This is a genomic window from Halobaculum saliterrae, assembly GCF_009831625.1.
GTDB classification, from domain to species: Archaea; Halobacteriota; Halobacteria; order Halobacteriales; family Haloferacaceae; genus Halobaculum; species Halobaculum saliterrae.
The window spans coordinates 53,255-108,585 of the sequence record NZ_WUUS01000007.1 but is presented as its reverse complement, the minus strand read 5'-3'; the positions used below and the strand labels follow the sequence as shown (position 1 = coordinate 108,585).

The 55,331-nt window shown below is 70.6% G+C and carries 59 protein-coding genes (2 of these 59 running past the window's edge); 22 read left to right on the top strand and 37 right to left on the bottom strand.

Features of this window, described 5'->3' with window-relative positions; all coding sequences use genetic code 11:
* Positions 1–502, top strand: the end of a protein-coding gene (locus GRX01_RS11985) for a sensor histidine kinase (RefSeq protein ID WP_159667609.1). The gene continues 1,739 nt to the left of window position 1, outside the view; 502 of the gene's 2,241 nt are visible here — the last part of the coding sequence; its start codon lies beyond the left edge, outside the window; the stop codon is at positions 500–502.
* An 18-nt stretch (positions 503–520) separates the two neighbouring features.
* Here GRX01_RS11985 and GRX01_RS11980 read toward each other — a convergent pair whose 3' ends face one another.
* A complete protein-coding gene (locus GRX01_RS11980; RefSeq protein ID WP_159667606.1) occupies positions 521–892 on the bottom strand; it encodes a hypothetical protein in 372 nt (123 codons plus the stop codon).
* Between the two features lie 127 nt (positions 893–1,019).
* Between GRX01_RS11980 and GRX01_RS11975 the strand changes: the two genes are divergently transcribed.
* Entirely contained in the window at positions 1,020–1,892 is an 873-nt protein-coding gene (locus GRX01_RS11975) for a sugar phosphate isomerase/epimerase family protein (protein WP_159667602.1), read from the top strand.
* Positions 1,889–2,836: a carbohydrate kinase family protein gene (locus GRX01_RS11970; protein ID WP_321168066.1), complete on the top strand. Its 948-nt coding sequence runs from the start codon at positions 1,889–1,891 to the stop codon at positions 2,834–2,836. The genes GRX01_RS11975 and GRX01_RS11970 overlap by 4 nt, the downstream gene beginning before the upstream one ends.
* Before the next feature lie 73 nt (positions 2,837–2,909).
* Here the strand turns inward: GRX01_RS11970 and GRX01_RS11965 are convergent, their stop codons facing one another.
* Positions 2,910–4,211: an MFS transporter gene (locus GRX01_RS11965; protein ID WP_321168065.1), complete on the bottom strand. Its 1,302-nt coding sequence runs from the start codon at positions 4,209–4,211 to the stop codon at positions 2,910–2,912.
* 187 nt (positions 4,212–4,398) lie between these two features.
* Between GRX01_RS11965 and GRX01_RS11960 the strand changes: the two genes are divergently transcribed.
* Both GRX01_RS11960 and GRX01_RS11955 read left to right on the top strand, forming a co-directional pair.
* On the top strand, positions 4,399–5,613 hold the full coding sequence (locus GRX01_RS11960; protein ID WP_159667596.1) for a M24 family metallopeptidase: 1,215 nt from the start codon (positions 4,399–4,401) through the stop codon (positions 5,611–5,613).
* Positions 5,614–5,765: 152 nt separating this feature from the next.
* Positions 5,766–6,578: a ZIP family metal transporter gene (locus GRX01_RS11955; protein ID WP_159667593.1), complete on the top strand. Its 813-nt coding sequence runs from the start codon at positions 5,766–5,768 to the stop codon at positions 6,576–6,578.
* 57 nt (positions 6,579–6,635) lie between these two features.
* Here the strand turns inward: GRX01_RS11955 and GRX01_RS11950 are convergent, their stop codons facing one another.
* From GRX01_RS11950 to GRX01_RS11940, 3 genes are all read right to left on the bottom strand, one after another.
* Positions 6,636–6,920: a DUF7545 family protein gene (locus tag GRX01_RS11950; RefSeq protein ID WP_073307536.1), complete on the bottom strand. Its 285-nt coding sequence runs from the start codon at positions 6,918–6,920 to the stop codon at positions 6,636–6,638.
* An 82-nt stretch (positions 6,921–7,002) separates the two neighbouring features.
* Entirely contained in the window at positions 7,003–8,145 is a 1,143-nt protein-coding gene (locus tag GRX01_RS11945) for an NAD(P)/FAD-dependent oxidoreductase (protein WP_394351383.1), read from the bottom strand.
* A gap of 60 nt (positions 8,146–8,205) precedes the next feature.
* A complete protein-coding gene (locus GRX01_RS11940; RefSeq protein WP_159667587.1) occupies positions 8,206–10,389 on the bottom strand; it encodes a universal stress protein in 2,184 nt (727 codons plus the stop codon).
* Positions 10,390–10,606: 217 nt separating this feature from the next.
* Between GRX01_RS11940 and GRX01_RS11935 the strand changes: the two genes are divergently transcribed.
* From GRX01_RS11935 to GRX01_RS11925, 3 genes are all read left to right on the top strand, one after another.
* Positions 10,607–11,110 carry an Lrp/AsnC family transcriptional regulator gene (locus GRX01_RS11935; protein WP_159667584.1) on the top strand — a complete coding sequence of 168 codons (504 nt, stop codon included), beginning with the start codon at positions 10,607–10,609 and terminating at the stop codon, positions 11,108–11,110.
* Between the two features lie 117 nt (positions 11,111–11,227).
* Positions 11,228–11,515: a DUF357 domain-containing protein gene (locus tag GRX01_RS11930; protein ID WP_159668007.1), complete on the top strand. Its 288-nt coding sequence runs from the start codon at positions 11,228–11,230 to the stop codon at positions 11,513–11,515.
* Positions 11,516–11,589: 74 nt separating this feature from the next.
* On the top strand, positions 11,590–12,540 hold the full coding sequence (locus GRX01_RS11925) for a universal stress protein (protein ID WP_159667581.1): 951 nt from the start codon (positions 11,590–11,592) through the stop codon (positions 12,538–12,540).
* Positions 12,541–12,555: 15 nt separating this feature from the next.
* Here the strand turns inward: GRX01_RS11925 and cysS are convergent, their stop codons facing one another.
* Positions 12,556–14,091, bottom strand: coding sequence for a cysteine--tRNA ligase (gene cysS / locus GRX01_RS11920; RefSeq protein WP_159667578.1), 1,536 nt, complete (start codon positions 14,089–14,091; stop codon positions 12,556–12,558).
* A 106-nt stretch (positions 14,092–14,197) separates the two neighbouring features.
* Positions 14,198–14,755 carry a DUF7523 family protein gene (locus GRX01_RS11915; RefSeq protein WP_159667575.1) on the bottom strand — a complete coding sequence of 186 codons (558 nt, stop codon included), beginning with the start codon at positions 14,753–14,755 and terminating at the stop codon, positions 14,198–14,200.
* A 298-nt stretch (positions 14,756–15,053) separates the two neighbouring features.
* Here GRX01_RS11915 and GRX01_RS11910 point away from each other — a divergent pair, with 298 nt between their 5' ends.
* From GRX01_RS11910 to GRX01_RS11900, 3 genes are all read left to right on the top strand, one after another.
* Positions 15,054–15,308: a hypothetical protein gene (locus GRX01_RS11910; protein ID WP_159667573.1), complete on the top strand. Its 255-nt coding sequence runs from the start codon at positions 15,054–15,056 to the stop codon at positions 15,306–15,308.
* Positions 15,309–15,438: 130 nt separating this feature from the next.
* Complete coding sequence (locus tag GRX01_RS11905; RefSeq protein ID WP_159667570.1) at positions 15,439–16,317, top strand: CbiX/SirB N-terminal domain-containing protein; 879 nt, start codon at positions 15,439–15,441, stop codon at positions 16,315–16,317.
* Positions 16,318–17,529, top strand: a complete 1,212-nt coding sequence (locus tag GRX01_RS11900) for a DR2241 family protein (RefSeq protein WP_159667567.1) — start codon at positions 16,318–16,320, stop codon at positions 17,527–17,529. It abuts the gene before it with no gap.
* A gap of 38 nt (positions 17,530–17,567) precedes the next feature.
* Here the strand turns inward: GRX01_RS11900 and GRX01_RS11895 are convergent, their stop codons facing one another.
* The 3 genes from GRX01_RS11895 to GRX01_RS11885 all read right to left on the bottom strand — a co-directional run bounded on the left by GRX01_RS11895 (position 17,568) and on the right by GRX01_RS11885 (position 20,038).
* A complete protein-coding gene (locus GRX01_RS11895; RefSeq protein ID WP_159667564.1) occupies positions 17,568–18,272 on the bottom strand; it encodes a DUF7524 family protein in 705 nt (234 codons plus the stop codon).
* A 111-nt stretch (positions 18,273–18,383) separates the two neighbouring features.
* Positions 18,384–18,575 (bottom strand): methytransferase partner Trm112, encoded by a 192-nt coding sequence (locus GRX01_RS11890; protein ID WP_159667561.1) that lies wholly within the window; start codon positions 18,573–18,575, stop codon positions 18,384–18,386.
* 128 nt (positions 18,576–18,703) lie between these two features.
* Positions 18,704–20,038: an adenylosuccinate synthase gene (locus tag GRX01_RS11885; RefSeq protein ID WP_159667558.1), complete on the bottom strand. Its 1,335-nt coding sequence runs from the start codon at positions 20,036–20,038 to the stop codon at positions 18,704–18,706.
* Positions 20,039–20,298: 260 nt separating this feature from the next.
* On the opposite strand from GRX01_RS11885, the gene GRX01_RS11880 reads away from it, so the two are divergent.
* Positions 20,299–20,604 (top strand): hypothetical protein, encoded by a 306-nt coding sequence (locus GRX01_RS11880; RefSeq protein WP_159667556.1) that lies wholly within the window; start codon positions 20,299–20,301, stop codon positions 20,602–20,604.
* Positions 20,605–20,740: 136 nt separating this feature from the next.
* Here GRX01_RS11880 and GRX01_RS11875 read toward each other — a convergent pair whose 3' ends face one another.
* The 5 genes from GRX01_RS11875 to GRX01_RS18890 all read right to left on the bottom strand — a co-directional run bounded on the left by GRX01_RS11875 (position 20,741) and on the right by GRX01_RS18890 (position 25,792).
* Positions 20,741–23,155: a DUF7527 domain-containing protein gene (locus GRX01_RS11875; RefSeq protein ID WP_159667553.1), complete on the bottom strand. Its 2,415-nt coding sequence runs from the start codon at positions 23,153–23,155 to the stop codon at positions 20,741–20,743.
* Positions 23,156–23,265: 110 nt separating this feature from the next.
* Positions 23,266–23,610, bottom strand: coding sequence for a DUF7410 domain-containing protein (locus tag GRX01_RS11870; protein WP_159667551.1), 345 nt, complete (start codon positions 23,608–23,610; stop codon positions 23,266–23,268).
* Positions 23,607–25,001 carry a hypothetical protein gene (locus tag GRX01_RS11865; RefSeq protein WP_201289590.1) on the bottom strand — a complete coding sequence of 465 codons (1,395 nt, stop codon included), beginning with the start codon at positions 24,999–25,001 and terminating at the stop codon, positions 23,607–23,609. Before GRX01_RS11865 ends, GRX01_RS11870 begins: the two co-directional genes overlap by 4 nt.
* Before the next feature lie 86 nt (positions 25,002–25,087).
* The gene (locus GRX01_RS11860; RefSeq protein ID WP_159667548.1) at positions 25,088–25,555 is read right to left on the bottom strand and encodes a DUF488 family protein, N3 subclade; all 468 of its coding nucleotides are present in this window, start codon (positions 25,553–25,555) and stop codon (positions 25,088–25,090) included.
* An 81-nt stretch (positions 25,556–25,636) separates the two neighbouring features.
* On the bottom strand, positions 25,637–25,792 hold the full coding sequence (locus tag GRX01_RS18890) for a DUF7563 family protein (RefSeq protein ID WP_201289589.1): 156 nt from the start codon (positions 25,790–25,792) through the stop codon (positions 25,637–25,639).
* Between the two features lie 189 nt (positions 25,793–25,981).
* Here GRX01_RS18890 and GRX01_RS11855 point away from each other — a divergent pair, with 189 nt between their 5' ends.
* Positions 25,982–26,848, top strand: a complete 867-nt coding sequence (locus tag GRX01_RS11855; RefSeq protein ID WP_159667546.1) for a cytochrome c oxidase subunit 3 — start codon at positions 25,982–25,984, stop codon at positions 26,846–26,848.
* Between the two features lie 7 nt (positions 26,849–26,855).
* Here GRX01_RS11855 and GRX01_RS11850 read toward each other — a convergent pair whose 3' ends face one another.
* Entirely contained in the window at positions 26,856–27,140 is a 285-nt protein-coding gene (locus GRX01_RS11850) for a CDGSH iron-sulfur domain-containing protein (RefSeq protein ID WP_394351382.1), read from the bottom strand.
* Positions 27,141–27,190: 50 nt separating this feature from the next.
* Complete coding sequence (locus GRX01_RS11845; protein ID WP_159667541.1) at positions 27,191–27,589, bottom strand: hypothetical protein; 399 nt, start codon at positions 27,587–27,589, stop codon at positions 27,191–27,193.
* 131 nt (positions 27,590–27,720) lie between these two features.
* Between GRX01_RS11845 and GRX01_RS11840 the strand changes: the two genes are divergently transcribed.
* A complete protein-coding gene (locus GRX01_RS11840) occupies positions 27,721–29,355 on the top strand; it encodes a potassium channel family protein (protein WP_159667538.1) in 1,635 nt (544 codons plus the stop codon).
* A gap of 70 nt (positions 29,356–29,425) precedes the next feature.
* Here the strand turns inward: GRX01_RS11840 and GRX01_RS11835 are convergent, their stop codons facing one another.
* On the bottom strand, positions 29,426–30,031 hold the full coding sequence (locus GRX01_RS11835; protein ID WP_159667536.1) for a DUF998 domain-containing protein: 606 nt from the start codon (positions 30,029–30,031) through the stop codon (positions 29,426–29,428).
* A 102-nt stretch (positions 30,032–30,133) separates the two neighbouring features.
* Complete coding sequence (locus tag GRX01_RS11830) at positions 30,134–30,466, bottom strand: 2Fe-2S iron-sulfur cluster-binding protein (RefSeq protein ID WP_159667534.1); 333 nt, start codon at positions 30,464–30,466, stop codon at positions 30,134–30,136.
* Between the two features lie 116 nt (positions 30,467–30,582).
* Here GRX01_RS11830 and GRX01_RS11825 point away from each other — a divergent pair, with 116 nt between their 5' ends.
* From GRX01_RS11825 to GRX01_RS11815, 3 genes are all read left to right on the top strand, one after another.
* Entirely contained in the window at positions 30,583–31,386 is an 804-nt protein-coding gene (locus tag GRX01_RS11825) for an aldo/keto reductase (RefSeq protein WP_159667533.1), read from the top strand.
* A 122-nt stretch (positions 31,387–31,508) separates the two neighbouring features.
* Entirely contained in the window at positions 31,509–32,009 is a 501-nt protein-coding gene (locus tag GRX01_RS11820) for a metal-dependent hydrolase (RefSeq protein ID WP_321168064.1), read from the top strand.
* Positions 32,010–32,089: 80 nt separating this feature from the next.
* A complete protein-coding gene (locus tag GRX01_RS11815; protein ID WP_201289597.1) occupies positions 32,090–32,656 on the top strand; it encodes a peroxidase-related enzyme in 567 nt (188 codons plus the stop codon).
* 36 nt (positions 32,657–32,692) lie between these two features.
* On the opposite strand, the gene GRX01_RS11810 is transcribed toward GRX01_RS11815, so the two are convergent.
* On the bottom strand, positions 32,693–32,893 hold the full coding sequence (locus GRX01_RS11810; RefSeq protein WP_159667529.1) for a heavy-metal-associated domain-containing protein: 201 nt from the start codon (positions 32,891–32,893) through the stop codon (positions 32,693–32,695).
* A 171-nt stretch (positions 32,894–33,064) separates the two neighbouring features.
* Here GRX01_RS11810 and GRX01_RS11805 point away from each other — a divergent pair, with 171 nt between their 5' ends.
* Complete coding sequence (locus GRX01_RS11805) at positions 33,065–35,677, top strand: heavy metal translocating P-type ATPase (RefSeq protein ID WP_159667527.1); 2,613 nt, start codon at positions 33,065–33,067, stop codon at positions 35,675–35,677.
* Between the two features lie 51 nt (positions 35,678–35,728).
* Here the strand turns inward: GRX01_RS11805 and GRX01_RS11800 are convergent, their stop codons facing one another.
* Positions 35,729–36,682, bottom strand: a complete 954-nt coding sequence (locus GRX01_RS11800) for a hypothetical protein (RefSeq protein ID WP_321168063.1) — start codon at positions 36,680–36,682, stop codon at positions 35,729–35,731.
* 101 nt (positions 36,683–36,783) lie between these two features.
* Between GRX01_RS11800 and GRX01_RS11795 the strand changes: the two genes are divergently transcribed.
* Positions 36,784–37,182, top strand: coding sequence for a CopG family ribbon-helix-helix protein (locus tag GRX01_RS11795; RefSeq protein WP_159667525.1), 399 nt, complete (start codon positions 36,784–36,786; stop codon positions 37,180–37,182).
* A 10-nt stretch (positions 37,183–37,192) separates the two neighbouring features.
* Here the strand turns inward: GRX01_RS11795 and GRX01_RS11790 are convergent, their stop codons facing one another.
* The 4 genes from GRX01_RS11790 to GRX01_RS11780 form a co-directional block, all read right to left on the bottom strand.
* Entirely contained in the window at positions 37,193–38,731 is a 1,539-nt protein-coding gene (locus GRX01_RS11790) for a cryptochrome/photolyase family protein (protein WP_159667523.1), read from the bottom strand.
* Between the two features lie 181 nt (positions 38,732–38,912).
* Positions 38,913–39,077 (bottom strand): hypothetical protein, encoded by a 165-nt coding sequence (locus GRX01_RS18885; protein ID WP_201289588.1) that lies wholly within the window; start codon positions 39,075–39,077, stop codon positions 38,913–38,915.
* Positions 39,078–39,302: a zinc ribbon domain-containing protein gene (locus GRX01_RS11785; RefSeq protein WP_159667521.1), complete on the bottom strand. Its 225-nt coding sequence runs from the start codon at positions 39,300–39,302 to the stop codon at positions 39,078–39,080.
* A 122-nt stretch (positions 39,303–39,424) separates the two neighbouring features.
* A complete protein-coding gene (locus GRX01_RS11780; protein ID WP_159667519.1) occupies positions 39,425–41,083 on the bottom strand; it encodes an acyl-CoA synthetase in 1,659 nt (552 codons plus the stop codon).
* 140 nt (positions 41,084–41,223) lie between these two features.
* On the opposite strand from GRX01_RS11780, the gene GRX01_RS11775 reads away from it, so the two are divergent.
* The 3 genes from GRX01_RS11775 to GRX01_RS11765 all read left to right on the top strand — a co-directional run bounded on the left by GRX01_RS11775 (position 41,224) and on the right by GRX01_RS11765 (position 42,885).
* Positions 41,224–42,201 (top strand): aldo/keto reductase, encoded by a 978-nt coding sequence (locus GRX01_RS11775; RefSeq protein WP_159667516.1) that lies wholly within the window; start codon positions 41,224–41,226, stop codon positions 42,199–42,201.
* A 139-nt stretch (positions 42,202–42,340) separates the two neighbouring features.
* Positions 42,341–42,520, top strand: coding sequence for a hypothetical protein (locus GRX01_RS11770; protein ID WP_159667515.1), 180 nt, complete (start codon positions 42,341–42,343; stop codon positions 42,518–42,520).
* 131 nt (positions 42,521–42,651) lie between these two features.
* Positions 42,652–42,885, top strand: coding sequence for a DUF7543 family protein (locus GRX01_RS11765; RefSeq protein WP_159667512.1), 234 nt, complete (start codon positions 42,652–42,654; stop codon positions 42,883–42,885).
* A gap of 28 nt (positions 42,886–42,913) precedes the next feature.
* Here the strand turns inward: GRX01_RS11765 and GRX01_RS11760 are convergent, their stop codons facing one another.
* From GRX01_RS11760 to GRX01_RS11705, 12 genes are all read right to left on the bottom strand, one after another.
* Positions 42,914–43,750 carry a CBS domain-containing ParB/RepB/Spo0J family partition protein gene (locus GRX01_RS11760; RefSeq protein WP_233741010.1) on the bottom strand — a complete coding sequence of 279 codons (837 nt, stop codon included), beginning with the start codon at positions 43,748–43,750 and terminating at the stop codon, positions 42,914–42,916.
* Positions 43,751–43,893: 143 nt separating this feature from the next.
* Positions 43,894–45,351, bottom strand: a complete 1,458-nt coding sequence (locus GRX01_RS11755; RefSeq protein ID WP_233741009.1) for a DHH family phosphoesterase — start codon at positions 45,349–45,351, stop codon at positions 43,894–43,896.
* Positions 45,352–45,510: 159 nt separating this feature from the next.
* Positions 45,511–47,019 (bottom strand): NADH-quinone oxidoreductase subunit N, encoded by a 1,509-nt coding sequence (locus tag GRX01_RS11750; RefSeq protein WP_159667507.1) that lies wholly within the window; start codon positions 47,017–47,019, stop codon positions 45,511–45,513.
* Positions 47,019–48,551, bottom strand: coding sequence for a complex I subunit 4 family protein (locus GRX01_RS11745; RefSeq protein ID WP_321168062.1), 1,533 nt, complete (start codon positions 48,549–48,551; stop codon positions 47,019–47,021). The genes GRX01_RS11750 and GRX01_RS11745 overlap by 1 nt, the downstream gene beginning before the upstream one ends.
* Positions 48,548–50,599 carry an NADH-quinone oxidoreductase subunit L gene (gene nuoL, locus GRX01_RS11740; RefSeq protein ID WP_159667505.1) on the bottom strand — a complete coding sequence of 684 codons (2,052 nt, stop codon included), beginning with the start codon at positions 50,597–50,599 and terminating at the stop codon, positions 48,548–48,550. Before nuoL ends, GRX01_RS11745 begins: the two co-directional genes overlap by 4 nt.
* Positions 50,600–50,602: 3 nt before the next feature.
* Positions 50,603–50,905 (bottom strand): NADH-quinone oxidoreductase subunit NuoK, encoded by a 303-nt coding sequence (gene nuoK / locus GRX01_RS11735; protein ID WP_159667503.1) that lies wholly within the window; start codon positions 50,903–50,905, stop codon positions 50,603–50,605.
* Positions 50,905–51,285, bottom strand: a complete 381-nt coding sequence (locus GRX01_RS11730; RefSeq protein WP_321168061.1) for a proton-conducting membrane transporter — start codon at positions 51,283–51,285, stop codon at positions 50,905–50,907. Before GRX01_RS11730 ends, nuoK begins: the two co-directional genes overlap by 1 nt.
* Positions 51,282–51,557 (bottom strand): NADH-quinone oxidoreductase subunit J, encoded by a 276-nt coding sequence (locus tag GRX01_RS11725; RefSeq protein ID WP_159667500.1) that lies wholly within the window; start codon positions 51,555–51,557, stop codon positions 51,282–51,284. The genes GRX01_RS11730 and GRX01_RS11725 overlap by 4 nt, the downstream gene beginning before the upstream one ends.
* Positions 51,558–51,800: 243 nt before the next feature.
* Positions 51,801–52,262, bottom strand: coding sequence for a NuoI/complex I 23 kDa subunit family protein (locus GRX01_RS11720; protein WP_159667497.1), 462 nt, complete (start codon positions 52,260–52,262; stop codon positions 51,801–51,803).
* Between the two features lie 2 nt (positions 52,263–52,264).
* Entirely contained in the window at positions 52,265–53,341 is a 1,077-nt protein-coding gene (locus GRX01_RS11715) for a complex I subunit 1/NuoH family protein (RefSeq protein WP_159667494.1), read from the bottom strand.
* Positions 53,338–55,008, bottom strand: coding sequence for an NADH-quinone oxidoreductase subunit D (locus tag GRX01_RS11710; RefSeq protein ID WP_159667491.1), 1,671 nt, complete (start codon positions 55,006–55,008; stop codon positions 53,338–53,340). Before GRX01_RS11710 ends, GRX01_RS11715 begins: the two co-directional genes overlap by 4 nt.
* Before the next feature lie 2 nt (positions 55,009–55,010).
* Positions 55,011–55,331, bottom strand: partial view of an NADH-quinone oxidoreductase subunit B gene (locus tag GRX01_RS11705; RefSeq protein ID WP_159667488.1) — the 3' end only. The gene runs 381 nt beyond the window's last position; the window shows 321 of its 702 coding nt (coding positions 382–702); its start codon lies beyond the right edge, outside the window; the stop codon is at positions 55,011–55,013.

Here is a 55,331-nt window from a genome sequence, read left to right as displayed (position 1 = left end):
CGCGTACGCCGACGAGCTGTTCGCCACCGCGGTGTGGAACCTCGTGGAGAACGCCGGTCGGCACCACCACGACGACGGACCACGGGTGGCGATCACGCTGTCGGACGACTCGGGGACCGTCGAGGTCCGGATCGCGGACGACGGGCCGGGGATACCCGCGGAGGACCGTGAGGCGGTGGAGTCGGGTCGCGAGACCCAGCTCCGCCACGCCAGCGGGCTGGGTCTCTGGCTCGTCAGGTGGATCGTGGACGGCGTCAACGGGGAACTCACCTTCGTCGACGGCGAGGAGGCGACGGACGAGCCGATCGACGACGTCGGAACCGTCGTCGTTCTCCGCCTGCGAGCGGCCGACGGCGAATCGGTGACGACGGGGTCGGTCGACCAGATGGACCCGTGGGACGTCACCAGAGCGCGGGCCCAGCGCACAGACGGCGGGGACGACGACGACGTGGCGCCGTTCGACCAAGCCGTCCCGCCACAGCAGCCGGACGGCGGACCATGACGCGAACGAGGGGCCGGTCTACGACGACGCGAGGAACACCAGCGGCTCCCAGTCGCCCCGTTCCTCCGGCGGTAACTCCGTCCCCGCGGTGAACGCCCGGTCGTGGACCGCCCGCGCCGCCGCGAGAACGGCCGCCGACGCCTCGAGCGTCGCCGCGAACTCGCGCCACACGCGCGGCGGAACGAGCAGGTAGTACGCCCGGCCGTCACGACGGACGAGCGGGTCGTACTCGAACGCCCGCCGGTACTCGAAGACGAGGTCGGCGACGCCCGGATACGCCCGCACGTCGGCCTGCATCGTGGCCAGCGTCCTCCGCACGGCGGACTCGTCGACCCCGGCGGCCGTCGCCGCGTCCGCGACGTGTGGCGCGAGCGGACCGAGATCCTCCATGCGTCGGGGTGTGCCCCGCGACGACATGAGCGATGCGGTGGTCGACGGCCACGCGATCGGTCGAGGAGCATGCGTGGACCGACGATCGATGCGGTGGGTCGAAGTTCCGACGGGTGGTACGGGCGGTATGAACGTCGACATCGGATTCGTCACGCAGCTCGGCATGGGCCTCCCGGACGCGGTGGCGATCGCGGCCGACCACGGCTACGACTACGTCGAGGTGATGCTCGACGGCGCCGGCGCGCGCGACCGACTCGCCCCCCGCCGCGACGAACTCCGAACGGCGCTGTCCGACCACGGCGTCGACTGCACGGTCCACCTCCCGTTCGGATCGATCGACCCCGGCTCCCCGTTCGACGCCGTGCGCTCCGGCGCGGTCGCCGAGCTGGAGGCGCATCTCGACCTCGCGTCGGCCCTCGGGGCGACGAAGGCGACAGTACACCCGACGACGGACGCGTGGGCGCCCGCCCACGACGACGCGACGGTCGGCGACGCGATCGTCGAGTCGGTCCGCCACCTCGACGGCTACGCCGCCGACCGCGACGTCGAACTGGTCGCCGAGAACATCCCGAAGGGGCGGTTCGACACGAACCGGATCGACGAACTGCTCGACCGCACGGACGTGTCGATGTGTCTCGACACGGGTCACGCCCGCGTCGACGGCCGCGACGACGGCGGCATCGCGGCGTTGATCGACGCCCACGCCGACCGGATCTCGCATTTCCACCTGAACGACGTGCGCGGCGCGAGCGACGAGCACCTCCCGGTCGGTGCGGGGTTCGTCGACTTCGAGCGCCTGTTTCGGGCGCTCCCCGACGACTGGACGGGGACGCTCTCGGCGGAGGTGTTCACCCACGACGCCGGCTACCTCGGCCACAGCCTCGACCGGATCGAGGAGTCGCTTTCGGCGGCCGAGGCTGACCGAGCGGACGGTTCGGGCGCCGTCGACGGCGCGAACGCCGGACGCGACGCCGACGGCGGCGAGGAGGGCGGGGAGTGAGGCGGCTCGTCGTCGGCGAGTGCATCGTCGACCTCCACCCCGAGGGGGCCGAGTCGGGCGACCACGGCGACGCCGGGACGTACGCCAGACGGCCAGGCGGCGCACCCGCGAACGTCGCCGTCGGCCTCGCGCGCCTCGGCGAGGCGCCGGCGCTGTGGACCAGACTGGGCCGGGACGGCTTCGGCGACTTCCTCGCGTCGACGCTGCGCGAGGAGGGGATACCGGGGGCGTACGTCGAGCGCGACCCGGACGCGCCGACGGGCCTCGCGGTCGTCGCGCTCGACGCCGACGGCGACCGGTCGTTCTCGCTGTACCTCGACGGCACCGCGAGCACCCGGCTGGAACCCGGCCGGGTCGACGACGACGCGCTCGCGACGGTCGACTGGCTCCACGTCGGCGGCGTCGAGCTCGCCCACGATCCCTCGCGCTCGGCCGTGTTCGACCTGCTGGATCGGGTCCCGGACGGCGTCACCGTCTCGTTCGACCCGAACGCGCGCCCCTCGCTGTGGCGGGAGTTCGACTACGCCGACACGCTCGCGCGGGTGCTCCCGGACGTGGACGTGCTCGTCGCGTCCGTGGAGGACCTCGACCCCGCAGGATACGAGGGGACCGCCGAGGCTGTCGCGTCCGCGGTCGTCGCCGACGGTCCCCACACCGCGCTGATCACGCGCGGCGCGGCCGGGGCGGACGCCCGCTCGACCGCCGACGCGCCGTGGGGCGCCGGCCACGCCGAGCATCCGGGCTTCGACGCCGACGTGGTCGACACGACCGGTGCGGGCGACGCCTTCACCGCGGGCGCGATCGACGCGCTGGACGGGGGGTCCTCCCTCGCGGAGGCGCTCCGCTTCGGCAACGCCGTCGGCGCCCGGGCGACGACGGCGCAGGGGGCGATGGCGGCGCTGCCGACGCGGGAGCAGGTGGCGGCGTTCCTCGATGACGGGTAGGCCTCGGGGCGCCGCTCGACGTGGAGGAGGCGTCTGGACTCGGCGCCGACACGAGCGGCCGGCGCCGGTTCGCTCACCGCGCCAACATCACGAGCACGAGCCCCGTCAGCACCAGCGCCGCGCCGAGGCCGAACGTCGGGAGGTAGCCCGCGGCGCCGGCGACGACGCCGCCGAGCGCGGAGCCGACCGCCGTGGCGAGGCCGGCGGCCGCGGCCTGAACGCCCAGGGCCGCCCCCCGGTTCCCGTCGTCTGCGAGCCGGGTGACGATGCTCGCGGAGGTGATCGCGATGACCGCCCACGTCACGCCGATGAGCCCGAACACCAGCGAGAAGCCCGCCAGCGCGGGGAGCACGAGCGCGACGAACGCGACGCCGGGGAACAGCCCGGCACGCCCCGCCAGCGCCGCCGCCTGGACCGACCGCGGCGCGTACTTCCCCGCGAGCCGTCCCGCCGGGCCGTAACACACCGCGGAGCCGAGGTTGCCCGCGAGGTAGACGGCGAACACCGCCCCGTCGTCGACGCGCTCGGCGAGGAACGCCGGCACCGGCCCCCAGAAGACGGCGAAGCCCAGCGAGAAGACGACCACCGCGAGGACGTACCGCCGCAGCGACGGGGAGAAGCCGGCGAGGGGGTTCGGGACCCCCGCACTCTCCCGACGCGGTCGAGTCCCGTTTCCGAGCGTCCGCAGCCCCCAGAACACCCGAGTCGGGCCGTAGAGGCTCGCGCGGAGGTAGCGACCGGCGCCCCAGTTCGAGCGCGAAAGCCGGTCGTACACCCGCCGGAAGCGCTCGGCGGAGACGGTCGACGGCTCCGGATACCACACCCGCGCGAGCAGCAGGGCGGCCGTCGCGACGACCGCGAGGACGAGAAACAGCAGTCGCTGGCCCCTGATCGGGGCGACGCCGAACCGGGGGACGGCGAGCGTCCACGCGGTCCCGACGACGAGGCCGGCCACCCAGCCGTACCCCTGCCAGGCGTTCAGGGAGGCGATGCGGCCGTCCCACTCCTCGACGGGCGCGCCCTCGACGACGATCAGGTTCAGGACGGGCACCGCGGCGGCGACGACGAACCACAGCGCCGCGTTGAGCGCGAGCACCGCCGCCGGCGTCGTCGCCAGCGGCACGAGCGCGAGCACGCCCGCGGTCGCCCCGAGCGCGACGAGGACGAACGGGCGCCGCCGGTGCGTCTTGGCGGCCAGCGCGGCCCACGCGAGCGCGCCGGGAACGCCGACGAGCGCCGCGGTCGCGGCGATGAGGCCCACGAACGCGAGGCTGGCGTCCAACGCGATCGCGTACAGCGGGACGAGCACCGAGGCGCCGCCGACGGCGGCGTACCCGAGCCCCCACGCGATCAGCCAGCGGCGGTTCCGATCCACGGCCGAGGGTGTTCCGGGGGCGAGAAATTCCTTGCGCAATCGTACGACAACGACGGGTAGCGGGCTCGACCGAGCGACGGGCGCGTTCGAGACGACGAGGACCGCGATCCCGGGTATCGACGGGCGGCGGGGGCTCCGGGTTTCGGGCTCCGACGCGTTCAACTCGAAGGCGGGGGAACCGTCGCGCATGAACGACACCGACGCGCCGCACGCCCGCCGCATCGACGCCGTCCGCGACCGCCTCCGCGACAGCGAGTGCGACCCGCGAGACGGAGAGGCGACCCGTGAGCGCGCCGCCGACGCCGTCGTCCTGTTCCCGAGCACGAACCTCCGGTACCTCACGGGCCACAGCGAACACCCGAGCGAGCGCCACTTCCTGCTGTTCGTGACCGCCGGCCACGACCCGGTGTTCCTCGTGCCCGAACTCTCCGGCGAGCAGGTCCGCACCGGGACTCCCGTCGACGACGTGCGGACGTGGGCCGACGACGACGACCCGACCGCGGCGCTCTCGGCGGTCGCCGACGACCTCGGACTGCGGCGCGGGGTCGACGACCGCGGCGATAGCGCCGGCGACGCCGACGGCGGCGACGGCCCCCGCGTCCTCGTCGACGACACCATGCACGCCCGGTTCACACAGGACCTCCGTGAGGTGCTCCCGGGCGCGACGTTCGGGCTCGCGAGCGAGGTGCTCGCGGACCTGCGCGTGACCAAGGACGACGCCGAGGTCGCGGCGCTTCGCCGCGCGGGCGAGGCCGCCGACGCGGTGATCCGGGAGCTTCGGACCGACGGCGACGACGTGGTCGGGATGACCGAGGCGGAGCTCGCGCGCCACGTCGAGGACCGCCTCGTCGCCAACGGCGGCACGGGCGTCTCCTTCGAGACGATCGTCGGCTCCGGGCCGAACGGGGCGATGCCCCACCACACCCACGGCGACCGCACGGTCCGCGCGGGCGACCCCGTCGTCCTCGACTTCGGCACCCGCGTCGACGGCTACCCCTCGGACCAGACCCGGACCCTCGTGTTCGGCGACGAGTCGCCCCCCGACGGCTTCCGGGAGGTCCATCGCGTCGTCCGCGAGGCGCAGGACGCAGCCGTCGAGGCGGTCGAGCCGGGCGTCACGACCGGCGAGGTCGACGCCGCCGCCCGCGAGGTGATCGAGGACGCGGGCTACGGCGAGGAGTTCGTCCACCGCACGGGCCACGGCGTCGGCCTCGACGTGCACGAGGAGCCGTACGTCGTCGCCGGCGGCGAGCGAGAACTCGAGCCCGGAATGGTGTTCAGCGTCGAGCCCGGGATCTACCTGTCCGGCGAGTTCGGCGTCCGGATCGAGGACCTCGTCGTCGTCACCGACGACGGCTGCGTCCGCCTGAATCGAACCGACCGCGACTGGCGGACGGCGTAGTCCGGAACGTAGTCGGTTTCTGATATGTACGGTACGACGTGATCGGTCGACGATCACGCGTACGTGTTCGGGGTCGGTCGACACACCGATTTCGTCGGACCAAAATAGTCAGCGACGTGAAAGTTATAGTCGCGGCCCGGCTAGCTCCGGACATGGTCGACGCCGGCGCGTACGCGTTCGTGTTCCTCGCGGGGCTCGTCACCGCGCTCGCGACCGGGCTGGGCGCGATCCCCTTCTTCCTCGTGGAGGAGATCGGCGACCGGTGGAACGTCGCGTTGTGGGGGCTCGCGTCGGGGATCATGCTCGGCGCGTCGCTGTTCGGGTTGGTCGTCGAGGGCCTCGCGTATGGCGGCCCGCTGGAGTTGGCGGTCGGAGCGCTCGCGGGCGTCCTGCTGGTCGTCGTCGCCCACGAGGTGATCGAGGGCGCCGAGGTCGACCCCGGGGTGTACGAGGAGGCGGACTTCAAGAAGCTCCTGCTCATCCTCGGCGTCCTCACGGTCCACAGCTTCCCCGAGGGCGTCGCCGTCGGCGTCTCCTTCGCGGAGTTGGGGTTCGACACGCCCGGCGGGGTCCTCGTGTTCGGCACCGCGGTGCCGCTGCTGGCGGTGTTCATGACGGTCGCCATCTCGATCCACAACGTCCCCGAGGGCGTCGCGGTGTCGATCCCCCTGCGCTCGATGGACGTGTCACCCCCGAGGATGGTCTGGTGGGCGGTGTTCTCCAGCCTCCCGCAGCCGGTCGGGGCGGTGATCGCGTTCCACCTCGTCACGCTCGCCGAGCGGTTCCTCCCGGTCGGGTTCGGCTTCGCCGCGGGCGCGATGGTGTATCTCGTGCTCACGGAGTTCATCCCGGAGGCGCTGGAGCTGGGCGAGGGGCTCGCGGGCGACGGCAGGCGCGAGCTCGTCGCCGGCGTCCTCGTCGGGATCGGCGCGATGGTGCCGCTGCTGTCCGTCACGTCGGTGTAGGTCGCGAGAAGCGGTGTTCCGTCGCTGTAGAAGCGGCGTTCCGTCGAGGCGGTCGCGTTAGTGCGAGTGGCCCATCGCGTCCGAGAGGCTCTGCCCGAAGCGCTCCTCGAACAGCTCCTCCGCCTTCTCGTTGATGTCGAGCACGTCCTGGGGCGCCTCGCCCTCGCTGTGGTGGGCGATGGCGTGTGCCTGCTGGGCGAACGCCTGCAGGACCACGTCGCTGATGACCTCGCTGGGGTTCTCGCCCTGCTCGGCGAGCATGTCGACGAGCCCCTCGGGGAGGTCGACCTCGTCGCTGTCTCCGTCGGGACCGGTGATCGTGTAGGTTTCAGTTCCAACCATGGCTCTCAGAAGGGTCACCGGACGTAAAGGTCCGTGGGTCGCGGCTCCCGAGGTCGCCGAGGACTCGGCGACTGCGCCGAGATCAGTCGTCGGCGGCCGCGGGCTCCCCTTCCGGCTGCGCCGCCGCCTCGCGCTTCAGGTCCTCGAGGTAGTCGTCGGCGTCGATGGCGGCCTTACAGCCCATGCCGGCGGCGGTGACCGCCTGCTGGTAGTGGTAGTCGACCACGTCGCCGGCGCCGAACAGCCCGGGGACCCCCGTCTCGGTCTGGCCGCCGCCGGTGCCGCCGACCGTCTCCAGGTAGCCGTCGTCGTCGAGTTCGACGCCCGTGTCCGTGAGGTAGTCGGTGTTGGGCGTGTGGCCGATGGCGTAGAACACCGCGCCGACGTCGAACTCCCATTCCTCGGTATCGGGGCCGTCGAGCCTGTCGGTCGGGTGTCCCTCTGGGTTGCGCACGAGCGTGACCGACTCGACGCCGGCCTCGGCGCTCCCGTGGAGCTCGGTCACCTCGGTGTTGCGCATGATCTCGATGTTCCCGTCGTCCACGTGGTCCATCACGCGGTCGATCCAGTAGTCCTCGGCGCGGAACTCCTCGCGACGGTGCGCGATGTACACGGTGTCGGCGAACTTCGTCAGGAAGCTCGCCTCCTCCATCGCGGCGTCGCCGCCGCCGACGACGAGCATGTCCTCGCCGCGGAAGAACGCGCCGTCACACGTCGCGCACGTCGAGAGCCCGAACCCCATCAGGTCGTCCTCGCCGGGGACCCCGAGCGTGCGCGCGGAGGCGCCGGAGGCGGCGATGACGGCGTCGGCGGTGTACACGTCGCCGTTGGACAGCTCGACGCGGAAGGGCCGCTGTGAGTCGTCCACGCGCTCGACGATGCCGTTCTTCACGTCGGCGCCGAAGCGCTTCGCCTGCTCCTTGGCGTCGTTGATGAACTCCGCGCCGTTGATCCCCTCGGGGAACCCCGGGAAGTTCTCGACCTCGGAGGTGAGCGTGAGCTGGCCGCCCGGCTCGTCGCCCTCGAACACGAGGGGCTCGTTGTTGGATCGGGCCGCGTAGATCGCCGCCGTCAGGCCGGCGGAGCCGGTCCCGGCGATGATCAACGGGCGATGTTCGACGATATCGGAGGCGTCGGTCATTACCGTCCGGTAGGGTCGAACGGGGTTTGTACGTTGTGCTGTCGTGCTCGACTCGCGACCAACAGTATTGTAGCAGTAAGACAAGACAACGCCCGGGGCCAGCGTGCCGGTCGGCACAGCCGGCCGTCAGACCGCACCCGCCCGTCAGAACGCGACCCGCTCGATCAGCCGACGTGCCAGCCCAACGCGGCTTGACTCGTGGGGGTAGACGGTGACGGTTGTACAGCCCGGGTTCGGGAACTCCGGCCGCTCGTCGAGCAGGGCGTTTCGGAGCCGGTGGTCGGCGCCGCGACGGACGAGCAGGTCGGGCATCGGGGGACGGCCCCCGTCCGCCCGGACCGACTCGGTCCCGACGGGAACGGACACCAGTTCGGACAGTTCCGAGCGGTAGTCCTCGACGAGCCGCCGCTGTTTGTCCGAGCCGTCGCCGCCCGTCGGCTGCCACAGCGACAGCTCGCCCCCGTTCGCGGCTGCGACCGCCTCAGCAACGTCGACGGCGAGCGGCGGGTACGGGCCGACGTCGCCCGAGAGCACGACCCGTCCGGGGTCGTCGTAGCCGAGGTTGTCGACGAGCAGCACGTCGCAGGGGGCGTGCCTGACGACCCAGTCGATCGGGTCGCCGAACAGCCGTGACCGGACCCGGAGGGGTTCGTGCTCGGCGACGATCGTGTCCACCCCGCGGTGGGCCGCGAAGTTGACGACCGCGTGTTTCGTGTCGTGGCTGACGATCTCGTCGGCCTCGATGGCCACGCCCAACTCGTCGGCGAGCGCGTGTATCCGGGTCTCGAACGAGCGGTCGGCGTCCGACTGGACCGTCGTGTCCTCGGTGAGCGGCGCCTGGTCGGGAACCTCCTCGAACCGGACGGCGACGACGCGGCCGTCGTCCTCGCGGACGAGGTCCGCCGCCAGCGCGACCAGCGCGCGCTCGCGCTTCGGGTCGAGGTCCTTCGTGAGCGCGACCAGCACCTCCCTGGTGTCGGGACGCTCGGCGAGCGCGGACTCGATCTCCGAGAGCGCGTCCCGACTGACCTGCCGCCGGATCGCGTCGGTGGCGGCGCCCTCGCGGTCGACCCGCGAGCGGACGTACAGGAAGTACCAGACGACGCTGCCGACGGTGATGACTCCGGCGCCCGCGAGCGCGATCGTCCCCATCTGCGTCAACAGCAGGAGCCCCGAGACGGTGCCGAACACCTGGACCCACGGGTACAGCGGCGAGGTGAACACCGGCTCGTACTCGGTGCTCCCCTCCCGGAAGGCGATCACGGCGACGTTGATCATCGCGAACACCATGATCTGGAACGCGCTCGCGAGCTTGGCGATGTCGAGGATCGGGACGAACGCGATCAGCGCGAGCAGCACCGCGCCGGTCAGCGTGATCGACGTGACGGGCGTGCCGAACCGCTCGCTGACGGACGACAGCGACGGCGGCGCGAGCATGTCGCGACTCATCGCGAAGGGGTATCGCGACGACGAGAGGATTCCCGCGTTCGCCGTCGAGACGAGCGCGAGCACCGCCGCAATGATGACCGCGACGACCCCCGCCTGCCCGAGCGTCTGTTCCGCGCCGACGGCGACGGGCGTCAGCGAGCCGGCGACGCTGCCGGGGTCGGTGATGCCGACCAGCACGGCGACGACGACGACGTACAGCACCGTCGTGAACGCCAACGATCCGAGGATCCCAAGCGGGATGTTGCGGCCGGGGTCCTCCACCTCCTCGGCGACGCTGGCGACCTTGGTGACGCCCGCGTACGAGACGAACACGAGCCCGGTCGCCGCGAGGACGCCGTCGAGGCCGTAGCCGAAGAAGTCGACGTAGTTCGCGGACTGAACGCTGGGGGCGCTCCCCGCGGCGAACCACCCGAGCGCCGCCAGCATCACGACGACGATGGCGACCTGGAGCCGGCCGGTCTGCTTGGCGCCGACGACGTTCACGAGGATCAACACGGCCGCGAGCCCCAGCGCGACGGGCTTGAGGGGGAGATCGAACAGCAGGAGGAGATACGGAACGCCGCCCACGAGCGCGAGCGCGCCCTTGAACGACAGCGAGAACCACGTGCCGACGCCGGCGATCGTGCCGAGCAGCGGTCCCATCCCGCGTTCGATGTAGATGTACGTCCCGCCCGCCTCCGGCATCGCGGTCGCCATCTCCGACTTCGAGAGGGCCGCCGGAACGACGAGCAGGCCGGCGAGCGCGTACGCGAGGATCACCGCCGGGCCGGCGATCTCCAGCGCCAGCGCGGGGAGGATGAAGATGCCGCTGCCGATCATCGCGCCGATGCTGATCGCGAGGACGGACGGGAGACCGAGGTCTCGTTCGAGTTCCTTCATGATGGAGTTTGGTGCGGGCGACCCGGATCGGGGGACGGAGCCGCCCGGATGCTCGATCGCCCCTACATGACGGAACCAGATAAAACAGGCGTTTCTATTGACGGATCGTCAACGATCGGTATGGATTGTCCCCTACTCGTCTGCAGAAAACCCGCGCCGAGGTCGCACGGCCGACCGGGGAACACTAAAGCGTCGGCGGGAGCACTCCACGATAGAGATGAAGGACGGCGAGTTGGACTCGGTCGACAGACACATCCTCTATTACCTCCAGCAGGACGCACGAGGGACGTCCTCGAGCGACATCGCCGAGAAACTCGACCTCTCGGCGAGCACGGTCCGGACCCGACTCAACAAGCTCGAAGAGTCCGGGATCGTCCGCGGCTACCACATCGACATCGACTACGACCTCGCGGGCTACCCGCTGTACACGAAGATCGTCTGTACCGCGCGCATCCCGGAGCGCGACGAGCTGGGGAGGAAGGCCAGAGAGATCCGCGGCGTGACGGCGGTCCGCGAGATCATGACGGGCGAACGGAACGTGTACGTGAACGCGATCGGTCGCGATCACGACGACCTCGACCGCATCAACCGGGAGTTGGACGAGTTGGGGCTGGAGATCATCGACGAGCAGCTCATCCGCGACGAGCACGTCTGCCCGTACCGCGGCTTCCTCGATCCCGAGGAGGACCCGGAGAACGGAACCGGGGACGACGATTCATGACCGCGAGGACCCGGGGCGGTCGAGCATGCTGTCGTGGTCGGATGTACCGTCGCGGTCGGGCACGCCGTCGCCGCGACCGCGACACCCTCAGGGACCGCCGGCCGGATCGCTCCTGACATGCCCGCCGATCTCGACGAGAAGACGACCAGATACGGGGAGATGCTCGCGGACGCCCTCGCGGCGGCGGAGGTGTGCGTCCCGGAGGGGACGCCGCTGCACGAGATGGCGCTGGAGTGCGAGGAGATGGCCGTCTCCTACCTTGAGGACGGACGGCACTTCCGCGAGCGCGGCGACCCGGTGAACGCGCTGGCGTCGTACTCCTACGGCTACGGCTGGCTCGACTGCGGCGTCCGCATGGGCCTGTTCGCGATCCCCGAGGACACCGAGCTGTTCACCACGGAGTAGCCACCCTCGGGGCGAACGGGGACGCGACGGGAGTCGGCGGCGGATTTATCGTACGATCCATTCAACGTCGCGACATGGACGATCTCGAGTTCGCGGACGTCGTCGTCGCGACCGACGGGAGCGACCCCGCGGCGGCCGCCGTGGAGACGGCGGTCTCGGTTTCGGCCGCTCTCGGTGCGAGACTCCACGCCTGCACCGTGGTGAACCCGTTCGCCATCGGCCAGCGACTGCCCGACCTTCAGGCGGCCCGCGAGGCCGCGGACGAGCGCGTCGCCGCGGTCGCCGAGCGCGCCCGAGACGCCGGCGTCGACGTCGATCCCGTCGTCCGGGAGGGGTCACCCCACCGCGAGCTGTCGGCGTACGTCGACGACGTCGGCGCGGATCTGCTCGTGCTCGGAACGCACGGCCGGGGCGGGACCCGACGCGCGCTGCTCGGGAGCGTCACGGAGAAAGCCGTGCGAACCGCCACGGTGCCCGTGCTGGTGGTCCACGAACACGACCGCCCGGACGGGAACGGGCCCGGCTGGACCGACGCCGAGATCGTGCTCGCCACCGACGGGAGCGACGCGGCGGCCGGCGCCGAACAGACCGGCGTCGCGCTCGCCGGGAGAATCGACGCGCACCTGACCGCCGTCAGCGTCGTCGATGAGGGCGGAACGGTCGCGAACATCGGCGGCGGGATGCTCACCGAGGAGACGATCGCGGCGGTCAGACGGGCGCTCGACGAGCGGGCGGGTGAGGCCGTCGACCGCGTGCTCGACCGCGCCCGCGACGCCGGCGTCGACGCCGACGGCGACGTGATCGGCGGAGAGCCGAGCCGTGCGATCTGCGGGTTCGCGAGCGACGACGACGCCGACCTGATCGTCGTCGGCACCCACGGTCGCGGGGGCATCCGTCGGATCGTGCTCGGCAGCGTCGCCGAACGCGTGATCCGCGGCGCGGACCGACCGGTCCTCGTCGTCCCGGCGGCCTCCGGCTCGTTCATCGAACCGGGGGCGAAAACGGATTCGGACCCGGAGGAGTAGGCGTCGCCGTTCGCGTCAGTCGAACCGGACCACCGAACCGTTCGCTCCGTCCTCGACGGTGAGCCCGAGCGCCTCCAAGTCGTCCCGGAGGCGGTCGGCGCGCTCGTAGTTGCCGGCCTCGCGCTCGGCCTCGCGCACGTCGAGCACGAGGTCCGCGAGGTCGCCGACCAGTTCCACGTCGCCGCCGGCCTCCCGACCGAGTTCGAGCCCGAACACGTCGCCGCCGAACTCCTCGAAGGTCTCGACCGCGCGGCGCAGGCCCCGGTAGTCGTAGGCGGCGGGCGCCGCGTTGTCGCCGTCGTCACCCCCGTTCCCGTCCGCGGCGTCGACGTGCTCGACGTGGCGGTGAACCGCCGTCCCCAGATCGAGGAGGGCGCCGAACGCCTCGCGGACGTTCAGGTCGTCGTTCATCGCCGTCACGAACGCCTCGCGTGCGTCGTCGACCGCCCCCCGAAGGTCCTCGTCGGTCGCCTTCGCGCGTGCGTCGACCGAGTCGCAGGCGTCGACCGCGGTCTCGTAGGCGCGTTCGAGGCGGTCCCAGCGCTCCTCGGCCTCGGCCAACGCGTCCTCGGAGAAGGTCTGGTCGCCGCGGTACTGCGCCCCGAGGTAGAACGTGCGCACGACGTTCACGCCGAACTCCTCGAGGGCGTCCTCGACGGTGAAGAAGTTGCCGAGGCTGGAGGACATCTTGTCCTCGGTCGTCTCCAGCAGGCCGTTGTGGAGCCAGTAGCGCGCGAACGTCTCGTCGGTGGCGGCCTCGCTCTGAGCGATCTCGTTCTCGTGGTGGGGGAACACCAGGTCGCGCCCGCCCATGTGCACGTCGAGGGTGTCGCCGAGGTGGCTGGTCGACATCGCCGAGCACTCGATGTGCCAGCCGGGGCGCCCCTCGCCCCACGGCGAGTCCCACGTCTGCCCGGTCGGGAGGTCACCATCGTGGTCGTGTTTCCGGTGCTCGCGGACGGCCTCCCCGTCGACGCCGCCGGCCTTCCACAGCGCGAAGTCCCCGGGGTGGCGCTTCTCCGCGAGCACGTCGTCGTCCTCGTCGTCGTCCGCCTCCAGATCCTCGGGACGCTGGTTCGAGAGGTGACCGTACTCCTCGAAGGAGGTCACGTCGAAGTAGACGGAGCCGTTCGCCTCGTAGGCGTGGCCCGACTCGATCAGGCGCTCGACGAGCGCGATGATCTCCGGGACGTGCTCGGAGACCCGGGGGTACACCGCCGCGCGCTTGAGGTTGAGCCCGCGCATGTCCTCGATCACCTCGCGGGTGAAGTGGCGGGCCACGTCGGCCTCGGTGTCCCAGCCCTCGCGCTCGCCGACACGGGCGGCGATCTTCTCGTTCACGTCGGTGACGTTCTCGACGTGGCGCACGTCGTAGCCGAGGTGGTCGAGCCACCGATGGAGCACGTCGGCATGGAACCACAGCCGGGCGTGGCCGAGGTGCGCGTCGTCCGAGACCGTCAGCCCACAGACGTACAGCAGGACCTCGTCGTCGCTCGCCGGCTCGAACGCCTCCCGTTCGCCCGTCAGGGTGTTGGTCACGGACAGACCCATATCGGGCGCCGCTACGCGGTCCTCCGTGTTAAACGGTCGAAGATCGAGTCGGCGGGCGGTGGGGGCGGATGCGGCGGGAGACGGGCCCCGGTGCGGAGCGGCGCGGTCAGCCGTCCATCGCGGCCTCGACGGCCCGGAGCGCGTCGGCGCCGGCCCGGCGGCCGACAACCACGGCCAGCCCGCTCGGCGTCACGCCGGCGGCGTCGGCGTCGACCCCGGCGGTGCGGAGCCGCCCGAGCACGCGTTCGAGTGCACGCGGTCCCACGTCGCCGACGGCGACGACAGCGGTCGCATCGCCCGCGTCGGCGGCGTACTCGGTCCCGCCGACGGCGAGCACGGGGTCGGCATCGTCGCCCTCGGCGTCGCTTCCGTCGCGGGCGGCGGCGTCGACCGCCCCGATCCCCCGTACCATCCGAACGCGCGCGTCGCCACCGGCGTCGGAGTCGCCGGCAGCGACGCCCTCCGCGTCGTCTCCGTCGGGCGAACTCCCGTCGCCGCTCAGGTCGTTCGCGAACCGCCGCAGCGCCGTCGCCACGGCGTCGGGGTCGGCGTCGACGTCGAGCGTCGCCGCGGCGGCCGCGTAGTTCACGACGCCCGCGCGGAGGGCGTCGTACAGGAACGGTCGCTCGCGGACGGCGGCACGGGTCTCCTCGGCGACGGTCATGGGCGGGGACGCGGCGGCGGCGGACATAACCGCGACGGTTCCGGTGGGGATGCTGATTCACGGGCGACGGTTCCGGTGGGGATGCTGATTCACGGGCGACGGTTCCAGTGGGGATGCTGATTCACGGGCGACGGTTCCGGTGGCGACACGGACGCGACTCCGGCGGCTGCGACGACTCCGACAGCGCCGCCGTACAACCGGCGACACGCCGCCCACGGAAGCGAGTTTCAGTAAGACCGCGGACAGAAACATCATTCAGATTACCCTTTAGTCGACGGGAGCCCACCGTCCACATGCGATGAGACAACCGACCCAGTTGGGACACGGCGTCCCCGAGCCCGACGCATCGATCGGTCCGGCAGTCGCGGTCGTCGCGGTCGTGCTGGCGGCGCTGCTCGCGTCGTTGTTCCCGCTCGTCGCCGCGGCGGCGGGCGGGGGTGCGATCACGCTCGCCGCGAGACGACTCGTGCCCGCGGCGCGGACGCGGTTCGTCGATCGCCGGCGCCGCCGACGGTTGTGCCTCCCCGATTCCCGCGCCTGTGTCGAGATCTGAAGCGGTCGAGTTTCGGTCCCCCGCTGACGCCCCTCCCCACACTCGTCGGCTTCGCCCCCGTCCCGTTCCCCCGACGCGCCCGCCCTCTCCTGCCGAAGGCGATAAGGTCGCTCCGGCCCTCGAATCGTCCATGAGTCAGGCGCTGGTCATCGTTGCCCACGGGTCGCATCTGAACCCCGGGTCGAGCGCGCCAACCTACGACCACGCGGACACGATCCGCGCGGCTGGCGCGTTCGACGAGGTCCGAACCGGATTCTGGAAGGAGGAACCGAGCCTGCGGGAGGTGTTGCGCACCTGCGAGGCCGACGAGGTGTACGTCGTCCCGATGTTCATCTCGGAGGGGTACTTCACCGAGCAGGTGATCCCCCGGGAGCTCAGGCTGGACGACTGGGACGTGGCCGACTGGGACTCCGACGGGCTCTCCGCGGACGTGGCCACCTACACCGCCGAGGACACCGGCCAGACGGTCCACTACTGCGGGCCGGTCGGCACCCACGAGTCGATGACCGACGTGCTGGTGCGGCGAGCCGAGAGCGTGACGAACGACCCCGACGTGGGGGAGGGCTTCGGGTTCGCCGTCGTCGGCCACGGCACCGAGCGCAACGAGAACTCCGCGAAGGCGATCGAGTACCACGCCGATCGCGTCCGCGACATGGACCGCTTCGACGAGGTGCAGGCCCTGTACATGGACGAGGAGCCCGAGGTCGACGACGTGACCGACTACTTCACCGCCGAGGACGTTGTCGTCGTCCCGCTGTTCATCTCCGACGGCTTCCACACGCAGGAGGACATCCCCGAGGACATGGGCCTCACCGACGACTACCGCACCGGCTACGACGTCCCCGCCGCCGTCGACGGCCACCGGATCTGGTACGCGGGCGCCGTCGGCACCGAGTCGCTGATGGCCGACGTGGTGCTGGAGCGCGCGGCCGACGCCGGGGCCGACGTCTCGGCCGCCATCGAGTCCGTCCGCGAGACGACCCGCGTCGCCCCGGGGGCGGACGACTGAATGCTGGCGCGACAGTTCGACGCGCTGCTAGCGGCCGCCGACTCCGACGACGGGATCGACTTCGACGGGCTACACGTCGCCCACGAGAGCGACGGCGGCTACACCTTCGCCACGCCCGAGCACGAGGCGACCGGCCTCTCGGAGTCCGAGCTCCACGCGCATGCCGACGGGAGCCCGTACGTCACCAACTGGTACTTCTGGGAGCGGGAGGTGCAGCGCCACGAGTCCCCGCGTCGGGCGTTCCTTCGGCACGCGGAGGCGGCCGACGATCACGGCGTCCACGAGCGGTACGACGCGCTCGCCGACGGGATGGTCACCGAGTGGGGCCAGCTCAGGATCGAGGCGACGCTCGCGGACGCCGCGGGCGACGCGACCCCCGCTGACGGCTCCCGCCGCTACGACGTGCGCCACGTCGACGACGCCGACCACCCGGTCGAGGAACTGGAGCGATACGACGATCCGCTGGAGGCCCGCGAGCTGTCGAAACACGACGACGACGGGATGTACCGCCCGCTGAAGACCGGGACGAACATGCCGACCGGGTGGGCGTTCCACGACCTCGATTGGCGCGACGCGGTGGAGACGGTCGAGACGCTGTACCCCGCGACGGTGGCCAACTGGTACCGCGAGCGGGAAGGACGCCTCGACATCGACCACTGGACGGACACGACCGACCGACAGACCGGCATCTACGGCATCGTCTCGGAGCTTCCCCGCGAGGCCGTCGAGTGGGTCGCCGAGGCCGCCTGCGACGACTCCCAGTGCGTGAAGCGCCGCGAGTGGCAGTACGACGAGGGGGACGACCTCGCCGCCGACGGCGGGACCGGCGCGTTCCCGTGCCGGGAGCCGTGCTCGCTCGTGATCGCCGCCGCGCGCAGGTGGACGAAGTTGGAGGAGGAGGAGCCCCGCGAGTACACGTTCCACCTGACGCCCAGCGAGAAGGACCAGATCGAGGGAGTCATCGACGCCGTCGCCGACGGCCGCGTCGACGAGATCCGCGAGGCGGACGTGTACGAGGACGCCAACCGCTACCGGACGCGCTACCTCCGCGCGAAACTGTTCGACGACCACGGCAACTTGGGCAGCGTTCCGACCGATCCCGAGGAGGGGCACGACCACGACGACCACGACGACCACGACGACCACGACGACCACGACGACCACGACGACCACGACGACCACGACGACCACGACGACCACGACGACGAATAGTCCTCACGTCGACGGATCGCCCCGGTTCGCCGATTCGCCTAGCCAAACAGCAGGAACCCGGCGACCAGCACCGCGACGCAGACGGCGACCACGCCGAGCGTGACCGCGAGTCCGTCGAGCGTGACGGCGACGATCCCCGCCCCGACGAGCGCCGCGGCCGCGAGGGCGACGACCGCGAGCGTCCCCGGGTTCGGCGACGCTCCCGCCGCGTCGCCGTCGATCGTTGCCCCCGCGGCGGCACGGACGCGTTCGACACCCTCCGCGAGTCGCCGTCGGACCATCGGCGCCGATACCGAGGGTCCGCCCTCGGGCGGCGTCGACGCCCGCGGGTCTCCGGATCGCGGTTCTCCCGTGGCCTCGTCCGTGTGGTCGTGATCCCCTGGGTCGTCGTCCGCCGGGTCGCCGGCGGGGGTCGACGACGGGTCGATCCGGAGCGGCACGGTCGTTCGCTCCGCGCCGTGGCCCACGACGACGTCGAGGGTCCCCTCCACCGCGGCGTTCACCGGCGCGACCGACACGCGAACCGTGCGGGTCGCCCCGCCGTCGACGTAGTGGTTGGGCGGCGCGACCGACGCGACCTCGGCGATCGGTCCGTCGAACCGCAGGTGCACGTGGATCGGCTCCCCCTCGTTTCTGAGCGCGACGGCGAACTCGCCGTCGGCCGCGAACGACTCCGGCGCGGTCACCCCGTTGAGTCGGTCACGGTTCAGCGTCACCCCCAGGATGGCTGCCTCTGACGACACAGGTTCCCCTCCCGCGGAGACGGCAAAAAAGTTCGTCGCCGCGCCGCGGCGACGATCGGCGGTCAGCCCTCGACGACGAGCGGCCGTCGACGGCTTCGGCGGGCGCGACGCCTACTCGCGCATGTCCGGCGGCAGCAGGTTCGGGATCCCGTCCTCGATGGGGTACGTCTCGCCGCAGTCGGTGCAGGTGAGCGTGCCCGCGACGATCTCGCCGTCCTCTCCCTCCTCGCGCTCGGTCACCTCGAGCTCGAGGTCGTGCTTGTCGAGCGGACAGCAGACGATGTCCAACAGGGACTCCTTCATTGCCCGAATCGTGGCGCGGGTCGGCCAAAAGCGTGCGGGTTCCGTGTTCCGACCCCGTCATCCGCGCGTTCGTGTCGCCGGGTCAGACGGAGTACTGGACGCGAGGACCGAAGACCCGATCGATCAGCCTACGTCCAGGGGTTCGTCCGCACGACCGTCTGCTCGCGGTCGGGGCCGACGCCGACGGCGTGGACGGGCGTGTCGAGTTGGTCCTCGAGGTACTCCAGATACTCGCGGGCCGCCCCCGGGAGCGCCTCGTACCCGCCCTCGGAGACGGCGTCGGCGTCGAACTCCTCCCAGGTGTCGAACTCGCGGTACACGGGCTCGCACTCCCCCCAGCGCTCGGTCGTCGCGGGCAGCGACAGTCGCTCCTCGCCCTCCAGCTCGTAGGCGTGGCCGACCTTCAGTTCGTCCAGTCCGGCGAGCACGTCGAGGTGGTTGACCGCGATCCCGGTGTAGCCGTTGACGCGGGTGGCGTGGCGCAGCATGGGCACGTCGAGCCAGCCGATTCGGCGTGGACGGCCGGTGACGGTGCCGAACTCGCCGCCCTTCTCGCGGATGTCCGAGGCCAGCGCCTCCTCGCGCTCGTCGCCGTCCAACTCGGTCGGCATCGGGCCCTCGCCGACGCGCGAGAGGTACCCCTTCACGACGCCGACGACCTCGCCGCGTCCGGTGACGGTGGGTCCGACGCCGGTGCCGGTCGCGGCGCCGCCGGCGGTCGGGTTCGAGGACGTGACGTACGGGTAGCTCCCGTGGTCGACGTCGATGAGGGTGCCCTGCGCGCCCTCGAACATCACGTCGTCCCCGGCCTCGCGGCGCTCGTACAGGAAGTCCGAGCAGTTGACGACCATCCCCTCCTCGCGGAGGCGACGACCGAACCGGGCGTACTCCTCGTGGAGCGCGTCGACGTCGAGTTCCTCCCCCGCCTCGAGCCCGTACACGTCCTCGACGAGCGCGCGCTTCTGCGGGACGACGTACTCCAGCCGCTCGCGCAGCACCTCCGGGTCGAGCAGGTCGCCGATCCGGACGCCGCGGCGGCCGGCCTTGTCCTCGTAGGTGGGGCCGATCCCGCGACCGGTGGTGCCGACCTCGACGCCGGAGTCGGAGTCGGCCTTCGCCCCCTCCTCGATGCCGTCGATGCGTCGGTGGTACGGCATGATGACGTGCGCGCGCTTGGCGACGCGCACGTCCGGGTCCAGCCCGCGTTCCCGGAGCGTTCCGATCTCCTCGAAGAGCGTCCGCGGGTTCACGACGCAGCCGTTGCCGAGCACGCCGACCTTGCCGCGGACCGCGCCGGAGGGAACCAGCGAGAGCGCGTACTCCTCGCCGCCCTCGACGACGGTGTGGCCGGCGTTGTCGCCGCCCTGATACCGCACGACGACGTCGGCGTCCCCGCCCCAGAGGTCGACGAGGGCGCCCTTGCCCTCGTCGCCGAGCTGGGAGCCGACGATGGTGACAGTCATACCGAGCGTCGATTCCGCGCCGCGCGATAAACCGATTACGGTCCGCGCGCAACGATGATCCATGTATATGCATTATCGTGACCTCGAATCGACGGGACTGTTCGCGTCTGCGCATTTCACCGTCGAGGCGCGGGCGTAACCGTTAACCACACCCACAGCGGAGTCGTGAACGAGATCGCCGGACATCGTGACCGTCGGGCGACCCGTTCCCGGCCGGGAGGAGAACTTTTAAAGGGAGCACGGACGAGTTAACACGTGCCATGATAGACAGACTGGAGAAGGAGGTCGATATGCTGGAGCGACACCTCCAAGTCCTCCGTATGGTCATCGAGAACGAACCGATCGGGATCGTGAAGATGTCCAACGAGACGGGGTACCCCCACCACAAGGTCCGCTACTCGCTGCGCGTGCTCGAGGAGGAGAACCTCATCGAGCCGTCCAGCCAGGGCGCGATCACGACCGAACGGACCGCCGAGTTCGTCGACGAGCTCGACGGCAAGATCGACGAGATCGTCGAGAAGATCGGCGGCATGCGGATCGAGGACGCGCCGGAGCTCGAGGGCTGAACGGACCTCGATCGACTTCCTGCGATCGTCTCGCCGCGGCCGAGTAGCGCCGCGGCTCTCCCTTTCCTCGCTCACACGCGACTCTGTCGGATCACACTGACGAAGCGAGATCGGCGGCGGCTCCGGGCCGACTCGCCTACAGTTCGGGGACGTTCACGTGGAACTCCCCGTCGCGCGACTCGACCAGACAGAGGTGGAAGCCCTGCTTGCGCGAGAGCTTCACGAAGCTCTTCCGCTTGCCGCGGGAGAGCAGTCCCCCGCCGGTGGCGTCCGCGGCCGCCTCGAGCGCGCCGGGGTCGAAGAAGGAGGCCGTGACGTAGAAGCCGGCCGCGAGGTGGTCGTCGGCGTCGGCGACCGCGCTCGCGTCGCCGACGAGTCCGTCGAGCATCGACTCGGTCGTCGCGTCGCGGCCCTCGGTCACGTCGGCGACGACCAACGGGTTGCCCATCCGGTCGCGGAGCACGACGTCGAACGTGTGCTCGGTCGCGCCGCCGTCCGCGTCGTCGACCGTGACGGTGCCGTCGAGCTCCGCGCGGTCGACCGCCGGGAGGGCGTCGAACAGGTCCCGCAGCGCCGACTCGTTGCCGGTGCTTTGGATCTCGTACAGCAGCTCGCGCACCGCCCACTCGACGAAGCCGTACTCGATGGTGTCGGTGAGGAACTCCCGGAACGGTCGCCCCTCGACGGCCGCGTCGGCGGCGTCGAAGTCCGTGTGAAGCTCCAGCCGGAGGTTGTCGTTCACGTCCGACCGGCTCGCGCCGCCGGCGTGGGCCTTCTCCAGGGTCGCGCCGCCCTTCGACTCGTAGCGGACGAACAGGTTCGTCCCCGCCAGCGCCCGGTCCGCCGGGATCGCGTTCGCGGGCATCCCGTCGTCGGTTCCGTCGCCGGACGACGCCCGCTCGCGCGCCTCGGCCAGTTCCTCGCGCGTCTCGGCCAGCTCCGTCTCGAGCTCGTCGACCCGCTCGGAGAGGCGGGCGTTCTCCTCGCGGAGGCGATCGAGCTCGTCCTCGTTCGATTCGAGCTGCTCGCGGGCCTCGCGAGCGCCCTCGACGGCGCGGTCCCGCTCGGCGCGGGCCGTCGCCAGCGCCTCGCGTGCGGCCGCCAGCTCCTCGCTGGCGTCGGCCGGTCCCTCGACGCGGGCCGACCCGCCGTCGCCGCGATCGCCCGACTGCCGGGCGTCCGAATCGACGGTTCCGGGGCGATCGCCTCGGCCGGTCTCGCCCGCCCTCGAGGCGGACCCGTGCGCCGATCGGTCCCTGCGGCGGCGCTCGGCGGCCTCGGTGGCCCCGTTCGCCTGCGTTCCCTCCGCCTCAGGGGTCGCCGTTCGCGACGGGTCGAGCGACGGGATCGATCGGGTCTCGCGCCACTGCTCCTCCGCGGAGAACGGGTCGCCGTCGCCGCCCGGCTCCCCCGCCTCCCCCGCATCGGGGGACGGGTCCGCCGACCGCGACGCAGCGGGTCGCGCCGGCTGGGCCGGGTCCGTCCCGGTCGCGGCGCCGTCCTCGGCGGGCAGGTCGTCGACCGATCGCGTCGGGCCCGCCGTCGCGTCGTCCTCCGCCGCCGGTGCACCGGCGGTCGGATCGGCGGCTTCGTCGGTCCCGACCGACTCGTCCGGCTCCCCAGTCGTGTTCGACGCCGCCGTCGAATCCGACCCACGCTCCGTCGCGGCGGCGTCGGCAGGCGGGTCGTCGCTCTCCCCGGATCCGCCCTCGACGCCGCCGGTATCGTTCGGGGCGTCGGGTACGTCGGAGGCGGTCCCCGTGGGAGCGCTCTGGTCGGACTCGTCGTCGCCGGCGTCGGCGTTCGTCGCCGAGTCGTCCGCGTCGGTCGACGCGTCGGCGCCGCCGAAGGTGATGCTCGTCGATGAGTCGTCCCCGGGCGAGTCGTTACCGCCCGCGGACGGGTCGTCGCCGACGGTGTCGTCCGGGCCCGCGCTCGCGACCGCGCTTCCGGCGTCCGGCCCCCGATCCGGATCCGGGTCCGGCTCCGACTCCGGTTCGGGTTCCGGTTCCGGGATGTCGACGACGTCGACGTCGACGTCGACGACCTCGTAGATCCCGACCTCGTCGTCGGCGGCCTCGAACGCCTCGTCGCCGGTGAGGACCTGTTTCTGTTCGCCCGTGCCGACGAACGCGCACGCGAGCCGGCGACCGCCGTAGTAGACCACGTAGTAGTCGCCCGAGAGGACGTTCTCCGACAGCTCGATGTAGCCGGTGAACTTCCCGGAGGAGAGCTTCGCGTCCGCGGCCGACAGGGCCGTGTCGTTCGTGTAGTAGCGCGCCTTCGTCTCGCCGCCGCGCTCGCGCATCGCGTACAGCAGCGGCAGCGACGGGTCGGGCGCGGCGTATGCGGTGCCGTCGGCGTCCGCGAACGAGTCCAACGACCCGTCGAACACGCCGACCACGCGACCGTTCAACATGAACAGCCACGCGTGTCCCTCGGTGACCGCCCCGGTGAACTCGCGGGACTGCAGGGTACGGAGCCCGTCGATCCCCCCCGAGAGCGGCTCGGACTCCCACCCGGTCACCGTTTCGACTGTTTCGCCGTCCATCGCCGATACATCGCTGCGTCCGACGCAAATACCTTCCGCCTGGTCGGACGGCCGTCGGACGGTGGTTCGCTACGGTTGACAGCTTCGGCCTCGGGTGTCGAGGGCGCCGGTCAGGCCGCGACGGCGTACAGGAGCAGGAACCCGAAGTACAGGAGGACGAGCGTCCCGAGCGACACGATCCGGAACCGCCGGAGGTCGTCGGTCTCGGCCTCGCGTGCGTCCTCGTAGGCCGCACGCTCGTCGTCGTCGAGGTCCCGATGATCGGCGCCGAGGTGGAGGTCGCGGTGGCGCTCCCGGGCGAACGGACGACCGCACCGCGGGCACGCGAACGCGGTCGCGTCCGGCGGCACCTCGTACGGGTCGGTCCCCGTGTCGCGCGCGTCGTTGCTCGCGGAGGCGCCAGCGCGGCGGGAGTCGTCGTCGCCATCGAGTACGTCTGGTCCGTCTCGGTTCATACGAACGGGGGCGCACCTCCGGGGCGTGAAACGATCCACAGGCTCGCCATCGTGTACGCCACCATCGCGAGGGTGACGCCGTACTGGCTCCGGATCGCCTGGAGCCGGTCGGGGAACAGGTCGTAGGCGACGGCGTGTGCCACCCAGACGGCCAACAGATGCCCCGCGAGCACCGCGGCGATCCCGACGGCGCCGATCCAGTCGGGCACCAGCAGCGCCGGGACGTTCGCGGGCGGCGACAGCGGTGACGAGAGCACGACCGCGAGCGTCGGCGACAGCGACAGCGCCGTCGCGAGGTTGTGCGCGAGGTGGTACCCTGCGGCGATCGCAAGCAGCGACGGCGCGAAGCGTCGAGCGAGCACGCCGGGCGCGAGGTACGTGTCGGCGGTCCGTCGGGCCGCGCGAGCCGACGCCAGATACAGCGCGAGGAACAGGCCGTACCCGACCAGCATCGCCGCCAGATAGACGGCGAGCGCGGGGACGCCCGCCTCGACCAGCGGGCGCGCGGTGTCGGCCCACGCCCCGGTGCCGACGAACCCGTCGTAGGTGGTGACGAAGACGACGGCGACGACGAAGCCGACGTCGTCGCGGCCGCCGATCCACGCGGCGTCGGTGAGCCCCATCCCCGGGAGCCGCAGGCGAAGGCCGTCGTCGGTGAGCGCCACGGGGGCGACCCGGCCGTACGCCGCCAACAACTTGGACACCGGGTCCGCGCGTCCGAACCAGTCGTCGACGCCGAAGACGACGCTCCCGGCGACGGAGACGCCCAGATAGCCGAGCACGAGCGCGGTGAGCAGTCGCGGGTCGTCCGCCATCGGCGTCACGACCTCCAAGTACACGAGCGCGAGCAGGCCGGCGACCGCGGGCCACGACCCGAGCCGATCGGGGTACGGGCGGTCGAGCGACGGGAGCGCGCCGGCGATCGCGCGGAACGGGTCGACCGCCGGCCACGCGTTGCCGAGGAGGTACGCCGAGAGCACGAACACGGCCCACCAGCCGACCCACACGATCAGGACGGCCGCGCTGTCGGTGGCCGTGGTCGGGCCGAACAGGCCGGCGACGACCGTGATCGCGAGCGCCGCGAGCCCGACCGCTCTCGCGAGGAGCCGAGCGACACGACCGGCGTCGGGGAGCTCGCGGCCCCAGCCGTCGATCCGACGGATGTACGCCCGGTCGGTGACCGCGGACGCGAGGAGGAAGGACGCGCCGACGACGGCGCCGCCCGTCGCGAGGAACAGCCACGTCGGCACCGTCACCGTCTCGCGGGTCGCGCCGCGGACGCCCCCCGCGTGGGCGGCGACCCGCGCCGCACTCGCGACCAACGCCAGCGTCGCGAGCGCGAACGGGGTCGCGCGTCTCGCGACACGGGCACGTCGTGAGTGGCGATCCATCACCGTCGATTGCGGGCGGGCCGCCGAGTAGCTTGCGAAACCGCCGCGAACCGTAGGGGGTCTCGTGGAACTCGGGCGGGGGCCAGTCAGCCGGGTTCGTCGGGGCGGTCACCCGCCTCGGAGTCCACATCGCCCGACCGCTCGGCGAGCAGCTCGCGAAGGACCGTTCGATGGCTCCGCAGTTCGCCGGAGCGCTCGGGGCCCACGAGCACGACGTCCGCGCCCGATCTCAGCGTCGCACACAGCGAATCGACCGCGGCACCCGCCTCGGGGTCGGACGCGAGGTGCTCGCGGTAGCGGTCGGCGAAGTCGACGCGGCCCCACGCCGCGTTGTGCGCGCCGGACTCACAGAGCCCGTCGATCCGGAACGCCGCGGCGGCGTCGGCGTGGTCGTCGCGGAGCGCGGGCGGCGGGGCCAGCGCCGGGCGAACCTCGTCGACGAGCGCACGCAGGCGCCGCGGGGGCGACGCCGCGACGCCGATCAGTCGGGCCTCGGGCGGAACGTCGCCGTCCCCGCGGTCGAGTTCGGCGACGTAGGTGTCGAACACCGCCATTGGGGAGAAGGGGCTTCTCGGCGGGCAAAAACACACCGCCGAGACGTGGACACGCGATTCGATGGGGTCTGACGGGTCGACTCAGGCGCGCTTCGACCGGGCCTCCCGCACACCGGCGCCCTCACGGATCATGTCCTCACAGGAGGGGCACACGCGAACGTTGTCCATCCCTTCCGGAGCGAACACTCGGACGTACCGTTCGGTGACGAACGAACTACAGTTTCTACACTCCGGCATACATCCGATGGTTACCGTCTACCGTAGTATGTGTGTCGGCCGATCACACAAACTACCGGGATGGGAACCACGAGCGAGGGGTGTCGACGCGCCATCGGATCGCCGGGTCACGGCATCGGATCGCCGTCGGGCCGTCGACGGCCGATGCAGGTGGGAGGATTTTTGTCTCCCCGTCGGCTACCGGCGCGCATGGCTACAGAAACGGAGGACGCCCACGACGACGGGCACCACTTGCCCGCGGTCGAGGACTGGCCCCGCGGGTTCGGGGAGGCCTCGTGGTGGCCGTTCGTCACGGCGCTCGGGGCCGGCGGCATCTACATCGGCGCGGCGCTGTACCTCATGGCCGTCGGCGATCGGAACATCGTCGGGCCGCTGATCGGTCCCGGCGTGCTCGTCGGGAGCATCGGGCTGTTCCTGCTCGGGATCTACGGGTGGATGTACCACGCGTTCGTCACCCACTTCTGGGAGCGCGGCGCCGACGAACACAGCGCCAGCAAGCTCAGGTGGGGGATGCTCGCGTTCCTCGGGTCGGAGATCGCCACCTTCAGCGCCGGCTTCACGTACTTCTTCTTCATCCGCTCGCAGGACGCGTGGGCGGAGATCGCGAGCGACCTCCCGCATCTGCTCGGGTCGCTGGTCATCATCAACACCACCATCCTGATCGTCTCGTCGGTGACGCTGCACTTCGCCCACGGCGCCATCCGTCGCAACGACCGCCAGCGGTTCATCGGGTGGCTCGCGGTCACGCTGCTCCTGGGGGTCGTGTTCATCGGCGGGCAGGTGTACGAGTACTACGAGTTCATCGTCCACGAGGGCTTCAGCCTCACGTCCGGGCTGTTCGGATCGGCGTTCTACGGCCTCACCGGGCTGCACGGGTTGCACGTCACGATGGGCGCGGTGCTGCTCGCGATCGTGTTCGTTCGTGCGCTCGCGGGACAGTACTCCGCCGACCGCCACGTCTCCGTGACGACCGCCTCGATGTACTGGCACTTCGTCGACGCCGTCTGGATCTTCCTCGTCGTCGCGCTGTACGCCGGCGCCGAGGTCGGCGCGTAACGACCCGTTACTCCGTTTCCGCCGTTCTCGCGTCCTCGACCTCGGTCTCGTCCGGCCCACCGATCACGTCCCCGTCGGCCAGCCGGATCTCCTCGACGACCCGGCGCTCCCCGTCGACGTACGTGTATCGGACGCCCGCCTCCTCGCCCTCGGTCCGTCGGTGAGACCCGTCGCAGAACGGGAACTCGTCGCTGAGCCCGCAGCGACACACCGCGATGTCGCCCTTCCCGTCGTCGATGTCGTCCTCGTCCAGTCGGATCGGTCCGGTCGCGTCGAGCGTGACTTCGCGCACGCGAGGGGGTTGGCGCTCGCCCGGTATCACTCCCCGCCCTCCACCCGGAGTCATCCTCCGTCATCGAGCCACGTCTCCGGCGGCGGGAGGGTTCCGGAGAGCACCCCCGCGAGCAGGAGGAAGTAGGCGAGCAGGCCGCCGGCCAGCCCCGCGACGACGATCCTCCCGACAACGGGCCGGCCGAACGCGACGGCGGCGGGGCCGCCGGCGGCGACGAGGAGGGTGCCGCCCCACCGGACGCGGGCGTCCGCCCAGACTCGCCGCGCCGCCTCCGGACGGGCCGCCATGGCGAGTTCGATCGCGACGGCGCCGAGCGCGCCGACGGCCGCGGCGAGTGGTGCAGGCGGAGCCAGGAGCGACGCGGGCGCGACGCCGAGCGCCGCGGCACCCGCGAGGAGGACCACAGTCGCGGCGAGCGCGAGCAGGCCGTCCCGGTGGCGTGGCTTCACGGCTATCCGGACGGGGCCTGTCGTCCTCGCTCTTTCGACGGCTCACGCGGTCGCGGTCGTCCGCGTTCGCGTCACGTCGCGACCGACCGCGCTTCCGTGCCGGTTAACACCGTGCCCGCGCAGTGTGGGGTATGGGAAAGTGGCGACGGCGGACGGCGGCGTATCTGGGTGCGCTCGTCGTCGTCATCCTGCTGTACACGGTCGCGTACCACGAGGCGATGGCGGCGTTCGAGGGGCGCGAGCAGTCGTTCGCCCACTCGCTGCAGGTCGTCGTCGAGACGTTCACCACCACCGGGTTCGGTTCGGACGCCCCCTGGTCGACGACGGAGATGAACCTCATCGTCGTGGCGATGGACCTGACGGGCGTACTGCTCATCTTCATGGCGCTGCCGGCGTTCGTCTTCCCGCTGTTCGAGGAGACGCTCTCGACGACGGTGCCGACGTCCGTCGACGGCCTCGCCGACCACGTCGTGATCTGCGGACACACGCCGCGTGGACGCGTCCTCCGCGAGGAGCTCCGGGCCCGCGACGTGCCGTACCTGTTCGTCGTCGACGACGACGACGAGGCCGGCCGGATCTACGACGACGGCGAGGAACACGTGATCCACGGCGATCCCGAGGAGGTCGGGACGCTCCACGACGCGAACGTCGCGGAGGCGCGGGCGCTCGTCGCCGACGCGGACGACGAGACGAACGCGAGCGTCGTCCTCTCCGCACGCGAGTGTGTCGACGACGGCGACCTCCGCGTCGTCAGCCTCGTCGAGGACGAGGACGTCGCCGACTACCACCGGTACGCCGGCGCCGACCGCGTCGTCTCGCCGCGACGCCTGCTCGGCGAGAGCCTCGGAGCGAAGGCGACCGCGAGCGTCGCCGACGAACTCGGGGACGGCGTCGAGATCGGCGAGGACTTCCAGATCGCGGAGCTGCTGGTCCACCGCGGCAGCCCGCTGGTCGGCGAGTCCGTCGTCGGGTCGTCGATCGGCGACCGGACCGGCGCGAACGTCCTCGGCGCGTGGAAGGACGGCGAGTTCGAGTCGCCGCCGCGACCCGACCGGGTCATCGACGAACACACCGTCCTGCTGGTCGTCGGGACGGAGTCGGAGTTGGAGGAGTTGAAGGACCTCACCCTCTCGGAGACGCGACGACGTCGTCGCGGCCCCGTCGTCGTCGCCGGGTACGGGAGAGTCGGCCACAGCGCGGCCGCGGAAGTGCGCCCCAGCGAGGAGGTCGTCGTCGTCGACGAGCACGACGCGCCGGGGGTCGACGTCGTCGGCGACGCGACCGACCGCGAGACCTTGGAAGCGGCCGGCGTCGACGAGGCGCGGGCGGTCGTGATCGCGCTCGACTCGGACACGACGACCATCTTCGCCACGCTGGCGGTGAAGCAGGTCGCGCCCCACGCCGAGGTGATCGCCCGGGCGAACGACGCCGACTCGGTCCCGAAGCTGTATCGCGCGGGCGCCGACTACGTGCTCTCGCTGTCGACGGTCTCGGGCCGCCTCATCGCCTCTCACCTGCTCGACGAGGAGGTGCTCCGGCCGGAAACGCAGGTCGACCTGATCCGGACGGTCGCCCCGCGTCTGGAGGGTCGGACGCTCGCGGGGGCGGACGTGCGCGCCGAGACCGGCGTCACCATCGTCGCCGTCGAGCGCGACGGCGCCCTCCTCACGAACGTCGGTCCCGACACGAAGGTGATCGAGGGCGACAGGCTCGTCGTGGCCGGCACCGACGACGCCGTGAACCGGTTCAACGAACGGTTCGTCTGAATCGACCGTCGGCGGCTCCGTCGGACAACGCCCGACGCCACGGATCCCCGCTCGACCGTCCCATCGCGCCTCACTCCGGGGGGCGAGTCAGATCTCGGGCCACCCTCGCCAGCGGCGCGACAGGCGACCCCGCGAGTACCCACGCCGCGAGCAGGAGTGCGCCGACCAGTTCCGGGATCGCGAGCCCCGGCCCGAGCCTGACGCCCGCGACCCAGAGCCACCACTGCCAGAGGTGAACGCCGGCGGCCGCGAGCGCGAGCCGCCCCGCCGTCGTCGTCCGGCGGACCGCCCCGTCGGTCGCCAGCACCAGCGTGAGGGCGAGGTAGAAGCCGAGCGCGACGGGGAAGTGGAGCGAGGTGCCGGACGGGAACGCGCCCACCCCGGCCATGAGAGTCGCCGCGGCGGCGAACTCGACGGCGACGACCCGGGCGCCGAGCGTCCGGGCGGCCGCCCACAGCGCCCACGCGTACGCGATAGCGACGGCGCCGCCGAGCAGGAGCCCGCCGTTGAACGCCGTCGCGACCGCCGTGCGGTCAGCGACGCCCAGATCGGACAGCGCGTTCGCGGTCAGCGAGAACCACGGCGCCAACGCGATCGCGACCACGATGCCGCCCAGCGCGGCGATCATCGCGCCCGCGCCGGAGACGGCGGCGACACGGCGACGGAACTCGGTCATCGTCTCCACCACCGGCGCGGGGGTGTTGGTCGTTTCCCAACCCGAGTGAACCGGTCGCGCGTGGTCGCCGGTCCGGATCGCCGGAACCGGGACGGCGACCGCCTACTCTGCCGTCCCGTCGTCGACGTGCTGGCCCCAGAACCCGGGGAACTTCTCGACGGTCACGTCACCCTCGACGGTCGTCTGACACGCCAGCCGAAGCCCCGCGTCGGGGTCGTGCGGCGGGACGCGCAGGCGGAGTCGCTCGCGGCGCGACGGCTCCGACACCGCGCCGTCGACGCGGACGGCGCAGGTGCCACAGGAGCCGTGGCCGCGGCAGTTCACCGCGTCGGCGCGGCCGTTGTGCGGCGACAGTCCGGCCTCGAACAACACGTCGCGGAGGGTGTCGCCGCGTTCGCACTCGATCTCGGTGCCGCGAAAGCGGACGATCGGCATACCGTCGCCTACGGCCGCGAGCGGCAAATACCCGCGGGCGCGACCGGGGACGTCGCGACGGCGGGGGCGCTTCCGCCTCCCGAACGCTTTCGGTCGCCACGTACGCACCTCCGGCGATGACCGATCTCGACCTCCCGGCGCTCGGCCTCGGCACCTCCGCGAACGACGACTTCGAGGAGTGCGCCGAGACGGTGAGGACGGCGCTGGAGACGGGCTACCGCCACGTCGACACCGCACAGATGTACGACAACGAGGAGGCCGTCGGCGAGGGGATCCGCCGGGCGGACGTTCCCCGCGAGGAGGTGGTGGTGGCGACGAAGGTCCACCCCGACAACCTCGCGTACGAGGACGCGAAGCGCACCGCGCGGGAGTCGCTGGAGCGCCTCGGCCTCGAGACCGTCGACCTCCTGTACGTCCACTGGCCGATCTCGGCGTACGACCCCGAGGGGACCCTGCGCGCGATGGACGAACTGCACGAGGCGGGACTGTGTGACCACGTCGGCCTGTCGAACTTCACGCCCGACCTGCTCGACGAGGCGCGGGCGATCCTCGACGCGCCCGTCGCGGCCCATCAGGTGGAGTGTCACCCGCTGTTCCCGCAGACTGAACTGCGAGAGTACGCCGTCGAGCACGATCACTACCTCGTCGGCTACTCGCCGCTGGGGCGCGGCGAGGCGCTGGACGACCCGCTCCTCTCGGAGATCGCGGGGAAGCACGACACCAGTACCGCCGCAGTCTGTCTCGCGTGGGCGTTCGCGCAGGAGGCGCTCGTGCCCATCCCGAAGGCGACGGGCGATCACGTCCGTGCGAACTTCGAGGCACAGGAGCTGGAGCTGGACGGGGAGGACCTCGACCGCATCGCCGAGTACGACGTCCGCGAGCGCGTCATCGACCCCGACGACGCCGCCTGGAACCGATAGGGCCCTCGCGGCGACACCCGCGGGCGACCGTCCGCCGAGAACGCCAGCCGGCGACCGTCCGCCCCCGACCGTCGCGTCCGCGATCCCGAGCGTTCTTCACCGACGCCGACTCACCGACGGCCGTGTACAAACGGGGCCACCTCGGCGTCGCCATGCTCACGCTCGCGCCGATCACGTTCTGGCTGCTGACCGACGGGTACCCGGCCTTCGCCGTCCTCGTCGCCGGGACGGTGCTGTATCTCGCGATGCTGCCCGACGTGGACCACCGGCTGCCGCTCGTCTCCCACCGCGGGCCGACCCACTCGCTGCTGTTCGCGGGCGTCGTCGGCGCCGTCTTCGCGGGCGCGGCGTCGCTCGTCGAGCCCGTCCTCTCGATCGCGGTGCCCGGCGGCGTCTCGATGGTCGCGTTCGGCTTCCTCCTCGGGTTCGGGAGCGTCGTCGCCCACCTCCTCGGCGACGTGATCACGCCGATGGGCGTGAACTTCCTGTGGCCGTACCCGCGGACGTGGTCGCTGTCGCTGACGCCCGCGGACTCGACGCTGTGGAACTGGGGGCTGTTCGTCCTCGGCGTGTTCGCGATGGCCGGCGCGGTCGCGCTGGCGGTGCAGGGCGCGGCGATCTGAGGGCCGCGGGCGAGGGCTAGCACTTTAGCCCGGGTCGCCGAAGCCACACGCGCATGAGCGAGGAGTCCCCTCGACCCGACCTGCTCGACGACGCGCAGCGGCGCTTCCCGGTGCCCGACTACGACGAGGTTCCCGAGGACATCCGGGAGCGCCTCGACGAGGAGACCGAGCGCGCCGGCTTCACGCCCAACGTCATGTCCGCGCTGGCGTACAAGCCCAGCCACTTCCGGGCGTTCATGGCGTTCCACGACGCCCTCGTCGACGACACCACGCTCGACCGCGAGGAGGTGGAGATGATCGTCGTCGCCGTCTCCGGGCGGAACAACTGCCTCTACTGCAACGTCGCCCACGGCGCGCTCGTGCGCATCTATGCGAAGGATCCGCACCTCGCGGACCAGCTCGTGTCCAACCACCGCACCGCCGACGTGAGCGACGAGCGCATGGCGATGCTGGAGGTGGCGGTGAAGCTGACCGAGGAGCCGGACGCGGTGACGACCGACGACCTCGATCTGCTGTACGAGGCCGGATACTCCGAGGACGAGGTGTGGGACATCGGCATGGTCGCCGCCTTCTTCAACCTCTCCAACCGGATGGCGACGTTCGCCGACTGGCGACCCAACGAGGAGTTCTACGGGATGGGGCGGTAGGCGAGGACCGCCGTGGCCGAATCGCGGGCCGCCGGCTTACGCGGTCGACTCGACCTCGTACTGGTCGGGCACGGCGGCGATGAGGTCGAGCGGGTCGGCGTCCCCCTCGACGACCGCCTCGTCGGACTCGTGGTCCGCGGTGGCCCCGTCGACGCCGTCGACGCCCTCGAGCGCCTCGACCACGTTGGTCTCACAGCCGCCGCAGGTCATCCCTGTGATCCGCATCGTCGTCGTCATGGGCGGCCGTAGCGGTCGGGTCGTCATTCCTGTTTCGGTCTCGGGACGCACATCGGATTCCGATCGAAAATATCGTCCGTGATCTGTCTTCGCTTGTTAGATAGATATCCGATCTGAGTGCCGGTTTCGAAGGCACAAACCGCATGAATACGGACCCCGTACTAGTGAGCAATGAGTGACAGGCAACGCGTGACGATCGACATCGGCGGGATGACGTGCGCCAACTGCGCCGCCACCATCGAGGACGCCGTGGCGGGCCTCGACGGCGCGGGGGCGACGGCGAACTACGCCACCGACGAGGCGGCCGTGGAGTACGACCCCGATCGGGTCTCGCTGGCGGACGTGTTCGACGCGGTCGAGTCGGCCGGCTACGACCCGATCGCCGAGACGGTGACGGTGGGGATCACCGGCATGACGTGCGCGAACTGCTCGGCGACCATCGAGGAGGCCGTCGGCGACCTCCCGGGCGTCGTCTCGGTCGACGCGAACTACGCCACCGACGAGGCGACCGTGACGTACGCGCCGTCGGTGACGACGCGCGAGGACATCCACGACGCCGTCGAGGCCGCGGGGTACGAGCCGATCCATGAGGACAGCGCGGACGGCGAGGACGGTGGCGACGGACAGTCCGCGAAGGACGCCGCGCGGGCGGCCGAGCTTCGGCGCCAGCGCCGGCTGACGCTGTTCGGCGCGGCGCTGTCGGCGCCGCTTCTGGCGATGCTCGTGCTCGAACTGTTCGCGCCGGGCGTGCTCCCCGAGGAGATCCCCGGAACGGGGCTCCACATCGGGTGGGCCGCGTTCGCGCTCGCGACGCCCGTGCAGGTCCTCCTCGGCCGGGAGTTCTACGAGAACTCCTACAAGGCGCTCGTGGTCAACGGCCGCGCCAACATGGACGTCCTCATCGCGCTGGGGTCGACGACCGCGTACGGCTACTCCGTGATCGCCCTGCTCGGGGTGCTCCCGCGGGCGGGGCTGTACTTCGACACGGCCGCGCTCATCCTCGTGTTCATCACGCTCGGCAACTACCTCGAGGCGCGCTCGAAGTCGCAGGCGGGCGAGGCGATCCGGTCGCTGCTGGAGCTGGAGGCCGAGACGGCCACCGTCGTCCGGGACGACGGGTCCGAGGAGGAGGTCCCCCTGGAGGACGTCGAGGTCGGCGACCGCCTGAAGGTGCGCCCCGGCGAGCGCGTCCCGACCGACGGCGTCGTCCGCGAGGGCGAGTCCGCCGTCGACGAGTCGATGGTGACCGGCGAGTCCGTCCCCGTCGGCAAGGAGCCCGGCGACGAGGTGATCGGCTCGACGGTCAACGAGAACGGCGTCCTCGTGATCGAGGCGACGAAGGTCGGCGAGGAAACGGCGATCCAGCAGATCGTCACGCGGGTGAAGGAGGCGCAGTCGCGCCAGCCCGACATCCAGCGCGTCGCCGACCGCATCTCCGCGTACTTCGTCCCCGCGGTGATCGCCAACGCCCTGCTGTGGGGGGCGGTGTGGTTCCTCGCGCCCGAGACGCTCGCCGGCGTCATCTCGGGGCTCCCGCTGTGGGGGCTCGCCGCGGGCGGTCCCGCCGCGGTCGGCGTCACCGAGTTCGCGGTGTTGGTGTTCGCCTCCGCGGTCCTCATCGCCTGTCCGTGCGCGCTCGGGCTGGCGACGCCGGCGGCGACGATGGTCGGCACGAGCATCGGCGCCCAACACGGCGTCCTCTTCGAGGGCGGCGACGTGTTGGAGCGCGTCCGCGACACCGACACGGTCGTGTTCGACAAGACCGGGACGCTCACGCGCGGCGAGATGACCCTCACCGACGCCGTTCCCGTCTCGCCCGCGACCGACGGGGCGGTGCCCGCCGCGGACGACGCCGAGGTCGCCGAGGGGAGCGACGGGGACGTCGCCGACGATCCCACCGAACGCCTCCTCGCGGCGGCCGCGACCGCCGAGGGCGGCAGCGAACACCCGATCGCCGAGGCCGTCGTCGCCGGCGCCCGCGAGCGCGGCGTCGAGCCGGGCGAGTTGGACGTGCTCCAGAACGTCTCCGGGAAGGGGATCCGCGCGCGCACCGAGCACGGCACCGTCGTCGTCGGCAAGCCCGAGCTGCTGCGCGAGGAGGACGTCGACCCCGAGCCGGCGATGGAGACGATGCGCGAGCTGGAGTCGGAGGGGAAGACGGCGATGCTGGTCGCGCTCGACGGCGAGCTGCTGGGCGTGCTCGCGGTCGCGGACGAGGTGCGGGAGTCGGCCGTCGCCGCGGTTGAGGCGCTCCGCGCGCGCGAGATCGCCGTCCACATGATCACCGGCGACAACGAGCGCACGGCCCGCGCCGTGGCCGAACGCGTCGGCATCGACCCGGAGAACGTCCGCGCGGGCGTCCTGCCGGAGGACAAGGCCGACGCCGTGGAGGCGATCCAGTCGGACGGCTCGCGGGCGATGATGGTCGGCGACGGCGTGAACGACGCGCCCGCGCTGGCCTCGGCGTTCGTCGGCGTCGCCATCGGCTCGGGCACCGACGTGGCCATCGAGGCCGCCGACGTGACGCTGATGCGCTCGGACCCGTTCGACGTGGTGAAGGCGATCAACGTCTCGGAAGGGACGCTCTCGAAGATCAAGCAGAACCTCTTCTGGGCGCTCGGCTACAACACCGCGATGATCCCGCTCGCCTCGCTGGGCCTGCTCCAGCCGGCGTTGGCGGCCGCAGCGATGGCGTTCTCCAGCGTCTCGGTGCTCGCGAACAGCATGGCGTTCCGGTCGTACGACCCCGAGGATCGCTACCGGCTGTTCGGCCGGTTCCGATAGACACGGAGAGGCGGACGGCGGTCGCTCGGCGACGGCTCCCTCCGCGCCGCGCTACAACACCCCGAACAGGAAGCCGAGCCCCATCGCGGCGAGCACGACCGCCGAGACCGTCGGGAAGTGTTCCGCGTACCGCTCCATGCGGTCCTCGAAGCGCTCGTATCCCGCGACCAGCGCGAGCGTCAGCGCCGTGATGACGACGACGACGGTGCCGGCGTACGCGAGCATCAGTTCGAGGCAGTGGTCTGAGCCCGCGCAGATGGCGATGATCTCGAACTCCTCCTCGTGGGCGAACCCGAGCACGAACGCCGAGACGGCGATGCCGTACAGGCCGTCGTCGGCCGAGAGGTCGTGGTCGTGGGTGTGACCGTCACCGTGGCCGTGGGCGTCGCCATGCTCGTGCGCGTGGCCGCCGCCCGCTCCCCCGCCCCCGACGATCGGGAGGGAGCCACGGAGGCGAGCGAGGACGCCGTCGTCGGGGGGCTCGCCGGCGGCGGACCCGTGCTCGTGTCCGGCGGTGCGCCCCGTCGACGCGAGGTCCACGTCCGCCTGGAGGCGACCCGGCTCGTCGTCGCCGTGGCGATGGTGGCGGTCGTCGTGAGCGTGCTCGTCCCCGTCCGCGTGGTCCGAACCGTGTTCGCTCCCGCGTGAGTGATCGTGCCCGTGTCCGCCGCCACGGTACTCGCGGATCCCGAGCAGTATCAGGAGGGCGCCGGCGACGACGCCGATCGGCGAGCCGATCTGGACGCCCGCGACCGACAGCGGCTCGGAGAGTCCGTCGATCGGAACCTGCGTCTTCAACAGGAAGAAGACGCCGACGACCGCGAGACTGGAGATCAGGTGGCCGATCCCGATGACGAGGCCGGCGGCGAGTCCAGCCAGCCAGGCGTTCGCGCGGTCGAAGGCGTAGGCGGCGGCGATGGGCCAGCCGTGGCCCGGCTCCGCGCCGTGGAGCGCGCCGAGCGCGAGCGAGCCGGCGAGCAGGCCGGGTGCGACGTCGTGAAGCACGGCCGACGGTCGACGACGCCGGGCGAAAACCCCTGTTATGACCCGATCGGGGCGGGCGTAATACCGAAACCCCGAACCGGAGGGGACGACCAGTGGAGACCATGCGAACGAGCCTGAACGTCCCCGACGACGCCCTCGCCGAGTTCGACGCCGTCGCCGAGGCCGAGGGGTTCAACTCCCGGTCGCGGGCGCTCCGGGAGGCGATGGCCGAGTACGTCGAGCGCCACACGCGTCTGGAGGACGCCGCCGGCGAGGTCGCCGCCGTGGTCGCGTTCGACTACGTCCACGACGAGGTGATCCGCGACCTCCACGGTGTCCAACACGACTACCAGGACGTGATCACGACCACCTCGCACGTCCATCAGGGCGAGTGGTGTCTGGAGACGGTGTTCTGCCGCGGCGACGCAGCCCGCGTGCGCGAACTCGTCTACCGGCTCCGCGACTTCGACGCGGTCCGTCGCGTCCGCGTGCTCTCGCTCGTCGGCGGCGACGACCGCTGAGTCGCCTCCCCTACAGCGTCCCGCTCTCGCCCATCTCCCGGATCTCGGCGGCGCGTTCCTCGATGGCTTCCCACTCCTCGTCGTCCTTGTCGTCGACGTGGGAGTACATCAGGCCCATCCGGCCCGTGCCGCGGAGCACCTCCTCGTTGTCCCGCAGGAAGTCCCAGTAGAGCGCGTTGAACGGACAGGAGCGCTCCCCGGTCGTCTTGGTGTGGTAGTAGGGACACGACGAGCAGTAGTCGCTCATCTCGTTCACGTAGTTCGCCGAGGAGGCGTACGGCTTCGAGGAGAGCGCGTCCGTCGCGAACGTCCCCATGCCGACGACGTTCGGCGTCGTCACCCAGTGGAAGGCGTCGACGAACCCGAGGTGGAACCAGCGGTTCAGCTCGCCCGGGTCGACGCCGTAGATCAGCGCGAAGTTCGAGAGCACCATCAGCCGCTCGATGTGGTGGGCGTAGCCGTGGTCGCGGACGTGGCCCACGGCCTCCGAGAGGCAGGTCATGTCCGTCTCGCCGGTCCAGTACGCCTCGGGGAGATCACGGATCTGATCGAGTTGATTCGCTTCGTCCATCCCGGGCATCGACTCGCGGTAGACGTGCCGCATGAACTCCCGCCAGCCGATCACCTGCCGGACGAACCCCTCGACGGAGTTGAGGGGCGCCTCGCGCTCGGGGTCCTCGTAGGCGTCGACGACGGCCTCGACGACCTCCCGCGGGTGCAACAGGCCGAGGTTGATCGCCGGCGACAACAGCGAGTGGTCCAGCGCCCACTCGCCCTCGACCATCGCGTCCTGATACGGGCCGAACTCGGGGAGGCGGACCTCGACGAAGTGGTCGAGCGCATGCAGCGCCTGCTCGCGCGTGACGGGCCACACGAAGTCCGCGAGGTCGGCGCTCCCCCAGTGGTCGTCGTACCTGTCCGTGACGAACGCGTGTACCTCCCGCGTGATCTCGTCGGGTTCGAACTCGGGGATCCCGGGGGGCGACCACCCGTCCGGCGGCGTCTCGCGGTTGTCGTCGTCGTAGTTCCACTCGCCGCCCGCGGGATCGCCGTCGTCGGTCAACAGGATCCCCGTCTCGCGGCGGACGTGGCGGTACCAGTGCTCCTGCCGGTAGGTCCCGGCGTCGCCCGTCGACCCGCCCGACTCTCGGTCGGCGACCCACTCGTCCCAGTCGTCGGGAGTCGTGAGGAAGCCGTCGTTGGCGACGAGCGTGCAGTCGCCGCCGCGGTCGGCGACCACGTCGCGCAGGCGCTCGCCGGCGCCGTGGCTCGCCGGGCGCTGGAGCACGAGCGCGTCGCCGGGGTTCGCCTCGAAGTAGCGGTCGAGCCCCTCGCCGAACGACTCGGCCTCGACGTAGGTCACCTCGTAGCCGGCGTCGCGGAGGGCGTCGCGGGCGTGGCGCATCGCCGAGAACACCAGCGTGAGCTTCTGCGGGTGGTACGGCATGCGCTCGGCGAAGCCGTGCGCCTCGATCATGAGGACGTGGTCGTCGTGTTGGAGCGGTGCGGCGTTCGGGTTCAACTGGTCGCCGAGGAGCCAGACGGTCATGGGTTGATGGGCGCGCGCCCGGCCCGGGACGACGAGGCGGCGCGGTCGGGTCGGGCGTGACGAACCGATCCACGACCGCCCGACGCAAGGGTGTTGCGACGGGGAGCTTGCGTATCCGCACCCGGACGCGCATGCCGACCGGACGCGCTCACAGACCGTGTACGTTCGCCTCCCGCCCGACTCAGTCCTCGCGGGTGTCGCGGCGGGCGGCCCGCTCGGCCGCCTCGCGGTCCGCGACGTTCGCCGCGTCGCGCTCGCGTTCGTCGCGGACCAGCACGTAGAGCACGAGCGGCGCCGCCAGCGCGAGCACGAGGAGGAGGACGAACAGGACGCCGACGCCCGCCATCTACCCGAGGAAGACGTCCACGATGTCGCTCCCGGCGGAGCCGGTGTCGCGGTACAGCTCCGAGTAGCCGCAGTTCGTACACGAGACCACCCGGAAGGAGTTGGTCTGGATGTCGAACATCTTGCTCAGTCCGCCGCCGGTGGTCGATATCTTCCCGACCTCGGCGTCGGTGTGACCGCACTTGGGACAGCCGTCGTCGCTATCGGTGGAGGGCGCTGCTGCCATACGACGGCGTTCTCCGGGGTGCAGAATAAGTCTTGGGCGGACGAGACGTGGGAGAACAGTCGACCGGACGCCGGGACCGCAGGCGTCGGATCGACCGCGACGGCGGCCGCCCAGTCGACGGGTTACTCCCCGAACTTCTCCTGCTCGCGCTCGCGCAGTTCGACCCGCCGCGTCTTGCCCGAGGAGGTCTTCGGCAACTCGTCGACGTACTCGACCCGTCGCGGATACTTGTACGGCGCCGTCTCCTCCTTCATGTACTCCTGCAGTTCGTCCGTCAGTTCGTCGCTTCCCTCGTAGCCGTCGGCGAGGACGACGTACGCCTTGACGACGTTGCCGCGCTCGTCGTGTGGCGAGCCGATCGCGGCGGCCTCCGCGACCGCCTCGTGGGAGACGAGCGCGTCCTCGACCTCGAACGGGCCGATGCGGTAGCCCGCCGAGAGGATGATGTCGTCGGCGCGGCCCTCGAAGAAGAAGTAGCCGTCCTCGTCCATGCGGGCGAGGTCGCCCGTGCGGTAGTACTCGCCCGAGAACGTCTTCTCGTCGAGGTCCGGCTTCTCGTAGTAGCTGTCGAAGGTACCCGGATTGCCCACCGGCACGGCGATCTCGCCGGTCTCGCCCGGCTCGACCTCCTCCTCCTCCTGCGTGTCGATGATGGTCGTGCCGAGGCCGGGCGTGGGTTTGCCCATCGACCCCTCCTTCACGTCGATCCCCGGGTAGTTGGAGACGAGACAGACCGTCTCGGTCTGCCCGTAGCCGTCGCGCGGAGTGATCCCGTAGGCGTCCTGCAGCGCCTCGATCGGCTCGCGGTTGAGCGGCTCGCCCGCCGACAGCGCCTCCTTCAGGGGGAGGTCGTACTGACTCAGGTCCGTCTGGGTGAACATCCGGTACTGCGTCGGGACGGCGCACAGTCGGGTGACGCCCTCCTCCTCCATCACCGAGAGGAACTCGTCGGCGTCGAACTCGCCCTCGTACAGGAGCTGGCGCGCGCCGGTGGTGATCCCGACGCCGACCGGCGACCAGAACCACTTCGCCCAGCCGGTTCCGGTCGTCGCCCACAGGAGCTCCTCGTCGAGGTCGATGTCGTCGTCGGCCACCCCCGGCGCGTCGGTTCCCTCCGCGGTGACGCCCCACCAGTACGGCGCGTTCACCAGCTCGAACGCCCGCATCCAGCGGTGCCTGTGGAGGACGGGCTTCGGCTGTCCGGTGGTACCCGACGTGTAGTTGATGCTCATCGGGTCCTGCGCGCCGACCTCGGGACCGTCGTGTTCGGTCCCGCGCCCGTCGAGCAGGTCGTCGAACGAGTGCCAGCCGTCCGTCCCCGACCCGTCGACCGCGATCAGGGTGTCGATCGGCGTCTCGTCGACGATCGGCTCGACCATGTCCACGAGCGACTCGTGGGCGACGACGGTCGTCGCCTCGCAGTCGTTCGCGCGGAACTGCAGGTCCTTCGGCTTGAGCATCTCCGAGCAGGGGACGACCAGCGCGCCCCGCTTGAGCACGCCCAACTGGACGGCGAACACGTCCGGATGCCGCGGGAGCAGGTGCATCACGCGGTCGCCCTCGCCGACGCCCAGCTCCTCGAGGGCGTTGGCGAACCGGTTCATGTCACCGTGGATGTCCGAGTACGTCCGCTCGGCTCGGGTTCCCCCGTCGTCGAGGAACGTCACGGCGACGCGGTCGCCGAACGCCTCCGCGTGCCCCTCGATCACCGACGGGAGGGTGTAGTCGTCGGGGATGTCCCACTCGAAGTCGGCGACGGCGGTGTCGTAGTCGACCGGCATACGCGGAGCGTGAACGGTGTATGAAATAATCGTTTGGGTCCCGTTCGCACGTGTCCGGGACCGGCGTTCGGTCGGCGGATCCGCGGGACGTGACCGACGCCGTCACCCGGGTTTTTGTCGCCTCCCGACGACGCTCGCCCATGGAGTACACCACACTGGGTGACACGGGAATGACCGTCTCGCGGATCTGTCTCGGCTGCATGAGCTTCGGCGACCCCGACTGGCGCGACTGGGTGCTCGACGAGGAGGCGGGCACCGAACTCGTCGAGCGCGCGATCGAGTTGGGAGTGAACTTCTTCGACACCGCCAACATGTACTCAGACGGCGAGTCCGAGCGGGTGCTGGGCGACGCGCTCGCGGAGTACGACCGCGACGAGTTCGTCGTCGCGACGAAGGGCTACTTCCAAATGCGCGAGGACGACCCCAACTCCGGGGGACTCTCCCGGAAGGCCATCCAGCAGGAGCTCGACAACTCCCTCGACAGGCTCGGGATGGACACCGTCGACCTGTACCAGACACACCGATACGACTACGACACGCCGATCGAGCAGACGGTTCGAGCGCTCGACGAGGCCGTCCGCGATCGGAAGGCGCGCTACGTCGGCGCCTCCTCGATGTGGGCCCACCAGTTCGCGGACGCGCTCCATACCGCCGACCGCCTCGGCCTGGAGCGGTACGCGACGATGCAGAACCACTACAACCTCCTGTACCGCGAGGAGGAGCGCGAGATGCTCCCGCTGTGCGACCGGGAGGACGTGGGCGTGATCCCCTGGTCGCCGCTGGCGCGCGGATGGCTCGCCCGTCCGGTGGACGAACTCGACGCGACGGCCCGCGGCGAGAGCGAGGAACACGCCCGCCGGCACCCGTACCTGGAGGGCGGCGGCGAGGAGATCAACGCTCGCGTCGAGGAACTGGCCGAGGACAGGGGCGTGAAGATGGCCCAGATCGCCCTCGCGTGGCTGTTCGAGCAGGACGCCGTCGACGCGCCGATCGTCGGGACGACGAGCGTCGAACATCTCGAGGACGCCGTCGAGGCGCTCGACATCTCGCTGTCCGACTCCGATATGGAGTACCTGGAGGAGCCGTACGAGCCGGTCCGGGTGTCCGGTCACGAGTGACGCCGAGGTCACCGACGAACGGTGTCCGGTCGGACCGGCGAGTCGCCCTCCCGATGCCACGGCGGATCGACGGTTCCAGCCCGTCAGGCCACGGTTAGTCACTCCACAACTAACTGGTAACTACCGTGACGACATGGACATGTCACGCGTTGCGACCGCGACGTTCGAGTGCGGCGGCTGCGGGACCTGCGCACCGTCGACGTGGATCGACTACGATCGCCTCGGCTACCCGATCTGTCCCGAGTGCGGGCTGTCGACCGGGCCGATCGCCCGGCGGGTTCGATTCGAACGCCGTCGCCGACGGCAAGCCGTTCTCTGAACCGAGGACACGCTGGCGAGCGTCGACGACGCGACAGCCGTCGACGGCGGTACGGTCGACCGCTCGGAGCGTCCCCGCGGTGAGCCGGCGGCGACCGTCGCGTTGAGGACGGATGAGCACGAAGGGGGACCATGCCCTGGAGCGAGGTCGAGACGGCCGAGCGGTACGACGAGTGGGAGCGCGCGGACGGCTACGCGACGCTTCGCGTACGCGAACACCCCGACGGCAGCTACGTCGTTCGGCTGGATCGCCTCGAACAGGCGCCGGACGGACGCGAGTACCGGCGCGAGCGAGTCGGCGACCGCGAGCACGCGGAGGAGGTGGTGACGGAGTGGAAGCGCACGTTCGACCTCCCCGAGGAGTGAGACGCGACCGCGGCCGACCCGGCGGCGCTCAGGCCTCGTCGCCCTGGAACCGCTTCGTCGTCTCGACCAACGGGTGACGCGCGTAGTCGACCACGTCGATGTCGGTGATCGACTGGAGACCCTCCTTGCGCGCCGTCTTCTCCATGCCGAGTTCGACGTGGTCCGCGATGGCGATGACGTACGCGTCCATCTCCTCGATCCCGAGCCGGTGGGCCGCCATCACGCGGTGGTGACCGTCCGCGAGCACGAGCCTGCCGTCGTCCTCCACCTCGCCGCTCGCGCTCGGGTTGTCGATGACGACCAGCGGTTCGGCGAGGCCGCGCTCCAACTCGTAGCGCCGTCCCTCGAGCTCGTCGGCGTACACCCGGGCCTGTGTCGGCAGGAGGTCGGCGAGTTCGACCTCCCGCCGGTCCTCGCTGGCGGTGACGCCGTGGATCTCCTCGAGGGTTCGCATCAGCTTCCCCACCTTCTCGGGGGTCGCACGCTCGATCTGCGAGCGGATCACGTCGGTGTTGGAGATGATGCCGACGAGGTTGCCCGCGTCGTCGACGACCGGGAGCTTCTGAATGCCGGAGCGGAGGATGACCCGGGCGGCGTCGTTGACGTCCATCTCCGGGTGGGCGACGATGATGTCGTCGCTCATCACGGTGAAAAGCGGCGCGCCGTCGTCGGCCGACAGCAGGTCGCGCGCGGAGATGAATCCGACCACGGTCCGCCCGTCGGTGACGGGGAACCCGTTGTGGTCGCTGTCGAGGATCCGCTCGATGGCCTCGTCGACGGTGTTGTCGGGCGACACCGTCGCCACGTCCCTGGTCATGTACTCCCCGACCGTCGGGGACGGCACCTCGTTCGGGCCGTCGCTCATGTGTTCGTGGTGCGGTTCGACCGCCCCCGGGGTAAGCGTTCCTCTCGGGCGATACGCGTCCCCTCGACTCGTCCCCGATGTCCGGTCCCCCGGTCGACCCGCCCCGGTGTCAGGGTCGACCCTCGGCGGTCGGCCCCGGCCGATCAGTCCTCGTCGGGGAAGGCGAGGAGCCGGTCGGTGACACGGTGGGGCGTCTCCGGCGCGTCCTCGAGCGCCTCGAAGAACCGGCCGGCGATCGTGTCGTGGACGATCTCGGTGAGCGACTCCGTCGAGTCGTCGCCCACGTCCGCGAGGATGCCGAGGGGAACCTGCGCGCCCGCCATGTCGGCGTGGCCGCCCGCCGATCCCATCTGATCGAGGGCGTCGCGCAGCGCCTCACCCAGGTCCAGGTCCGTGCCGCGGGTCCGTCCCGAGGCGTAGACGACGCCGTCGCGGTAGCCGTACACCAAGGTCGTGTGTACGCCCTCGATGTCGAGCAGGCGTTCGGCCGCCTGCGCGAGCGCGTCGCGGTCGGCTATCTCCCCGACACAGGACGCGACGACCGACCCGCGACGGTCGCGCGCCTCGATGGCACGCGCGAGCACGTTCAACACCTCGGGCGTGAGGCTCGGCGACTCCACCCGGTCGAGGATCTCCGGGTCCACGTGCGACAGAAGCGACGCCGCGGCGTCGAAGTCCGCCTCGCTCACCTCGCGGGTGAAGTCCCTCGTGTCGATCCGGATCCCGTACAGCAGCGCGGTGGCGACCCGCGTCGTCGGGGTCACTCCGAACTGGTCGAGGTACTCGACCATGAGCGTGGACGTGGCGCCGACATCGTCCCGCAGGTCGACGAACGTGGCGTCGATCGCCTCCCGCGGCGGGTGGTGGTCGACGACGACGACGGGCTCGATGTCCATCGGGAGCGAGTCGTTGACGCCCGGCCGCGAGTGGTCGACGAGCGCGAACGCCGCGAACTCCTCGCGGGGGTCGACCTCGGGGTCGAGCTGGCGCATGTCGATGTCGAGGAGGTTGACCAGCGCGCGGTTCTCCTGGTGGGAGATGTCGCCGTAGTAGCACGCCTCGGCGTCGATTCCAGCGAACTGCGCGATCCGAACCAGCGCGAGCGCCGAGGCGATGGCGTCGGGGTCGGGGTTGTCGTGGGCGACGACGGCGAGCGTGCCGTCGACCGAGCGAAGCGTGCGAGCCAGCCCGCGGAGCCGGTCGGCCGTCGCGCCCGTCGACACCTCGAGCACGCGGTCGGCGACGACCCCGATCGGGTCGATGACGCGGTCGGCCAGCTCCCGCAGCGCCCTGAGATCCGCCTCCGTCGCGTCGTCGCCGGCGTACGCGATGACGACCGCCTCGGGGAACCGCTCCCCGGCGCGCTCGGCCGCCGTGAGGTTCGCCGTCGCCGACGCGCCCGCGACGACGACGAGGTCGGCGTGGTCCGGGTAGTTGTCGGGGTCGCGAGGGTCGGCCTCGAGCGCGGCGACGTGTTCGTCGCGCAGCGCCGAGACCCGCCCGCTGTCGTCGGTGATCACGTGGAGGTCGCCGGTCCTGTCGGTCAAGGACTCGACGATGTCGTTGCCGACGGTCCCGCAACCGAGCACCAGCCGACGCATTACGGTGGACACTCGGTCCGGACCGGCAAAACCCTGCCGTCCTCCGACTCCCGGCATCGGCGGACACGCTCGTTGCCGCGGGACGCGAGCGACCGCGGCGCTACGGAACGTTGGAAACGGAAGCGGACGGGGCCGAACGGGATCGGGTCGTCCCGCCGGTTACGGGACGATCGTCGTCGCGACCGACTGGGCCGTCTCGATGACCGGCGCGAAGCCGGGCAACAGCAGCACCGTCGCCACGGCCGCGAAGACGATGGCGGCGTACAGCGCGGTCGGCGTCGAGCCGAGCTCGAACTCGCCGACGGCGTCGTTGAGCCACAGCGCCTTCACGACGCGGCTGTAGTAGAACAGCGACAGCGCGCTGTTGATCGCCCCGACGGCCGCGAGCCACCAGAAGCCGGCGTCGATCGCGCCCATGAACAGGAAGTACTTCGAGAAGAACCCGCCGAACGGGGGCAGCCCCGCCAGCGAGAACATGAACACGGACATGGCGACCGACGCCATGGGCGCCCGGCTCGCCAGCCCGGCGTAGTCGTCGAAGGTGCGGCCGACGCCCCAGTGCTCCGCGAGCGCGACGAACAGGAACGCGCCGGTGTTCATGAAGCCGTACACGAGGAGGTGCGCCATCGACGCGCCCAGCACGTCGCCGCCGGCGCCGCCGCTGAAGGCAGCCAGACCGATGAGCGCGTAGCCCGCGTGGCCGATCGAGGAGTACGCGAGCATCCGCTTGACCTCCTCCTGGGTCGCGGCGGCGAAGTTGCCGAGCGTCATCGTGACGACCGCGAGCACCTGAAACAGGAGCACCCAGTCGATGCCGGCGTCCAGCGGGAAGCCGACGACGAACACGCGGAACGCGAGCGCGAAGCCGGCCGCCTTCGAGGCCGACGAGAGGAACGCCGACACGGGTGCGGGCGCGCCCTCGTACGCCTCCGGCGCCCAGAAGTGGAACGGGACGGAGGCGGTCTTGAACGCGAAGCCGCCGGCGACCATCAGGATGCCGACGGCCGCGACGCCGGTGAGCCCCTCGACGCCGCCCGAGAGCGCGGCGTACACGTCGGGCAGCAGGAGGCTCCCCGTCGCGGCGTACACGAGCGAGATGCCGAACGCGAACACCGACGACGACAGCGCGCCGATGAGGAAGTACTTCAGGCCCGCCTCGACGCTGCCGGCGTCGCGCTTGAGGAACGCCACCAGCGCGTACGACGGCAGCGAGGCGAGCTCGAGCGCGATGAACGCCACGGCCAGGGAGTTGGCCGCCGCCATCAGCGCCATCCCGGTCGCCGCGAACAGCACCAGCGAGTAGAACTCCGCACGGTGCGGGTGGTCGTGAAGGTAGTCGTAGCTCGCGACCACGACGAGCGCCGTGACGGAGGCGAACAGCGCCTGGAAGAACAGCGCCATGCCGTCGACGACGAGCGCGTCGCCGAACAGCGAGATGCCGCCGCCGGTACCGGCCTGCCCGGTCCCTGCCGAGAGGAACCACCCGGCCAGCCCGAGCGACGCCAGCGACCCGACGGTCGCGATGCCGGCCAGAAGCGCCGGCCGGGAGCTGTCGGGGTCGACGCTGTCGATCAGGATGAGCAGCAGTCCGGTCAGTCCGAGCGCCAGGGCCGGCGCGAGCGCGGTCCACTGCGGGAGCTGGTCCGCCTGCATGAGCAGTGGCTCCATCAGGCACCACCCCCGACGACCGCGACGACCGGCTCGATCGCGTCAGTGATCATCTCGAAGAAGATGTTCGGCGCGACGCCGAGCGCGATGGTGCAAAGCAGCAGCACCGCGAGCGGCGCCACGTCGTGGAAGTGCGCGCGGCGCACCTCGTAGTCGGTCTCGAGGGAGAACTCCCCGAACAGCGTGCGCTGCATCGCGAACAGGAGGTACCCCGCCACGATGACGATGCCGAACATCGACGCCGCCGTGAACAGCGGCGCCGACGGGATCACCGTGGAGGCGAACGCCCCCTGGAAGATGAAGTACTCCGCGGCGAAGCCCGCCATGAGCGGGAGGCCCATGTAGCCGAACGCCCCGGCGACGAGGATGCCCACAGTGATGGGCATCCTATCGGCCATCCCGGACATGTCGCCGACCATGCGCGTGTGGGTGACGTTGTAGATGACGCCGACCGCCATGAACATCAGCCCGGAGATGAGGCCGTGGGCGACCATCTGGAACGTCGCGCCGCCGATCCCCAGCCCCGTGTACGCGATGAGCCCGAGGATGACGTACCCCATCGACGAGACGGAGGAGTACGCGACGATCCGCTTGAGGTCCTGCTGGGCGAGCGCGAGCATCGCGCCGTAGATGACCGATATCACGGCGATCGCCGCGATGACCGTCGCCACCAGCGGGCGCGTCGCCACGTCCGGCAGCATCGTGAAGTTGAACCGCAACAGCGCGTACGTCCCCATCTTCAGGAGGACGCCCGCAAGCATCACCGACACCGGCGTCGGCGCCTCGACGTGGGCGTCCGGCAGCCACGTGTGGACCGGGACGACGGGCACCTTCACCGCGAAGCCCGCGAACATGGCCGCGAAGGCGGCCAGCTTCAGCGTCGCCGGATCGAGCCCGACGAAGCTACTCAACTCCCCGGCCTGCAGGGACTGCGTGATCTCCGGCAGCCCGAAGGATCCGACGGGGAGGTTGAACACCAGCGCCATGAACCCGATGAACATGACGAGGCTGGCGATGTTCGTGTACACGAAGAACTTGATCGCGGCGTACTTCCGGCGCGGGCCGCCCCACACGCCGATGAGGAAGTACATCGGGACCAGCACGGCCTCCCAGAAGACGAACCACAGGAAGAAGTCGAGCGCGGTGAACACGCCCAGCAGGTTCGCCTCCATGAACAGCATGAGGCCGTAGAACTGCGACTGCCGGGTGTCGATGGGCGTCCACGCCGACACGATCGCCAGCGAGGACAGCACCGTCGAGAGGACGACCAGCGGGAGGCTGATGCCGTCGACGCCGACGAACCACTGGAGGTCGTAGCCGGCGACCGTCAGCCAGTCGAGTTGCGTCTGGTAGGCGATGCTCCCGGCCATGAGCGCGTTCCCGCCGGCGTCGAAGCCGGCCCACATGTACAGGCTCCCGACGACCGGCAGGAGGCTCAGCGCGAACGCGAGCTTCCCTGCGTACTCGTCGGGCGCCAGCATGACGACCAGCGCGGCGAGGAACGTGATTCCGATGAGTGCCTCGATTATCACAGTAACCACCCCCCGAGAACCCCGAAGACGACAAGCAGTGCCGTCAGTCCCAGCGTCACCAGCGCGGCGTAGTTACTCACGACGCCGGTCTGGATACGTCGGATCCGCGAGCCGGAGAACAGGCTCACGCTGGAGACGGCGTTGACGGCGCCGTCGACGACGCCCTGATCGAAGGTGTCCGCGGCGCGGGCGACGGGGAGGACGACCCGGTTCGCGAGGTACACCTGATACTCGTCCTGGTAGTAGTTGTCGTACAGCAGGTCCTTCGCGGAGCCGAGCTTGTCCGTGTGCTCCACGGGCTCGGGCACCGCGTACAGGCGGTAGGCGAGTCCCAGACCCAGCAACGCCAGCCCGAGCGACACCGCCGCGCCCAGCAGGACCGTCGTCAGCTCGCCGCCGATGTACGCCGAGGAGTACGGGTCGATCTCCGCGTAGTGGTGGACCGTCAGGTCCGAGAAGCCGCCGTCGAGCCATGCGTGGAGGAAGTCCACGTGCGCGCCCGTGAGGACGCGGACCGGCGCGAGGTTGACCGCGCCCGCGACCGTCGCGAGGGTGCCCAGCACCACCAGCGGCCCCTTCACGTTCCAGCGTACCGACTCCGGCGACTCCGCCTGCTCGGTGCGGGCGTCGCCGTGGAACGTGAGGAACACCATCCGGAAGGTGTAGAACGCGGTGACCGGCACCGCAAGCAGGCCGAAGACGTACCCGACCAGCAGGAGCGGCTGGCCGTCCAGTCCGTGGATGAGGGTCTCGAAGAGGATCTCGTCCTTCGACCAGAAGCCGGCGAACGGGAAGATTCCCGCCAGCGCCAGCGACCCGGCGAGGAACGAGTAGTAGGTGACGGGCATCTTGTCCTTCAATCCGCCCATGTCCCACATGTTCTCGTTGTGGTGCATCGCGAGGATGACCGATCCGGCGCCGAGGAACAGCAGCGCCTTGAAGAACGCGTGGGTGAGCAGGTGGAAGGTCGCGGCCACGTAGCCGCCCGCGCCGAGCGCGAGCATCATGTAGCCGTACTGCGAGATGGTGGAGTACGCGAGCACCTGCTTGAGCTCGCGCTTCACGACGCCCATCGTGCCGGCGAACAGCGCGGTGAAGCCGCCGACGAGGGCGATGACGCCCAGCGCCGTCGGCGAGACGGCGTAGAAGCCGTACATCCGCGCGACGAGGTACACGCCCGCCGCGACCATCGTCGCCGCGTGGATGAGCGCGGAGACGGGCGTCGGCCCCTCCATCGCGTCGGGGAGCCACGTGTGCAGCGGGAACTGCGCGGACTTGCCGATCACGCCGCCGAGCACGAGCAGGCCGACGACGGTGAACCACGCCTCGGTACCGAGCCCAAGGAACGTGTTCGCCGTGAACTCACCGGCCAGCGCCTGTTCGGCCAGCACCGGGAAGCCGGGCGCGGCCTCCGTGCCGACGAACTGTGCGGTGCCGAACGTCGCGAAGACGGCGACGACGCCGATCAGGAAGAAGTAGTCGCCGAAGCGGGTGACCAGGAACGCCTTCTTCGCGGCCGACGGCGGCCCGGGCTCGCGGAAGTGGAAGCCGATGAGGAGGTACGAGCACAGCCCCACCAGCTCGAAGAACATGAACGCCATGAGCAGGTTGTCGGCGACGACGAACCCGAGCATGGACGCCGTGAACAGCCCGAGCCCGGCGTAGTACCGCGGGAGCCCGGTCTCCCCGTCGTCGTTCATGTACCCCAGCGAGAAGACGTGGACCAACAGCGCGACCAGCGTCACGATGACGAGCATCATCGACGACAGGGGGTCGATGAGCAGGCCGAAAGTGAGTTCGAGCCCGTCCGACCCCGGGACGGCGCCGACGGCCCACGTGTAGATCGTTTCGTCGTACACCTCGCCCCCCGCCACGGCGGCGGCCATCGCGACCGACAACACCAGCGACCCGGCGGTCGCCGCGATCCCGGGGATGGCGCCGCCCTTCGGCAGCAGGTCACGCCCCGAGAGGGCGGTCCCGACAGCGATCAGGAACGAGAGGAACGGGAGCAGTACGATGGCCGGCCCGAAGTCGAAGATTCCTGCCATATGTTACCACCTCATCGTCGTCGCCTCGGTCACGTCGATCTCGTGGAAGTTGCGGTACAGCACGAGGATGATCCCGATGCCGATGGCGACCTCCGCGGCCGCCAGCGCCATCGTGAACAGCCCGAACGTCTGGCCCGTCACGTTCCCCCAGTAGTAGGAGAACGCGACGAGGTTGATGTTGGCCGCGTTGAGCATCAGCTCGACCGACATCAGGAACAGCAGCGCGTTCCGACGCGTCAGCAGCCCGAACACGCCGATGCAGAACACGGCGGCCGCCAGGAGCAGGTAGTACTGCGGCGGCACCATCAGTCGTCACCCCCGCGGAGCGCGTCGCGGATCTCCCGCCCGCCGTCCGCGAGCACGCCGCCGATCCTGCCGTCCTCCTCACGTTTCGCGAGGAAGACCGCCCCGTCGATCGCGACGTCGAGCACGATCGCGATGAGGATGAACGCCACGACGAAGCCCTCGCCCGAGACGACCGTCTCGGAGAGGATCCCCGTGTCGACGTTGAACATCGCGTACCCGATGCTCGCGGTGATCGACGCGCCCTCGGGGAACCCGGCGGGCTCCCCGAAGGACGCCTGCAGGAACACGATCGCGAGGACGGCGAACAGCGCGACCGCCGCCAGCCCGGGCAGCAGGTGCCCCCCGAGCTTCAGCCGCGGTCGCGACCCGGCGTCGCTCACGCGTCGATCACCTCCGCTCCCTGCGGTTCAGCTTCCCTGCGCACCAGCATCACGGCGAACGTGATGAGGATCAGGACCCCGCCCACGTAGACGAGGATCTGCATGGCGGCCAGCAGCTCCGCCTGCAACATCACGTAATGCACCGCGACGCTGAGGAGCGCGGCCCCGAGGAGGAGTGCGGAGTGCCACACGTCCTCGACGAGGACCACGCCCAAACTGCTCCCCACGGTGACGAGGGCGAACAGCGCGAACGCGATAGTCTCTACAACCATTACGGGACAGTCCCTCCGGAGTCCGTTTGAAGGTTTCGAGAACGTTTGCGCGTGTGTGGGTGCGCGTGTGTGAGTTTCGGGGCTCTCGGCCGGATCGCTTTTATATGATATCGCGGGAGCGACGGATCGGCGAGGAGGGTCGCCGGATCGGGCCTCACGATCTGGTCGATCCGCTGCTCTCCGAGGCAGCGGGACGAAGGAGAACCCGGCGCGGACGCCGGAACTACGGACGCAGCCGAAGGGTTACTGGTAGTCGATCTCGCCGTCGCCCTCGCCGACCCACGCGTCGCGGTCGGGGTTGCGCGAGTTGAGCGGGTCGATACCCTTGTACCAGGGGACGTTCTTCAGCTGTTCCTTGTTGTAGACGAAGTCGTCCTTCGTGTCGGCGGTGAACTCGAAGTTCTGCGTCAGCAGGATCGCGTCCACCGGACAAACCTCCTCACACAGCCGACAGTAGATGCACTGGCCGATGTGGAGGTTGTACTGTTCGCCGTTGCGCTGGTCGTCCTGCACGATCTGGATCGTGTCGTTCGGACAGACGTTCTCACACTGGCGGCACCAGATGCACCGCTCCTGGGAGAACTTGTGGACCCCGCGGAACCGCGGGCTCACCTCGGGCGCGACGTCCGGGTACTCGACCGTGAACGTCTTGCCGTCCAGCGCGTGCTTCATCGTCGTCGCCATTCCTTTCAGGATTCCGATCATTGTTACGCGAGCACCCCCACGATGACCGCGGTGAGGACGAGGTTCGCAAACGCGAGCACGAGCATGCCCTTCCAGCCGATCTCGATGAACTGGTCGACGCGAAGCCGCGGGACCGCCGAGCGCAGCCACTGGGTGAACAGGAAGAACGCCCAGATCTTCGCGGTGAACCACACGATCCCCAGCGCCGCCGGACCGGGCCCGGCCGGGCCGCCGAGGAACAGCGTCGCCGCGATGGCGCCGCCCAGGAAGATGTGGATGAACTCGCCCAGGTAGATGAGCACGAAGTAGACGGAGGAGTACTCCGTCTGGTACCCGGCGACGATCTCGGTGGGCGCCTCGGGGATGTCGAACGGGTTCCGGCCCACCTCCGCGACGTTCGCCACCACGAACAGCACGAACGCGAACGGGTTCACGAACGCGAACCACTGCGGGATCGTGACGCCGGCGACCGAGATGAACGCCGCCTGCTGGGCCTCGACGATCGCGCTCATCTGGAGCGTCCCCGTGAACAGCACGACGGAGACGCCGGTGACGATGAGTGGGATCTCGTAGGCGATGTTGGACGCGACGGCGCGCAGGCCGCCGAGCAGGCTGTACTTGTTGTTCGACGCGTAGCCCATCATGATCAGCCCGAGGGACGCGATCGAGGAGGCGGCGAACGCGAACGCCAGCCCCGTCTCGGGGTCGGCCAACTGCAGGCCGCTGCCCATCGGGATGACCGCGAAGCCGAGCAGTGCCGAGAACGGGATGAGGAGCGGTCCGAGGTCCCACGCGGGGCGGTCGGCGCCATCGGGGACGATCAGCTCCTTCGAGAGGAGCCGGACCGCGTCGGCGACGATGACGAACAGGCCGAACGGGCCGATCCGGTTGACCGCGATGCGGTCGGTGAACGCCGCCGTGATCTTCCGTTTCGCCCAGGGACCCGCGAAGGCCGTGTTGATGAGCAGGAAGTTGGCGATGAGGAACGCGCCGAGCAGCGCGGCGACGATCTCGCCGGCGACCCCGTAGGCGTTCAGTCCCAGCAGGTTCGCGATCGTGTCGGGGAGCATCCCCTGTTGGAGCGGGACCGCCCCGGTCATCTGTCCACCTCGCCGAGGACGATGTCCAGGCTACCGAGCGCGGCGACGAGGTCGGGCACGTACTCGCCCTCGGCCATCTCGGGCAGGGTCTGGAGGTTCGAGAAGCACGGCGACCGGATCTTGAACCGCGCCGGCTTGTCCGTGCCGTCCGACCGCATGTAGATCCCGAGCTCGCCCTTGGCGCCCTCGACCGCGCGGTAGATCTCGGTGTCGTCGTCCGGCTTCAGCGTCCGCGGGACGTTGGCCTGGATGGTGCGGTCCTCCTCGGGCCAGTCCTCCAGCAGGTCGATGCACTGCTCGATGATCTTCGCGGACTCCTCGACCTCACGCAGGCGCACGAGGAGGCGGCTGTAGTTGTCGCAGCCGTCCTCGGTGACGACGTCCCAGTCGAGCTCGTCGTAGTAGCCGTACGGGTCGTCGCGGCGCAGGTCGTAGTCGATGCCCGACCCGCGGGCGACGGGCCCGGTGGCGCCGTAGCTCTTGGCGACCTCCGGCGGCAGCACGCCCGTGTCGATGGTGCGCATCTGGAGGATCTCGTTGCCGGAGATGAGGTCGTGGTACTCCTCCAGCGCCTCCGGGAGGTCCTCGAGGAAGTCGCGGGTCTTCTCGAAGAACTCCTCGCGGGGCTCGGGCAGGTCCCAGACGACCCCGCCGAGGCGGAAGTAGTTGAACATGAGCCGCTGGCCCGTCAGGTCCTCGAGGATGTTCTGGACCTTCTCGCGGTCCCGGATCGCGTACATGAAGATGGCCGTGAAGTCGCCGTACACGTCAAGCGCGAACGTGCCGACCGCGAGCATGTGCGCGGCGATCCGGCACAGCTCCGCGCCCATCGTCCGGATGACCTGCGCGTACTCGGGCACCTCGATGTCGGCCATGTCCTCGGCCGCGCGGGCGTAGGCCCACTCGTTGAGCAGGCCCGCCGAGATGTAGTCCCAGCGGTCGGGGTACGGCATGATCTGGTGACGGTACGTGCCGTTCTGGCAGATCTGCTCCTCGCAGCGGTGGAGGTAGCCGATGTCGCTCTCCACGTCGGCGACCTGCTCGCCGTCCAGCGTCGTCTTCAGGTGGAGGACGCCGTGGGTCGCCGGGTGGTGGGGACCGATGTTGAGGAACATCGTGTCCGTGTCGTCCTCCCCGCGGTGGTCCTCCTGCAGCGGGTTCGCGTTCTCACGCAAGGGGACGACCTGCGGACGGTCCTGGTCGTAGTCCTTCGCGAGGGGGTGCCCCTGCCACGACTCCGGCAGAAGGATGCGGCGGAGGTCGGGGTGGTCGTCGTAGTCGATCCCGACGAGGTCGTACGCCTCGCGCTCGTGCCAGTCGGCCGTCCGGAACACGGGCTCGGCCGACTCGCTGACCGGGTTCTCCCGGTCGGCCGGGACGACGACGCTGACCTCCTGGGTCGGGTCGTCGAACTTCTTCAGGTGGTAGATGGACTCGTAGCGGTCCTCGTACTCCTGGGCGGTGACACACGAGAGGTGGTCGTACCCCGCCTCGTTCTTCAGCGTCGAGAGGACGTCCTGCACCGCGTCCGGACGGATCACGTAGCCGGGCGCGTTCAGGTGCTCCTCGCGACCGATCACCTGGTCGCCCAGCAGTTCCGCGAGCTCGTCGGGGGACTGTTCCTCGACCGGTGCCGGCGCGTCCGGCTCGGGTTCTTCCAGACTCATAGTCAGGGGGAGTCCGCCCAGTTGTACCGCATGACGAGGTCCTCCTCGTCGATCTCCCGAGCGAGCTGGTCGACGATCTCGTCGCGGTCGAGGTCGCCGAACTGCTCGAGCTCGTAGGGCTTCACCGTCACCGGCGACGACTCGCCGTTGGCGATGCGCTCCTGGAGCTTCGCGACGCCGTACACCAGCGCCTCGGGGCGCGGCGGACAGCCGGGCACGTGGATGTCGACCGGGATGACCTCCTCGGCGCCCTTGATCACGTTGTAGCCCTCCTGGAACGGACCGCCGGAGATCGTGCACGAACCCATACCGATGACGAACTT

Bases quoted from the DNA above. Each gene is read 5' to 3' on its own strand.
- GRX01_RS11725 (WP_159667500.1), bottom strand. From the start codon at position 51,557: ATGGTTGTAGAGACTATCGCGTTCGCGCTGTTCGCCCTCGTCACCGTG.
- GRX01_RS11885 (WP_159667558.1), bottom strand. From the start codon at position 20,038: ATGACTGTCACCATCGTCGGCTCCCAGCTCGGCGACGAGGGCAAGGGC.
- GRX01_RS11935 (WP_159667584.1), top strand. From the start codon at position 10,607: ATGAAGGACGGCGAGTTGGACTCGGTCGACAGACACATCCTCTATTAC.
- GRX01_RS11770 (WP_159667515.1), top strand. From the start codon at position 42,341: ATGTCACGCGTTGCGACCGCGACGTTCGAGTGCGGCGGCTGCGGGACC.
- GRX01_RS11975 (WP_159667602.1), top strand. From the start codon at position 1,020: ATGAACGTCGACATCGGATTCGTCACGCAGCTCGGCATGGGCCTCCCG.
- GRX01_RS11905 (WP_159667570.1), top strand. From the start codon at position 15,439: ATGAGTCAGGCGCTGGTCATCGTTGCCCACGGGTCGCATCTGAACCCC.
- GRX01_RS11855 (WP_159667546.1), top strand. From the start codon at position 25,982: ATGGCTACAGAAACGGAGGACGCCCACGACGACGGGCACCACTTGCCC.
- GRX01_RS11900 (WP_159667567.1), top strand. From the start codon at position 16,318: ATGCTGGCGCGACAGTTCGACGCGCTGCTAGCGGCCGCCGACTCCGAC.
- GRX01_RS11795 (WP_159667525.1), top strand. From the start codon at position 36,784: ATGCGAACGAGCCTGAACGTCCCCGACGACGCCCTCGCCGAGTTCGAC.
- GRX01_RS11835 (WP_159667536.1), bottom strand. From the start codon at position 30,031: ATGACCGAGTTCCGTCGCCGTGTCGCCGCCGTCTCCGGCGCGGGCGCG.
- GRX01_RS11840 (WP_159667538.1), top strand. From the start codon at position 27,721: ATGGGAAAGTGGCGACGGCGGACGGCGGCGTATCTGGGTGCGCTCGTC.
- GRX01_RS11825 (WP_159667533.1), top strand. From the start codon at position 30,583: ATGACCGATCTCGACCTCCCGGCGCTCGGCCTCGGCACCTCCGCGAAC.
- GRX01_RS11865 (WP_201289590.1), bottom strand. From the start codon at position 25,001: ATGGATCGCCACTCACGACGTGCCCGTGTCGCGAGACGCGCGACCCCG.
- GRX01_RS11805 (WP_159667527.1), top strand. From the start codon at position 33,065: ATGAGTGACAGGCAACGCGTGACGATCGACATCGGCGGGATGACGTGC.
- GRX01_RS11810 (WP_159667529.1), bottom strand. From the start codon at position 32,893: ATGACGACGACGATGCGGATCACAGGGATGACCTGCGGCGGCTGTGAG.
- GRX01_RS11715 (WP_159667494.1), bottom strand. From the start codon at position 53,341: ATGACCGGGGCGGTCCCGCTCCAACAGGGGATGCTCCCCGACACGATC.
- GRX01_RS11765 (WP_159667512.1), top strand. From the start codon at position 42,652: ATGCCCTGGAGCGAGGTCGAGACGGCCGAGCGGTACGACGAGTGGGAG.
- GRX01_RS18890 (WP_201289589.1), bottom strand. From the start codon at position 25,792: ATGCCGGAGTGTAGAAACTGTAGTTCGTTCGTCACCGAACGGTACGTC.
- GRX01_RS11755 (WP_233741009.1), bottom strand. From the start codon at position 45,351: ATGCGTCGGCTGGTGCTCGGTTGCGGGACCGTCGGCAACGACATCGTC.
- GRX01_RS11860 (WP_159667548.1), bottom strand. From the start codon at position 25,555: ATGGCGGTGTTCGACACCTACGTCGCCGAACTCGACCGCGGGGACGGC.
- GRX01_RS11890 (WP_159667561.1), bottom strand. From the start codon at position 18,575: ATGAAGGAGTCCCTGTTGGACATCGTCTGCTGTCCGCTCGACAAGCAC.
- GRX01_RS11790 (WP_159667523.1), bottom strand. From the start codon at position 38,731: ATGACCGTCTGGCTCCTCGGCGACCAGTTGAACCCGAACGCCGCACCG.
- GRX01_RS11785 (WP_159667521.1), bottom strand. From the start codon at position 39,302: ATGGCAGCAGCGCCCTCCACCGATAGCGACGACGGCTGTCCCAAGTGC.
- GRX01_RS11870 (WP_159667551.1), bottom strand. From the start codon at position 23,610: ATGAACCGAGACGGACCAGACGTACTCGATGGCGACGACGACTCCCGC.
- GRX01_RS11880 (WP_159667556.1), top strand. From the start codon at position 20,299: ATGATAGACAGACTGGAGAAGGAGGTCGATATGCTGGAGCGACACCTC.
- GRX01_RS11950 (WP_073307536.1), bottom strand. From the start codon at position 6,920: ATGGTTGGAACTGAAACCTACACGATCACCGGTCCCGACGGAGACAGC.
- GRX01_RS11750 (WP_159667507.1), bottom strand. From the start codon at position 47,019: ATGGAGCCACTGCTCATGCAGGCGGACCAGCTCCCGCAGTGGACCGCG.
- GRX01_RS11960 (WP_159667596.1), top strand. From the start codon at position 4,399: ATGAACGACACCGACGCGCCGCACGCCCGCCGCATCGACGCCGTCCGC.
- GRX01_RS11940 (WP_159667587.1), bottom strand. From the start codon at position 10,389: ATGAAGGAACTCGAACGAGACCTCGGTCTCCCGTCCGTCCTCGCGATC.
- GRX01_RS11980 (WP_159667606.1), bottom strand. From the start codon at position 892: ATGGAGGATCTCGGTCCGCTCGCGCCACACGTCGCGGACGCGGCGACG.
- nuoK (WP_159667503.1), bottom strand. From the start codon at position 50,905: ATGGTGCCGCCGCAGTACTACCTGCTCCTGGCGGCCGCCGTGTTCTGC.
- nuoL (WP_159667505.1), bottom strand. From the start codon at position 50,599: ATGGCAGGAATCTTCGACTTCGGGCCGGCCATCGTACTGCTCCCGTTC.
- GRX01_RS11955 (WP_159667593.1), top strand. From the start codon at position 5,766: ATGGTCGACGCCGGCGCGTACGCGTTCGTGTTCCTCGCGGGGCTCGTC.
- GRX01_RS11775 (WP_159667516.1), top strand. From the start codon at position 41,224: ATGGAGTACACCACACTGGGTGACACGGGAATGACCGTCTCGCGGATC.
- GRX01_RS11780 (WP_159667519.1), bottom strand. From the start codon at position 41,083: ATGCCGGTCGACTACGACACCGCCGTCGCCGACTTCGAGTGGGACATC.
- GRX01_RS11875 (WP_159667553.1), bottom strand. From the start codon at position 23,155: ATGGACGGCGAAACAGTCGAAACGGTGACCGGGTGGGAGTCCGAGCCG.
- GRX01_RS11910 (WP_159667573.1), top strand. From the start codon at position 15,054: ATGAGACAACCGACCCAGTTGGGACACGGCGTCCCCGAGCCCGACGCA.
- GRX01_RS18885 (WP_201289588.1), bottom strand. From the start codon at position 39,077: ATGGCGGGCGTCGGCGTCCTGTTCGTCCTCCTCCTCGTGCTCGCGCTG.
- GRX01_RS11915 (WP_159667575.1), bottom strand. From the start codon at position 14,755: ATGACCGTCGCCGAGGAGACCCGTGCCGCCGTCCGCGAGCGACCGTTC.
- GRX01_RS11830 (WP_159667534.1), bottom strand. From the start codon at position 30,466: ATGCCGATCGTCCGCTTTCGCGGCACCGAGATCGAGTGCGAACGCGGC.
- GRX01_RS11925 (WP_159667581.1), top strand. From the start codon at position 11,590: ATGGACGATCTCGAGTTCGCGGACGTCGTCGTCGCGACCGACGGGAGC.
- GRX01_RS11760 (WP_233741010.1), bottom strand. From the start codon at position 43,750: ATGAGCGACGGCCCGAACGAGGTGCCGTCCCCGACGGTCGGGGAGTAC.
- GRX01_RS11710 (WP_159667491.1), bottom strand. From the start codon at position 55,008: ATGAGTCTGGAAGAACCCGAGCCGGACGCGCCGGCACCGGTCGAGGAA.
- cysS (WP_159667578.1), bottom strand. From the start codon at position 14,091: ATGGGTCTGTCCGTGACCAACACCCTGACGGGCGAACGGGAGGCGTTC.
- GRX01_RS11930 (WP_159668007.1), top strand. From the start codon at position 11,228: ATGCCCGCCGATCTCGACGAGAAGACGACCAGATACGGGGAGATGCTC.
- GRX01_RS11720 (WP_159667497.1), bottom strand. From the start codon at position 52,262: ATGATCGGAATCCTGAAAGGAATGGCGACGACGATGAAGCACGCGCTG.